A 57,671-nucleotide genomic window follows, 5' to 3' on the forward strand; every position below is an offset into this window, starting at 1 on the left:
GCGCTTCAGCCAGAGGCCCGCGGCCATGGCGGCAAGGAGATTGAGCAGCGCGGCCAGCACCAGCACGCCGGGCCAGGACGTACCGGTACCGAGCAGCCACACCGAGACGGCAACGACCAGCGCGAGCCACGCGGTGACCAGCAGCACCGCGGTGACGACCACGACGCCGACGATTTCGATCGCGCGGCGCGCCGAATAGCGGGCATCCATGACCGCCAGCACGGCGAAATCCGCAGCGAGGCGGCACGCGCGCGCCACGAGGCCCGACAAGCGTTCCGGCGGCGTCGCCTGCATGTCACACCCTCCTGTTATCGTCCCGGAGACCGCAACCCGCACGCCTGCGCTCAGCGGCCAGGAGGCTTGCCTTTGTGTTTGGCTTTCGGCGAATGGGCGGCGACGTTGACGCCCTCTTCGGGCACCGCGGCGCCCGGGGACCGCTCGGGCGGAACGCCGGGTCCGGGCACGTCGGAGGGCGTGCCGTGGCGGTCGGTATCGCGAAGCCCGCGGCGGATGTCGCGCGCGGCCTGCTCGATGACCTGACGCGGTCCGAGGTTCTCCTTGTCGGCCGCGGCCTCCTCGGGAACGTGGCGGGAGGAGTCCTTCCTGATCGGCGAGTTCATGGGCGAATCTCCCTGTGCAAGAACCCGCATTGCGAGCAAGCGGCGTTCCCCCCTTTGACCGCAGTCCGGGGCTCGCCGACCTCCTCGTCCGTAGGAAGACCTACCGGGGACGTGTGGGACTTACAGCGAACGCGGGGTCAGAGACTCTTGGTGCGCGGATCGGCAGGCGCCGCTCCCTCGCCCGCGCGTTCGCCCGGCATCCCGCTGTCGAAGCCCTTGGCGATACCGTCGAAATCTTCGCCGGCATCGTCGCCCAAACCTTCGAGCTCCCCGTCGCCCTTGTCGGTGCTGTAAGCGTTGAGCCGGTTGTACAGCGTCTTCAGGCTGATCCCGAGGATCTCGGCCGCCTTGCGCTTGACGTTGCCGCACTCGAGCAGCGTCGCCTCCATCACGCGCCGGTTGACCTCCTCGAGCGGCGTGCCGATGCGAATCGTCAGCACCGGGCTGTGCGTCGGCTGCAGGAAGCTTTCGGGTGCGAGATTGACGTCGATCACCTCGTCCGCGAGGATGAAGGCGCGATGCACGTAGTTCTTCAGCTCGCGCACGTTACCGGGCCAGGAGTGGGCGTAAAGCGCCGCGATGGCCTCGGGCGAGAAGCGCTTCGACACGCGCTCCTGTTCGTTGAGCTCGGCGAGGAAATGCTGGGCGAGCAGTTCGATGTCGGTGCCGCGTTCGCGCAGCGGCGGCAGATGGATCGGGAAGACGTTGAGGCGGTGGTAGAGATCCTCGCGCAGGCGGCCCTCTTCGACGGCCTTTTCCGGCGATCGGTTGGTCGCGGCGATCAGGCGCACGTCGGTCGCGAGCGGCTCGTTGGTGCCGACGCGCATGAAGCTGCCGGTCTCGAGCACGCGCAGCAGCTTGACCTGCAGTTCGGGGCGCATCTCGGTGACTTCGTCGAGGAAGAGCGTGCCGCGGTTGGCCCGTTCGAAGAAGCCTTGGTGTTGGCGATCGGCACCGGTGAAGCTGCCCTTTTCGTGGCCGAAGAGCTCGCTCTCGACGAGTTGCGGCGACACCGCGCCGCAGTTGAGCGGCAGGAAGGGGTAGCGCTTGCGCCGGCTGAGCTCGTGGATCGTCTGGGCGACAACCTCCTTGCCGGTGCCGCTGTCGCCGACAAGCAGCACCGAGGCCGAGGTCGGCGCCACACGCGCGAGCTGGTCATAGAGGCGCCGCATCACCGGGGAATTGCCGAGGATGTGGCCGAAGCGGCCGAGCTTCAGCAGTTCGTTACGCAGCTCGCCGATTTCCTGCCGGAAATGCTCGGCCTTCGGCACGCGCGACAGGATGCTGCGCAGCCGCTCGACATCGACGGGCTTGACGAGATAGTCGGTCGCGCCCGCCCGCAAGGCCTCGATCGCGCTCTCGACGCTCGCGTGGCCAGTGATCACGACGACCTCCGGCGCTTCGCTGGCGGGAAATTCGTTCAGCAGTTCGATGCCCTGTCCGTCGGGCAGCATCAGGTCGGTCAGGATCACGTCCGGCCTGGAACGCGTGAGGTGGATACGCGCCGAGCGCAAGGAATCGACGGTATCGACGCTGTATCCCTCCGCGCGGATGAATTCGCTCAACCACCCGAGGGATTCCGGGTCGTCATCGACGAGCAATACCTGTGGCATCTGGCCTCCTCCGCGGTCTGTCCTGCTCCGACGCCGCAAATCGACATCGTTTGGACAGCCGACTCAGTCCGAGATTAGCCATCGGCCGAGCCCGATTTGTAACAAGCCCTGGAAGAAATTGTAAAAAGCCCGGGCAAGCAACTTGCTCGGCGGAGGAAATACCTGCGTTCCGGGAGGAACCGTGTCCATTAGACTGGTATGAGATGCAGGGCGCGATGAAAACCCTGGCCCGGCGCCGTGTGCGCAATTTTTTCCGGATCCCCGACCGAACTTACACGAGAAGCCGCAGCGGAATCGATGCAAACCGAATCATGAGCGGTACGGGACCGGGCATGGTGCTTGCCCTTCTAGCCGCGACACCGATCCGGGCGACATCGCTTCCGCCTGCATTGGTCCGACTCGCGGACGGAGGGGTCAGTCCATGAATCTTGCGATTGCTCTCGGCTTGCCGAAAGGGGAGGCGCCGTGGTCCTGTGAGCCGGCGCCTTCGACTGCATCCTGTTTCAGTGGGCCAGCGCCTACCTCGAAGATCAGTTCCTGCTGCTCACCGAGGCGCCGCGCAACGCAGCGGCGGTCTCGGTGAGCTTCCGAATCTCGAGCTGCCGGCCCGCCTCGTCGACGTCATGCGCCACCTGCGCGAAGACCGCGCCGAAGCCGCGTGCCTCGGTGCGGCCGCGCGTCGCGTCGCGCTCGAGCGCTTCGGGATCGACCGCTTCGTCGCGGACTGGCTCGCGGTCTTCGACGAGGTCACGCACTGAATGGTCCCCCACCGCGCCCTGAGGCACGATACTGTACGCGAGGTACGGAAATTGCTGAAAACCAGTAGGATCATCCTTTCCAGGCGCGGAAGACGAGCTACCGAGCATAGGATGGATTGCAACCCCGCCAGCGCGGGCAGAGCCCTCGGATCTGCCCGTCATGCATTACCGGAGGCCCACATGTCCACGATCATCGTCGGACACTTCGACCAGATGGAACACCTTCGAGAGGCCATGATGCTGCTCGAAGGCCTGGGCTTCAGGTCCTCTGACTACGCCGCGTACTACCTCGACCCTCCTGGCCAGCATGGCGTGTATCTCCTCGTGAGCAACGCTGCGAACGAGGACGAGGAAAATGCCGAATGGATCGATGGTTTCACGGGAGAAGGCATCGGCGCCTATCTTGGCGCCTTCCCGCCTGATCGGAACGCCGTCTGCCGGACGGCAACCAGCGGAAACGGCAATGGCTCGCACCCGCTGATGCTCGCGATCAAGGCCGTGCCGGCGACCGTCGAGGCCGTCGCCGTCGCGATTCTTGGACATTCAGTGGCCCGGCGGATCAACCGCGTCCAGGGGACCTGGGAGCATGGCGACTGGCTCGACCTGGACCGCCGCGAAGCGGTCGTCTCCCTGCTCCATTGCGATCCTCGGTGACAACGGCCCCCCACCTGCCCGCGCTGTACTTTTTTCCCTCCCTTGAACTTCTTTCAAACCGGCGCACGCGACGGAATCGTTGAGCGACGCGACGCGCGCGAGCCTGCGCGAAGGCGGCGCGCCATTCCAGGCCACCCGTCCGGCAGGGCATGCAATTCACACGCGATATCGCCGAACCGCAGATCGACGCGATGAACGCGGAGAGCCGGCAGATGGAAGAAGCGGCACGCAGCAGCGCCGGCAGGATGGAAGGCCAGGCGGCCGAAGCCGAGGAGCGTCCGATGCGCGCCAGCCGTAGCGCGTGATTCGTCGCAGCGGCTGGCGGGAGGAAGCTGGGTCGGTACAGCCCGGCTGACTACGGCCGCCTGTCGCCCTGCCGACTGAGATCAAGATCGCGGCGATGATGGCAATCGCCAGAAAGATCAGGGAGTAGTTCAACATCACGCGCCTCCTCTGGGGGGCGGCTCCTTATGCGCGTGTTCCGTGTGCAAGCGCGGTGCGGCGATCCGATCTTCGCGTCCGGCTGCGCGTCCGGACTCGCGGCGGAAGAAAGCACCCGCCGCGAGTAATGATTACCGCGCCACGAAGGTCGGCGTCAGGCGTGGGCCGGCTCGGAGATCCCGCACACGGCCTTGCCGGCCGGTTCGGAGCCTTCGCAATTGGCGATGTCGGCGAGGGCGACGATGCCCACCAACCGCTTGTCCTTGTTGAGCACGACGAGCCGGTGCAACTGCACGTCGGCCATATTGCTCGCCACGCTGTTGATGTCGTCGTCCTCGAAGCAGTACTTCACGTCCTCGCTCATCACGTCGCGCACCTTGGTCTCTGGCGACTGCCCACCCGCGACTGCGCGGATCGCGATGTCGCGATCGGAAAGCATTCCGACGAGGCGATCGTTTTCGGCTACGGGCACTACGCCGACGTCGCATTCGGACATGATGCGCGCGGCCTCCTGAATACTCTGGTCCGGGCGCACCATCCGCACGTCCCGGGTCATTGCGTCACAAATCAGCATGATTCACCTCCTTCCGTGTCGGGTTTTTCCTGCGCCGTTGGCCGCTGCAAACCCCGTACCCGCTCGCCGACGGCTCGGGTAGCGAGCGCAAGGCACAGCGGTTGCGAGCACCCAGTCAGCACGAACAAGGACAGGAGGCTCGCCATGCGACCGATCTTTGCCGTACTTGGCGCCCGCGCGCTCGGCGCCCTCGCCGCCCATCCGGCATCACGCCGTGATCGCCTGCGCTTCTTCCTCATGGTGGCTGTGGGTAAGAAGGGGCGGCGCGGCGGCCGATCTGCGGACTCGCTCCATGGCCCCGCAGCGCCGAGCGCCCTCACTCGGCTCGAAAAACAGCTGGAATCCGCGCCCACTGAGCGCGACACCGACGCCGGTGCCAGCAGGCGGGAGGCCGGGGCGTAGGGACCGGCTCATGGCCTGTCTCCCCGAGGAATGGCATTCTGGGTGGCCGAGCAAACCCGGTGCCCACGAACCGGAGTCTCAAGCGCCCAACAGCCCCTCGCGCCCGCCGAGCCAACGGTCCATCAGCCGGGCGGCTACGTCCGGCGCCTCGCGCAGCAGGCCCTCGGCGACCGTGCGGGCCGGTTCGAGGAGTTCCGCATCGCCTTCGAGATCCGCGTAGCGCAAGAGCGGCAGGCCGCTCTGCCGCGCACCGACGAATTCTCCGGGACCGCGGATCCGAAGATCCTCGCGCGCGATCGCGAAGCCGTCGCTGTGCTCGTAGATGACTTTCAGCCGTGCGCGGCCGTTCTCGGACAGCGGATGGGCGTAGATCAGGATGCACGCGGATTCCGCCGTGCCCCGCCCGACTCGGCCGCGCAGCTGATGCAACTGCGCGAGGCCGAAGCGCTCGGCGTGTTCGATCACCATCAGGCTCGCGTTGGGCACGTCGACGCCGACCTCGATGACGGTCGTCGCGACCAGCAGCTGCAGCTCGCCGGCGGCGAACGCGGTCATCGTCGTGGACTTCTCGTCGGACTTCATGCGCCCATGCACAAGGCCGACTTTCAGGTCCGGCAGGGCCGCCGTGAGCGACTCGAAGGTCTCGACGGCGGTCTTCAACTGCAGCGCCTCCGACTCCTCGATCAGCGGGCACACCCAGTAGGCCTGTGCGCCGCCGAGGCAGGCGTCGCGGACGCGGGCGATGACCTGGTCGCGCCGCGATTCGGTGACGAGTTTCGTCAGGATCGGCGTGCGGCCGGGGGGGAGTTCGTCGAGCACCGTGACGTCGAGGTCGGCGTAATAGCTCATCGCGAGCGTGCGCGGGATCGGGGTCGCCGACATCATCAGCATGTGCGGGTGCTGCGCGTCGGCGCCCTTGTCGCGCAGCGCGAGGCGCTGGCGCACGCCGAAGCGGTGCTGCTCGTCGACGATCGCGAGCGCGAGCCGCGGCAGCGCGACCGGGTCCTCGATCAGCGCGTGCGTGCCGACCGCGAGCAACACTTCGCCGCTCGCGAGCCGGGCGAGTTCGGCCTCGCGCTCCTTCTTCTTGCGGCTGCCCGACAGCCACGCGATGCCGACGCCCAGCGGCTCGAGCCACGCCGCGAGCTTCTTCCAGTGCTGCTCGGCAAGGATCTCGGTCGGCGCCATCAGCACCGCCTGGCGGCCGTTCTCGACCGCTTGCAGCATCGCGAGCGCCGCGACGATGGTCTTGCCGCTGCCGACGTCGCCCTGCAGCAGACGCTGCATCGGATGCGGCAGCGCGAGGTCGCGCGCGATCTCGGCGACCGCACGCGCCTGGGCGCCCGTCAGCTTGAACGGCAGCTGCGCGAGGAGCGCTGCGGTGAGTTGCCCGCGCTCGCGCAGCACGGGTGCATGCCGCGTGCGGCGGGCGTTGTAGGCGCGGCGCAACGAGAGCTGCTGGACGAGGAGCTCCTCGAACTTGATGCGCAGCCAGGCCGGATGCGCGCGCATCTCGAGCCCGTGCGGATCGACGTCGGGAGGCGGCTGGTGCAGCGTGCGCAGGGCCTCGGCGAAACCGGGCAGCTTCAGGCCCGGCAGCCTCGCCGCGGGCAGCAACTCTTCCGGCGGCACATTGTTCAGCGCACGCCCGATCAGTTTTCGCAGCGCCGACTGCGCGAGCCCGGCGGTGGTCGGATAGACCGGGGTCAGCGCTTCGGGCAAGCCTTCGCCGGGATCGACCGCACGCAGGCGCGGGTGGATCATCTCGTCGCCGAAGAAGCCGCCGCGGACCTCGCCGAAGAGGCGCACGCGGCGGCCCGCTTCGAGCTGCTTTTGCATCGAGGGGTAGAAATTGAGCCAGCGCGCGACGAGCGTGCCGGAGTCGTCGCGGATGCGCGCGACGAGTTGGCGGCGCGGACGCAGCGTGACTTCGCAGGACTGCACCTCGCCTTCAACCTGCACGGGCATGCCGGCACGCGCCGCGCCGATTGGCGTCAGGCGGGTTTCGTCTTCGTAGCGCAGCGGCAGGTGCAGGACGAGGTCCTGCGGCCGGCGAATGTCGAGCTTCGCCAGCCGCGCCGCGAGTTGCGGGCCGACACCGGCCCAGCCGGGCTGGTCAGCCAAGCACGAGGATCGCGTCGGCCTCGACCACGCCGCCCTTCGGCAATTCCTTGACACCGACTGCGGCACGGGCAGGGAAGGGCTCGGCGAAGTAACGTGCCATCACTTCGTTCACCTTGGCGAAGTTCGCCAGATCGGTCAGGTAGATCGTCAGCTTGACCGCATCGGCGAGCGATCCGCCGGCCGCTTCGGCGACCGCCTTGAGGTTCTCGAACACCTGCACCGTCTGCGCTTCGAAACCTTCGACCATCTGCATCGTGGCCGGGTCGAGGCCGATCTGGCCCGAGCAATACACCGTGTCGCCGACCTTCACGGCCTGCGAGTAGGTGCCGATGGCGGCGGGAGCGTTGGGGGTGGAGATGATGGTACGGCTCATTCAGGGGTTCCTCTTGGGGGTTCAGGAAGGATCGAGCATCGGCCGGAGCCCTGCCCGCGGTCGGCGGGCAGGCGGCGGGCGGGCGGCGGGAGGCTCAGGCTTCGGCGCGCAGGGTGACGTCGCAGCCTAGCTTGGTGATGACCTTCTGCAGGCCGAGGCGGGCCGACACATTGATCACGATCGGACCCATGAAGTTCGCGCGCAGGCCGGCGCTGGCCGGATTGTTCGCATCGCCCTCTTCCTTGCGCACGATCACCATCACGAGCGCGTCGGCCGGGTTGGCGAGCTTCAGCGTGGCGACTTCGTCGTCGCTGAGGCTGAATTCGTAATTGACGCCGAGGGTTTGCGGGCTGGTGATGGAGAACACCACTGCGGGGTCTTCGGCGCTTTGCAGCAGAAAGACCTGCGCCTGGCTGCCTTCCTCCTGGACCATCGCAAAACGCTTGCAATGCTCGAAGCCCGGCAGGCCGGCCGGGAACTCGATGACTTTGTCTTCGGCGACGTCGACGGTACCGAACAGCTGACTTTCGATCTTCATTGCGCTCTCCTCTTCTTCAATTTTTGCCTCCACTGACGGCCCGCGCCGACACCGGCGCGGCAACGCAAAGCTCATGGCTTGTGTGGCGGCAAGATCATGCCACCGAGCTTGCGCTCGCGGCGAATTTTTTCCTCGGCCTGCTGCGCCGACTTGCGGTCTGGAAAGGGGCCGAGCAACACGCGGCTCTGCAGATAGGCCGACTGGCCGTGGCGCGCGAGTTCGCGTCGCAGGGTCTCGGCCTTCTCGGCGTCGGTGAATGTCCCGACCTCGACCATGAAGCCGTTCCCCGGCGGCGCCGGCGGAAAGCGCTTGGTGCCGGTGCAGTTGGCGTCCTGAGGGGCCGGTTCGCAGACGGGGGGCTGAACGGGGGCGACCTGGGCGGCAGGCGCCGGCGGAGCGAGGGCTGTCTGCACCGCGGGCGCTTGTGCCGCGGCAGCCGGGCTTGAGGAGACGGCAGGCGATGCGGGCTGGGCGGGCGTCGTCACTACCGGCGCCGGTGCGGCGGATGCGGCCGCAGCAGCTTCGGCCGATGGCACCGGGGCGGCCGGAGGCGCAGTGGACGAGTCGGAGCTGACCGCCCCGGAAGCACTCTGGGAGATCGCTTTGGGCGCCGAGTCAGGGACTGCGACCGGCCTCGCCTGAGCTTGCGGTGGTTCGGCTGCGGGCGCCGACCGGGGAGCATCGCCGAGCGCGACCCACGCCAGCGCGAGCAAGAGCAGGACGACGGTGCCGGCCGCGGCTTGCAGCACCGCGGCCTTGTTCGCGGCGGTGGGCTTCACACCGCCCGCCGACGGGCCGGGGCCGCGACCGGTCTTCATTGCCCCGCCCCGCCTTCACGGCCGCGCGCGAGCGAACGCACGAGCTCGGCCTCGGCGACCGTGATGCCGCAGCGTTCGGCAATCGCATCGACGTCGAGGCCGCGGCGCGCATAGACCAACGCCTCGTCGTACTGCGGCGACCCGCTCTGGTGAACGGGCGCCGAAGCAGGCTGCGTCTTCTGCGCACGGACGGCCTCGCCGAGTTCGCAGACGATCTGGCGCAGCGCCGCAGCGTCGGCCCGCTGTTGCTCGAGTTCGCGGCGCAACTGGCGCAATTCGAGTTCGAGCTCGAAGAGCCTGGGATCGGACGCCCCCGCGGGCCGCGTCTCCTCGTCGGTGCGACGCACCACGGGCCGCTCGAAGACCAGCACCGCATCGTCCTCGTCATCGTCGACATCCGCTGCGTCGGCAGGCGGTTCGGCGACCACCGGCTTCACCACGGGCGCCGGCGCCTTGCCCGCCTTCCCCGCTCTCGCCCCGCGCACGATGCAGTAGATCTGGTACGCGACATAGGCCGCGACCACGACGATCAGCAGGAGGACGATTTCACGCAGGCCCATGCCGCCTTACCTCACGCCTTGCGCGGACGGGGCGAGGCCCGCTGCGGAGCGAAGCGGGATGCGGGCGACGAAGCGTGGTGTTACGGGCATGGCACGAAGGCGGCTTGATGGCGCCGCGGCGACTGAATAGTCGATGATAATACTGGGGCCCCGATTTCCCGACAAACTCCCGACAAGGCTCGCGCTCAGGCGCTCACCGTCCCAATGGCCTTCGATCTCGCTTCGATCCTCTTCTGGCTCAAGAAATTCGTGTCGATCGTCGTGCTCCCACCGCTGGCGCCGGTGCTGTTGATCGCACTCGGACTGCTGCTCGCGCTGCGCTGGCGCCGCACGGGCTTCGGCCTGGCGTGGCTCGGCGTCGCGGCGATGCTGGCGTTCATGACCCCGGCGAGCGTCCGTTGGATGCTCGAGGGACTGGAGACCGACCCGCCGATCACCGCAGAGGAGTTGCGTGAGGCCCGCGCAATCGTGATCCTCGGCGCGGGCACCCGCCGCTATGCGCCGGAATATGGCGCCGAGACGCTCAACCGCCTCGCCCTCGAACGTGTGCGCTACGGGGCACGGCTCGCACGCGCGAGCGGCCTGCCGGTATTGGTCAGCGGCGGCAGCCCCACCGGCGGCAAACCGGAAGCCGAGCTGATGCGCGCGGTGCTGCAGGACGAATTCGGCATCAAGGTGCGTTGGACGGACACCGCATCCCTCGACACGCACCAGAACGCCCGCTTCGCCGCCGAGCAACTCAAGGCCGCCGGCATCCGGCGCATCGTGCTCGTGACGCACGCGATCCACATGCCGCGCGCACGCGCCGAATTCGAGGATGCTGGCCTGGAGGTGTTCGCCGCGCCGACAGCCTGGTTCGGCGGCCCGGAGGTGAACGACCAAGTCCTCGCTGAGCTGCCGGGGCCGACCACGGCCTATGCGGGGTGGTATGCCGCGCACGAATGGCTGGGTCTGCTCGCGAAGCGCTTGGCGCGCTGAAACCGCCGCGCGAGGCCCGCGGGGAGGCCGAGGAGAATCATCCAGATCGTGTTTCGGAGTTTGCAATTCGGTTTCCGCTTGCCTATAGAACTTTAAGCGCAACAACAACATCGGGGCGGAAGACGGCGGGAAGACGCCATCCGGTCGCCGCGGATATGCGCAGCGGGCATCTCGACGTCATTGCTCGAGTGGCCCGCAACCCGACAGGAGCGGACCATGAAAGTGCTCGTCACCGCCGGCGCGATCGTCGGCGCGTTGGTCGCCATGGTGTTCGTTTCGGCCGACCATGACCCGGATGCCTCCAAGCCCGCGCTGGTCGCGAGCGCCGCGGCGCAACAGCCCGCGGACGAGGCGGTCAAGCTGCCCCCGATCGTCGCCCCCGACAAATCGATTCCCGAAAGCACGTCGATGGACCAGAACGCGCCCTATTTCGAGACCTGCGGGCGCGAAGGGCTGTCGCCCTCGGCCTGCGTCGGGCGGCTCATCTGGTTCAAGGCCACCGCCGGCAACGAGCGCTTCCACACCTACGTGTTCCAGCAGCGCGTCGGCGTGCTGCCGGACTGGTTCCGCGTGCTGCGCAACGACCAGCGCGACGACCGTTTCCGCGCGTGGGGGCTGATCAACGACCCGTCCTGCTGCACGCCGGGCGACCCCAACTGCCCGGCGAAGAGCCGCGAGGAGACCTACGGCTTCGACTGGTGCCCGGGCGACGACGTGCTGCTGAAGTACGTCGGCAAGACGGGCTACGTCGACCCCGCCTGCGGGCTCGACGACGCGCCGCTCGACCCCAACGATCCGCACCAGAAGGACAACCGCGACCAGCGCCAGTCCGCGTGCGACCTGCGCTTCGGCACCTCGACGGGGGCGCTGGGCTTTCGCAAGTTCCCGAATCCGCGCTTCGACCCCGAGCAATGGAAGAAGGTGAACGGCGGTCTCGGCACCTGGGAGGGCTTCGGCCGGCACATGGTGGAGCTGACCAAGGTGCCGTCGGACGAACGCCTCGCGCGGCTCGCCGACGCGTCGATTGAGCCGCCCTTCCTGATCGGCACGAGCTGCGGCTCCTGCCACATCGCTTTCGATCCCGCGAACCCGCCCGCGGACCCGGCCCATCCGAAGTGGGAGAACATCAAGGGGCTGGTCGGCAACCAGTACATCCGGATGTCCGAGATCCTCGGCTCGGGCATGTCGCGCAACAGCGTGGAATGGCAGATGTTCGCGCACTCGCGGCCCGGCACGACCGACACGTCGGCGATCCCGAACGACGGGGTGAACAACCCCGGCACGATCAACGCGCTGATCAACGTCGCGCAACGACCACTCTTTCCCGGCGAATCGATCGCGAAATGGCGCAAGACGAACACCTGCGGCACGGAGAAGGACGAGGCGAAGTGCTGGTGTGAACCGGGGCGCGAAGGCAAGTGCTGGGAAAAGAGCCTGCGCAGCGACGACACGACGCTCGGCAAGCCCGGTGTGCATCACATCCTGAAGGGGGGCGAGGATTCGATCGGCGCGCTCGAGGCGATCCAGCGCGTGTATTTCAACATCGGCTCGTGCTCCGAGCAGTGCTGGCTGAACCACCTGACGGACATGCGCCAAATCGATCCCGAGGGGCGCAACTTCGGCCAGACGCCGTTCAACATCGGCCAGTGCCGGCGCGACTGCCCGAACTTCCGCGCGATCGAGGACCGCCTCGCGAACATCCTCGCGTTCTTCCTGTCGCCGGAGTCGAACGCGGCCGATCTCTACGCCGCACGGAACCACGAGCGCAAGGCCGCGAACGCCGGCGCGCCCGACTACACGCGAGCCAACCTGATCGCCGACCTCGAGAAGGAACACGGCGCGGGCGCCGTCGCGCGCGGCAGGACCGTGTTCGCCGCGAACTGCGCGCGCTGCCATTCGAGCATCCCCGAGAGCGTCGGCGGCCCCTTCGCGAACCGCGATTTCTATGCGCTCGCCGACAACGGCCTGCGCGCCGACTTCATGGGGAACGACGTCGCGACGCCCGCGACCGAGGTCGGCACCTACCGCTGCCGCGCGCTGCACTCGAACCACATGGCGGGGCACGTCTGGGCGGAGTACGGCTCGGAGACGCTGCGCGCGCGAAAACCCGACATCAACATCAAGGAGCCGAACGACGGCGGACGCGGCTACTACCGCAACATTTCGCTCTTGAATCTGTGGGCGCACGCCCCCTTCATGCACAACAACGCGATCGGGCCCGAGCTGTGCGGCCGACCCGCGAACGCCGCGAACGACTTCTTCCGCCCGCGCGAACTCGACGCCGAGGGCAAGCTCGCGGTCTCGCAGAGCGAATGCTTCCAGACCGACCCGAGCGTAGAGGGGCGCTACCGCCTGTATCTCGCGTCGATGCGCGAGCTGCTGTATCCCGCCACGCGCAAGCCGAAGGCGACGCTCACCGATCGCGAAGTGATCCTCGATCTCGGTCCCCGGACCTGGGACGGCACGACCGAGAAGCCGCTCATCGGCAGCGGGCAAGTGCGCATCCCCGCGGGCATTCCGGCGAACTCCATGACGAGCCTGCGGCACAAGGACCTGATCGTCGACCTCTTCCTCGCGAAGCGCGACCCGGCCAAGCTCGAGGCGCGACTCGGCAAGGAGACGACCTCGCAGATGCAGAAGCTCGCCGACGACATCCTCGCCGCGCCCGAGCAGTTCGCGAGCCTGCTCGGCACCCAGCGCGAGCTCCTCAAGCAGCACTACAGCAACTGCACGGCCGAGATCGAGAACGAAGGCCACCGCTTCGGCGAGGACTTGTCGGACGCGGACAAGAAGGCGCTGATCGCCTTCCTCGCGACCCTCTGAGGAGACGAGCGATGACCCGATGCATTCTGTCCGCCCTCGCAGCCGCTGCGCTCCTCACCGCCTGCGGCAAGACCGAGCCGCCTGCGATTGCCTTCGCGCCCTACTCCGCCGACTATGCGACGAAGCCCGACTTCGCGCAGCTCGAATATCAGTACCCGCTCTCCACCGCGGACCTGCAGAAGATCACGCCGGAGAACCTTGCGCGCCTCAAGCAGGAACATCTCGATCAGATCTACGCGCGCCTCTCGGCCGGGCCGATTCCGGACGGCGCGTTCGACGGCAGCATCGTGCTGCCCGAGGGCGACAGCGGCAAGCTCCGGGCGGGCGAAATCGTCGGCGGGCTCGCGGGCTTCGCGCTGCACCTGAAAGGCATCGCCGTCGACAAGGTCGGCGAGACGCTGTGGAAGGGCAAGGTCTTCTATCGCAATGAGCGGGTGCTCAGGAACCGCATCGAGGATCTCGACGTCTTCCGCAAGATCGGCCTCGTCGAGGGCGAGCCGAAGAAGATCACGGTCGGCGGCAAGGACGCGTGGCTGCTCTTCCCCGCGAAGCTCTACTGCGGCCAGAGCCTGCTCGACTCGCGCCGCGAATCGATCATCATCGACTACGCCTTCACCGACGAGCTGCCGGGCTACCAGGAGAAGCCGGACTTCCTCGCCGGGCGGCGCGGGCTGATGGTGCGCGACGAGATCCGCATGGTGCGTCCCGGGCTCTACCTCGGGCGCGCCTACATGGACCGCGTCTTCGCGCTGAACTTCGTGCTCTACAACAAGGAGATCGCCGAGCGCGACGGGCCGGCCTTCCAGAAGACCGGCAAGGTGCAGGAAGACTGCTGGGGCGGCACGCAGAAGCGGGTCGTGGTCGCGGCGAAATAGGCGCGGCGGCGCCGACGGACCGTCACCCATGCGAGCCGCGATCCGGACCTGTGCGCACATGCTCGTGGCGGCCTTCGCGACGGCCTCCGCGGCAGCCGGAACGGCGGCGCTCGCATCCGGCGCGGAACAGGCGCCCGGTTGGGCGATCGCGCCCGAGGTCTATGGCTTCGACCTCCCGCTCCAGGGAGCGTCGCTGTTCGACCAGCGGGTTGCAGCGCTCGGCGGCCCGGCCGCGATCCCCTTCCCCTTCGAAAACCTGTTGCGACGCCTCGAAGGCACGGCACGCTGCCCCGACCTGCCGGACGGACGCTGCCTCGTGCGCGTGCTGATTCCCATCGGCCGTTCGCTGCAACGCCTCGCGGCCGCCCCGGAATTCTTCCGCCGGCCGCGCGTCGTCGCCGCGATGGTCGGCGAACCGGGCGCGGGGGCGGGAGAGGAAGGCCCGCTGCAGCGCGACCGGCTCTACCTCGGCTACGTCGAGGGCAGCGATGTCATCGAAGTGATCAGCTACAACGAGGCCGCTGCGCGCTTCGAATTCCAGCTCGTGCACGACTACCGCCCGGGCAGCACGCCGCGCCTCACCTACGCCTCGCGCGCGGTGTGCCTGTCCTGCCACCAGAACCACGCGCCGATCTTCTCGCGTCCGCTGTGGCAGGAAACGAACGCCAACCCGGCGGTCGCGGCGCGCCTGCTCGCGTTCGGGGAGAGCGTCCAGGGCGTCCCGGTGCGCCGCGGCATCGACCTGCCGGCCGCGATCGATGCCGCCGTCGCACGGGCAAACCGCTTCGCGCTATGGCAGACGCTGTGGCGCGACGGCTGCGGAGACGGGGCGCGCGGCGTGCGCTGTCGGGCGGCGCTCTTCGAAGCGGCGCTGCGCTACCGCGCGACCGGTCGCCACGAGCAGACGGAACGGATCCGCGAGGCGATCCTGCCGGTCTTCGCGGTCGCTTGGCGCGCGCGCTGGCCGCGAGGTTTGGCGCTGCCCGACCCGAACATCCCCAACCGCGACCCGCTCCCCGGCGATGTCGTCGCGATCTCCCCAGCGCTCGCGAACATCCCGGCCCGCTTCGAGCCGCTCGCCCCGCGCGAGCCGCTCGAAATCTGGACCGAACCCGACACGCTGCGCCTCAACGAGACGATCGCGGGGCTTGCCGATTTCCTGGACGACGGCGACCTCGCCCGCATCAGGGCCGCGCTCGCCCATCGCAATCTCCGTACGGCAAACTTCGACGCCGTCAGCGACGCGATTTCCACGCTCGCCGCAGCGCCCGACGGCGGCCCCTTCGCGGCCGGCCCGTTCCGCCGCGACCGGCTGATGCCCGCCCTGCTCGCGCAGCTCGGTCAGCGGGCGCCGACGACGCACCAAGCCCGGAGCGACATCCCGCCGGCACGCTACCCCGAGCACCAGCCCGTACCGATCGCCGGCCTCTTCCAGCGCTACTGCACGCCCTGCCACCAGACCCCGGCGAGCACGCCGCCGAATTTCCTCGATGGCGGCAACGCGACGGCGCAGGCGCGCCTGACCCATTGCGCCGCACGCATCCGCTATCGCCTCGCGATGTGGCAACTGCCGCCCGAGGCCCGCCCGAAGACGCCGATGCCGCCGCTGCAGGCCCTGCGGGGACTCGGCGCCGACCCGGCGACCTGGGCCGCGAGCAGCGAGCTCGCGACGCTGCAGACCTACGCCGCCGAACTCGCCGGCGGCGGCCCGGTGCCGAAACCGGACAACTACGAAACCCTTCCTCCCTGCCTGCCAGGTTAAGGAGTGCGAAGATGACCGTGCGCCGTTCGCCCCCCCAGCCCGCCGACCCTCCGGCGCCTCCCCCAAAGCGCTGGTGCTGCAACGCCCTCCTGATCCTCGCCGCGCTGCTGCTCGTCCCGGCAACCGCCGCGGTCGCGCTCTACGTGCGCTTCTCGGCCGACGAGCCGGTGAGCTACCCGGACATCGAGCGCCACTTCATGTACGGCTCGACCGGCGGCGAGCGCAACTCGGGCTTCCCGTACTGGATCTGGCAGGTGCTGCCCAAGGTCTGCGCGCAATACCTGCCCGGCGAGGGCTACGCCTCGCTCGGCATGATCTACGAGCGCGGCCGCACGCTTCCCGTCGGCGTGTCGATGCGGCGCAACCTCGGCCTCGACCGCGTCTTCCTCAACTGCGCCGTCTGCCACAGCGGCACCGTGCGCGACACGCCCGCGTCCGAGCCGCAGCTCTACCTCGGCATGCCCGCCCACCAGCTCAACCTGATGGCCTTCGAGAACTTCTTCTTCAACTGCGCCGCCGACGCGAAGTTCAGCGCCGACACCATCATCCCGGAGATCGACGCCCAGGCCGGCAAGCTCGGACTGCTGGACCGCTACCTCGTCTACCCGGTCGCGATCGCCTTGATGCGCGACCGTCTGCTGATGCTGCGCGAGCGCTTCAAGTGGACGCTGCCGCAGCCGGCCTGGGGACCGGGCCGGGTCGACACCTTCAACTCATCGAAGGCGCTGTTCAACTTCCCGTCCGACCGGCTGTCGGCGGCCGAGCGCATCGGCACGACCGATTTCCCGTCGATCTGGGAGCAACGCAAGCGCAAGATGCGCGACGACGGCCAGCCGATGCAGCTGCACTGGGACGGCAACAACACCAAGTCCGAAGAGCGCAACAAGAACGCCGCCTTCGGCACCGGCACGACGCCGCCGACGATCGACCTCGTCGCGATCGGCCGCATCGAAGAATGGCTGCTCGATGCGGCGCCGCCGAAATACCCCTACCCGATCGACGACGCGCTCGCCGCGCAGGGCGCCCCCGTCTACGCCGAATACTGCGCCGACTGCCACGGCGCCAGTGGCCAGAATTTTCACGGCACCTACGTCGGCCACGTCACGCCGCTCGCCGACATCGGCACCGACCGCCACCGCCTCGACTCCTTCACGCCCGAGCTCGCGCAGAACCTCGGCTCGGTCTACGCCGGCTACCCATGGCGCTTCACCGGCTTCCGCAAGACCTTCGGCTACGCCAACCTGCCGCTCGACGGCCTGTGGCTGCGCGGGCCCTACCTCCACAACGGCTCGGTGCCGACCGTGCGCGACCTGCTCGAACCGGCCGCGAATCGTCCGAAGAACTTCTGCCGCGGCTACGACGTCATCGACCGCGACAGGCTCGGCTTCGTCGCCGACGTGTGCGAGGAAGGCACGCGCAAGTACTTCCGCTTCGACACCACTGTCGAAGGCAACGGCAACGCCGGCCACGAGGGCAAGGCCTACGGGACGGAACTTCCGCCCGACGAGAAGACCGCGCTGGTCGAATTCCTGAAGACCTTCTGACGCGAGGGGCGCCCGATGCAAGCCGCGAAAGTGAACGAGCTCGAGATCGACCCGCTGGCGCCGCCAAAACACCGCTGGCTATGGCTCGCGCTGACGCTGCTCATCGCAGCCGGCGCCGCGCTCGCCTTCGTCAGCTGGTACCGCTTCTTCCGCGAGGAGGCGCAACCCGCGTGGGTGACGGCGACGCCCGAGATGCGCTTCAAGTACGGCTCGATCGGAGCCGAGCACGACGCCGGCATCCCCTACTGGATCTTCTACGTGCTGCCGCGCATCTTCCCCGAAAAGCTCCCCGGCCCCGGCGGCTATGCGTCGCTCGGCGTCGCGTGGGAACAGGGGTATGAGCTGCCGATCGGCTTCACGAAGAAGACCATCGGCTTTCCGCGCGTCGCCAACACCTGCGCCGCCTGCCACACCGCGAGCTACCGCAGCCGCCCCGACGAGAACCCCACCTACATCATTGCCGGCCCCGGCCACACGCTCAACCTCGAAGCCTTCTTCCGCTACCTGATCGACTGCGCGAAGGACCCGCGCTTCACGCCCGACATCCTGCTGCGCGAGATCGAGCTCGTCACCGAACTCGACTGGCTCGACCGCCTCGCCTACCGCTTTCTGATCATCCCGATGACGAAGAAGCGACTGCTCGAACGCGAAGCCCAATTCGCGTGGATCTACCGCAAGGACTTCCCCGACTGGGGGCGTGGGCGCGACGACGCGATGAACCTGACGAAGTACTTCATGATCAAGGCGCCGATGGACGACAGCTTCGGCCCGACCGACATGCCCTCGCTGTGGAACCTGAACAAGTACCAGCCCGAGAAGGGCCACGTGATGAACTTCGCCGGCGACAGCCACGACGCCCGCTCGGTGATCATCGACTCCGCGCTCGGCGTGCTCGGCGCCGCCCCGCACGACCGCCAAGATTTCCTCCGTCAGGTCGCCTGGATGCACGACTACCTTGGCAAGCTGCCGGCGCCGAAGTACCCGTTCCCGATCGACGCCGACCGCGCCGCAGCCGGCAAGGCGGTCTTCGACGCGCACTGCGCGGAATGCCACGCCTCCGACCGCACCGGCACCCGACTGCCGCTCGCCGAGATCGGCACCGACCGCAGCCGCCTCGACAGCTGGAACAAGGCCGCCGCGATCGAAGCCAACCGCGTCGTGCGCGCGATGGGCATTGAGCGCAAGGGCCTCGTCGAGGAGACGCTCGACGGCTATGTCATCCAGTTCCTCGACGGCATCTGGCTGCGCGCGCCCTACCTGCACAATGGCTCGGTGCCGACGCTGCGCGATCTGCTCGAACCACCCGCGCGCCGCCCGGTCGAATTCCTTCGCGGCTACGACGTCTATGATCAGGAGAAGGTCGGTTTCGTCACCCAAGGGCCGGAAGCCGAACGCGTCGGCACGCGCTACGACACGCAGTTGCGCGGCAACGGCAACGGCGGACACCTGTACGGGACCGATCTCTCCGGCGCGGACAAGGACGCGCTGGTGGAGTATCTGAAAACCCTGTGATGCGACAGGAGAAGCGATGGAGCCCGAGCTCTATGGGATCGCCGCCCTGGCGGCCGACCTGCGCCGGCTGTGCGCCGAGATCGCCGACGAACGCGAGCTGCTCGCCGCGATCCGCCCCTTGGCGCGCCGGGCGGCGCTGGCGCGCAACAGCTGGTTCGAGGAACGCATGAACTACCCCGACGCCGAACAGGGCTTCGGCGTCTATGGCCTGCACGAGGAGCCGGACCACTCGCTCGCGATCCTCGCCGTCAGCTGGCTGCCGCACCGCGGCACGCCCCCGCACGACCATGGTACCTGGGGCGTCGTCGCCGGCGTCGACGGGCTCGAACGCAACGACTTCTATCGCCGCCTGGACGACCGCAGCCAGCCGGGCTACGCTGAGCTCGAATTCACCGCCAAGCGCGTCTTCGGCCCGGGCGAAGTGCTGACGATGTCGACCGGCGTGATCCACAGCGTGCGCAACGACACGAACCACCCCTCGCTGTCGCTGCACATCTACGGTCGCCACATCAACTACACCGGGCGCTCGCAGTTCGACCTCGAAGCGCGCCGCGAAACCCCCTTCCTGCTGAAGCTCGCCACGGAGTGAGACCATGAAGCCAGACACCGAAGTCATGCCGGGCGCCGGCATCGAAACCATCGTCGTGCCCCGTGCGAGCGACCTCGGCGGCGGCTTCACGGTGTTGCGTGCGCTGCCCTCGGCCCAGAAGCGGATGGTCGGCCCCTTCGTCTTCCTCGACCAGATGGGCCCGGTGAAACTCCAGCCCGGCACCGGCCTCGACGTCCGCCCGCACCCGCACATCGGGCTGGCGACCGTCACCTATCTCTTCGACGGCGAGATCCTGCACCGCGACAGCCTCGGCAGCGTGCAGCCGATCCGCCCCGGCGAACTCAACTGGATGACCGCCGGCAGCGGCATCGTCCATTCCGAACGCAGCCCCGTTGCACTCCGCCCCGCGGGCCCTGCGCTCTCCGGCCTGCAGGCCTGGGTCGCGCTACCGCTAAGTGACGAGGAATGCGCGCCCGACTTCGCCCACCACGGCGCGCACGAGCTGCCGGTCCTCGAAGACGGCGGGCTGCGCATCCGCGTGATCGCCGGCGAAGCCTTCGGCGTCCGCTCCCCCGCCGCGACGCGCTCGCCGCTCTTCTATGCCGACGTCGCGCTCGACTCCGGGCAGCAGGTGCAGGTGCCGCCCGAGCATGAGGAACGCGCGGCCTACATCGTCGAAGGCTCGCTCACGATCGACGGCACGCTCTACCCGGCGGGCCAGCTCGTCGTCTTCCGCCGCGGCGCCGACATCGTCCTCACCGCCGCCGCGCCGACGCGCCTGATGCTGCTCGGCGGCGAACCGCTCGACGGCCCGCGCTTCGTCTGGTGGAACTTCGTGTCGAGTTCGCGCGAACGCATCGAAGAAGCCAAGGAAGCGTGGCGCAGCGAACACTTCGCGCCGGTGCCGGGCGAAACGGAACGAATCCCGCTGCCGCAGTGAGCTTATGCGCCCCGGAACTCCGGCTTGCGCTTCGCGAGGAAGGCTGTCACCCCTTCGGCAAAATCCTCGGTACCGCCGCAGCGGCCGAAGGCCTCGGCTTCGCTCTGCAGCTGCGATTCGAGCTTTTGATCGTGCGAGGCCGCGAGCAGGCGCTTGATCTCGCCGTAGGCGAAACGCGGCCCGGACTGCAGGCGCGCGACCAGCTTGTCGGTCTCGGCGTCCAGCTCCGCCAGCGGCACCACGCGATTGACGAGGTTCAGGCGCTGCGCCTCTGCCGCGTCGAAGCGATCCGCGAGCAGCATCAGTTCCATCGCCTTGCGCGCACCGACCACGCGCGGCAGGAAGTAGGTCATACCGCCGTCTGCCGGCAGGCCGATCGCCGAATAGGCCGTCGTGAACTTCGTGTTGTCCGCGCACACCACGAGGTCGCAGCCCAGCATCATCGACAGCCCGAAACCCGCGCAGGCACCGCGCACCTTCGCAATCACGGGCTGGGGCAGCGCCTGCAGGATCTCCACCGAGGGATTGATGTACTTCTCGATGAGCGCCCGGAAGGCCACCAGGCGCGCCTGCGGGCCGAGGTGCAATTGCGTCGAGAAATCCTTCAGGTCGCCACCGGCCATGAAGTGGTCGCCAGCCCCCGTCACCACGACGACATCGACGTCCTTCAGGTCGCGCAACCGGCGCACTTCCGTCAGCAGGTCCTCCATCATCGGCGTCGACAGGGCGTTGAGCTGTTCGGGACGATTCAACGTGAGCGTCGCGACGCGGTTCGCGACTTCGAGCAATACGGTATTGGCCATGGCGGATGGTCTCCTTATTTTCTATCCGGTGCGCCCCTTGTCGGCGCCGCGCTGTTCGATCTTGGCCTTGTAGTATGCCTTCGTCGCAACATAGACGGTTTTTTCCAGCTCGACATGCGGCTCGCCGTGGCGGTCTCTCAGCACCACGTGGAAGGTGCGTTCGGTCTCGCCCTCCTCCTGCAGCGCCTTGCGCACCGCCTCGATGTCCTCGTCCGTGACGTGAAAATCCGCGAAGAGATGGCTGCGCCCCGGCCGCCGATAACGGATCTGCCCCGCCTTGTCCCACACGATCACGTCGTCGCCCAACTGCAGGGCGAGCAGCATCGCGAACATCGGGTCCGCCGCCGCATACAGCGCCCCGCCGAACAAGGCGCCTGCCGGATTCACCGTCCGCCACGAATGGCGCAGCATCACGCGGATCGTCTTCAGGTCTTTCGACACGTGGACGACCCGGCCGCCGGTCGCGCGGTAGGAGGGATAGAGGTTGAATCCGATCCGCAACAGCGCCGCGCGAAAGCGTGGCGGAATACGGTCGAGGATCTTAGGGCGCATGATTCCAGAATTCTATGCTTCTATCCGGCCCCCCGACCGCTCATCCCGCGGGTGCGGCGGGTGGGCAGAAGCAGGACTGTCGGGTCGTGCCGAGGGCCGGGTGTGCGACGGGGAAACAAGGCGACGCATGTCTGAGCCCGAAGGGCGAGTTTGCGTCGCCGCCCCGGCGCACGGCCGGGCCGAGGGAAGCCGAAGGCCACGACCTCCAGTCCTGCTTCTGCCCACCCGCCGCACTCGACGGCCCCGAACAAAACAAACGTCAAACCCGCTCAAACACCCCCGCCGCCCCCATCCCAGTCCCGATGCACATCGAGATCATCCCGTAACGCAGATTCGCATCCCGCCGCATCGCGCTTATCAGCGTCGCGGTGCGGATCGCCCCGGTCGCCCCGAGCGGATGCCCCAATGCAATCGCGCCGCCGAGCGGATTGACCGCCGCCGGGTCGAGCCCGAGTTGGCCGATCACCGCCAACGCTTGCGCCGCAAAGGCCTCGTTGAGCTCGATCCAGTCGAGCTCGCCCTGCGCGATGCCCCCCGCCTTCAGCGCCCGCGGAATCGCCTCGATCGGCCCGATGCCCATGATCTGCGGCGGCACGCCGGCGACCGCGTAACTCACGAAGCGCGCGATCGGCGTCACGCCGTAACGCTTGATTGCCGCCTCGCTCATCAAGAGCACCGCGCCCGCGCCATCCGACATCTGCGAACTATTGCCCGCCGTCACCGCCCCTCGCGCCGCGAACACCGGCTTCAACTTGCCCAGTGCCTCCAGCGACGCGTCGGCACGCGGCCCCTCGTCGGTGTCCGCGACACGCTCGACGACGCGCACCGTCCCGCCCTCGCCCGGCACATGCGTGCGCACCGTGTACGGGCTGATCTCGTCATGGAAGTAACCCGCCGCGATCGCCGCGCACGCGCGCTGGTTCGACTGCAGCGCGAACGCATCCTGGTCCTCGCGGCTCACCTTCCACTGCTGCGCCACATTTTCCGCCGTCAGCCCCATGCCGTAGGCAATGCCGATGTTCTCGTGCTTCGCGAAGATCGCGGGGTTCAGGCTCACCTTGTTGCCCATGATCTGAGGCATCGCGCTCATCGACTCGGTGCCCGCGGCGAGCATCACGTCCGCCTCGCCCAGCCGGATACGCGCGGCGGCGTCCGCGACCGCCTGCAGCCCGGACGAGCAGAAGCGGTTGATCGTGATCCCCGGCACCGTATCGGGCAGGCCCGCCAGCAGCAGGCCGATGCGCGCGACGTTCATGCCCTGCTCGGCCTCCGGCATCGCGCAGCCGACGATCACGTCGCCGATCTCATGCTTTTCCAGCCCCGGCACCTTTGCCACCACCGCCGACAACACATGCGCCAGCATGTCGTCCGGCCGCACGCTGCGGAACATGCCGTTCCGCTTCGCGACCGGCGTGCGCGTCGCGGCGACGATGTAGGCTTCCTGAATCTGTTTGCTCATCGCATTTTCCTCATCAGTTCCGAGGTTAATTTCTAAGGGGCTTGCCGGTTTCGAGCGTGTGCGCGATGCGCTGCTGCGTCTTCTCCTGCTTCAGCAGATCGACGAAGAGCGCGCGCTCCACATCGAGAATCCACTCCTCGGACACCCGCGAATTCGTCTCCACCTCGCCGCCGCACAAGGCGGTCGCCGCGGCCTTCGCGACCTTGTAGTCGTAGGCCGAGATGAAACCGCCCTCGGCCATGTTCACCAGCATCAGCTCGCAGGTCGCGATGCCGTTGCGGCCCGCGACCGTCACCGCGCGCTGCACCAGCGGCGGCCGGTAGCCGGATTCGGCGAGCGCCCGCGCCCGCCGGATGCCGACGTACAGGAGCTCCTGTGGATGGAACAGGATGTCGTCCGAGGGCTTCGCGAAGCCGAGCTGCACGGCCTCCAGCGCGCTCTTCGCGACGGTCGCCATCGCCACCGTCTGGAAGCTCTGCTGGATGTACGGGAACACGTCCCCGCCCGCCGCCTTCTGCGCCATGTAGTGCGCCTGCAGCGCCAGCTCCTTGCTGCCGCCGCCCGCCGGGATCAGGCCGACGCCCGCTTCGACCAAGCCGACGTAGCTCTCCAGCGCCAGCACGCGGTGCGCCGAATGCATCGCGAACTCGCATCCGCCGCCCAGCGCGAGGCCCTGGATCGCCGCGACGACCGGCACCTGCGCGTGCTTCAAGGTCATCGACGCACGCTGGAACTTCGCGACCGTGCGCTCCAGCATGTCGAACTGCCCCGCCTTGCAGGCTTCGACGGCCTGGTACAGGTTCGCGCCGACCGCGAAGGGTACCGGATGCCACAGCACGACGCCGTCGAGATCCCGCTCGGCACGCGCGACCGCTTCCAGCAGGCCGTCGAGCACCTCGTCGCCGATCGCATGCTGCTTCGACTTGAAGGATAGGATGCCGATCCGCGCGTCCTGGTCGGGGCGCGTCCAGAGGCGAACGCCTTCGTTCTCCCACAGCGTCTCGCCGCGATCGGACGGCGCTTCGCCCAAGACCTGCTCGGGGTAGAGCTGGCGCTTATAGACCGGCAGCGTCGAACGCGGCTTCAACGAATTGGTCGTCGCGGAATACGAACCGGCCGCCTCATGCACGCCGCCGCGCTCGAAGACCCACGCCGGGAGCGGTACCTTGGCCATCGCCCGGCCATGGTCGATGTCGAGCTTGATCAGCGCCGCGATGTCCGCCCAGCCCGCCGCCTGCCAGGTCTCGAACGGACCCTGCGACCAGCCGAAGCCCCAGCGCATCGCGAGATCGATGTCGCGCGCGTTGTCGGCGATGTCGCCCAGATGCACCGCGCAGTAGTGGAAGACGTCGCGGAAGACGGACCACAGGAACTGCGACTCCGGCAGTTCGCTCGCCGCGAGCAGCGCGAAGCGCTCGACCGGATCCTTCGTCTTCAGGATGCTCTCGACCTCCGACACCACATCTCCCGCACTCAGGCGGTAGCCCTGCGTCTTCAGGTCCAGCACCTGGATCTGCTTGCCTTCCTTGCGGTAGATCCCCGCACGCGTTTTCTGACCCAACGCGCCCTTCGCGATCAGGGCCTGCAACCAGTCCGGCGATTTGAAGTGCGCGTGCCACGGATCGTCGGCCAGCGTCGCCTGCATCGTGCCGATCACATGCGCGAGCGTGTCGAGGCCGACGACGTCTGCGGTGCGGTAGGTCGCGCTCTTCGGACGGCCGATCAGCGGCCCGGTCAGGCCGTCGACCTCGTCGAAGCCCAGCCCGAGCCGCGCCGTGTGGTGCATCACCGCGAGGATCGAGAACACGCCGACGCGGTTCGCGACGAAGTTCGGCGTGTCCTTCGCGCGCACGATCGACTTGCCGAGCCGCGTCGTCAGCCAGCCTTCGAGCGCATCGAGCATCGCCGCGTCGGTGTCGCGCGTCGCGATCAGCTCGACGAGCGACATGTAGCGCGGCGGGTTGAAGAAGTGGATGCCGCAGAAGCGGCCGCGCAGCGCTGCGGGCATGCCTTCGGCGAGGGCATTGATCGACAGCCCCGAAGTGTTCGACGCGAAGATCGCGTCCGGGCGGATGAAGGGCGCGACCTTCTGGTACAGGTCGAGCTTCCACTCCGTCTTCTCGGCGATCGCCTCGATGATCAGATCGCAGTCGCGCAGCTTTTCGAGATCGCTGCCGTAGTTCGCCGCGTCGATGAAGCCCGCGCGCTCCTTGGTTGCGAGCGGCGCGGGGTCGAGTTTCTTCAGGCCGGCGACGGCCTTGTCGACGATCGCGTTCGGCTTGCCTTCCTTGGCCGGCAGGTCGAACAGCAGCACCGGCACGTCGGCGTTCGCGCAATGGGCGGCGATCTGCGCCCCCATCACGCCCGCGCCGAGCACAGCGACCTTGCGGATGATGAAATTGCTCATGCCAATCCTCCGGTTTCCGGATCAATCATTTGTCATAATCCCGAAACGAACACCGCCCCGGGCACTCCCCTTTCTTTTTAGCGGATCAAACCGGCATTTGCCGGCAAGGCGGGCGGCATCCCGTCGAACGCCGCCCGCGGTGCGATGCGCGGATCAGAACGCCATCGAGTACTGTGCGCCAAGGATCCAGACGTTCGAGTCGTACTCGCCCCTCACACGGCCACGGCCGGCGGCGGTCTGGTCGTTGTCGATCTTCGTGTCCGGCAAGTAGAGATAGGCGACACCCAGATCCAGCGTATTGCTCTTGCTGACCTTCCACTGGCCGCCGAAGGTGAGCCAGGTGCGGTCGTTGTCCGGCAGCGACACGAGACGGGTATCCTTGTCCTTCACCGGCGTCTGGTCCCACGCGAAGCCGAACTTCAGCTTCCACGCATCGTTGAGCTGGTAGTTCATGCCCAGCGCGACGCGCCAGGTGTCGCGGAAGTCAGTGTCGAGCGTCTGCGCGGTCGTGCCGGCGCCCGGGCCGGAAGTGCGCCTGATATCGAGCTTCTTGATGCTGCTCCAGCCGGTGCGCGAGATGTCGCCGAGCATCTCCCAGCGCTCGTCGAGCTTCTGCGACACGCTGACGATGAAGGTGTCGGGCAGTTCGACGTCGACCTTCGCCTTGCTCGAATTGGCCGCATTGACCAGCGCATTCGGGCCCGTCGCGGTGATGTCGCCCTCGGCGTGATGCTCGACGCTGGAACGATAGGACAGGCCGAGCTTCATCGTCGGGTTCAGCGTGAACAGCGCGCCGACGTTCCAGCCCCAGGCGTCGGAATCGACGTCGAGCTTGGCCTTCGTCGCGTTCAGCCCGGGAATGCCGGTCAGCGCCGTCGGCAGCACGGTCGCGATCCGCGTGTAGGTCGCCTCCAGTCGCTGCCAGCTGACGCCGGCGCCGATCGAGACCTTGTCGTTGATGCGATAGGCGACCGACGGGTTGACGTTGAAGGTCTTGAGATCGAACTTCAGCGCCTGCGCGCGGCCCACCCAGTCGTCGTCGTACTCGGTGACCAGCCCGAAGGGTGCGCCGAAGCCGACGCCAGCGTAGAGGTCCTTGGTCAGCGCCCACGACAGGTAGCCGTTCGGGATCACGCCCCAGGAGCCGGCGTCGCCGCCGTCCCCGCCGGTGGTCGGGATCGCCGGCGCGTTCAGGATGGTGCTGCCCTTGTTCTTGAACTCGAAGCTCGGCTTGACCGCGGCCACGCCGACCGAAATCTCCCGCTCCTTCAACTGCGTCATCCCTGCCGGGTTGAAGTAGATCGTGCTCGCATTCTCCGCCACGGCCGCTGAACCGGCGTAGGCGTTGCCGATGCCGCTCGCGTTCTGTTCGAGCAGCTGGAAACCCGCGGCCGAAGCTGAGCCGGAGGCCATCGCCAGCAGGGCGAACGGAAGCAGGCGGGCAATCGTGGTCTTGTTCATACCTCTAGTCTCCTCATGCATTGAGTGTGCATCGTCGGCGCGAATTATCCCGGCCCATCCAGCGGCAGTCCGGGTCCTGCGGCGGCCTTCGGCGCCTCGAAGACCGCATCTTTACATATGTCGATTGCCTGAGGGTTTCACGCCTCCGGAATCGGGCGTTTGCGTCCCTTGTCGTCGAGCGCGACGTAGGTCAGCGTCGCCTCGGTCACCTTCACGACCACCGGGTTCTCGGGGTCGCGTTCGGCGTATACCTCGACGTCCACAGTGATTGAAGTGCGGCCGATCGACACGACCTCGGCATAAAAACTTACAAGATCGCCGACCGACACCGGCTGCTTGAAGGTGAAGGCATTCACCGCGACCGTCGCGACGCGGCAGCGCGCGCGGCGGTGCGCGGGAATCGCGCCGGCGATGTCGACCATCGACATGATCCAGCCGCCGAACACGTCGCCGGCGGGGTTCACGTCGGCCGGCATCGGCATCACGCGCAGCGCAGGCTGCTTGTGCTCGGGGAGTTTCACGGGGATTTCTTCGGCTTCGGACATTGTGTCTCTCGTCTCTCGGGGTTAGCGAGCCTCGACCATAGCACCATCCGCCAGCCGGGCATCGGCGCCACGCACGGATTTCCCCATTATCGGGGAGAAGTGCAGCGGCCCGCCGGTGAAGGGCGCAAAGCCCGTGCCGAAGATCACGCCGGCGTCGGCGAGATCGGCATCGGCGACCACCCCCTGCTCGACACAGCGCCGCGTCGCCGCGAGCAGCGGTCCGACGATACGCTGCACGAGCCCGTCCGGCACGGCCCCCGCCGCGCCCTTCTGCGGCTTGCCGTCCGCCCAGCGGTAATAGCCCTGCCCGGTCTTCTTGCCGAGATGGCCGGCACCGACGAGCTCCAGCAGCTTGCGCGGCGGCTCGGCGCCGAGTCCGGCGAGGGCCCGTCCCGCCGCGACGGCGATGTCCAGGCCCACCGTATCGACGAGCTCGACCGGCCCCATCGGCATGCCGAAGGCGAGGAGCGCGGCGTCGACCGTCTCGGGCGCGATGCCCTCGTCGACACAGCGCAGCGCCTCCAGCATGTAGGGTCCGAGCACCGCATTGACGAGGAAGCCCGGCGCGCTCTTCACCGGCAGCGGCAGCTTGTCCAGGCGGCGCACGAAGGCCGCCGCGCGGCGCAGTGCCTCGTCGTCCGACTGTTCGCCGCGGACGACCTCGACCAGCGGCATCAGCGCGACCGGATTGAAGAAATGGATGCCGACGAGGCGGCGTGGATCGCTGAGTCCTGTCGCTATATCCTCGATACGCAGGCTCGACGTGTTGGTCGCCAGCACCGCACCCGGCTTCGCCTTGCGCTCCAGCTCGGCGAACAAGGCGCGCTTCGCCTCCAGGTTCTCGAAGATCGCCTCGATCACCACATCCGCGCGCGCCGCGCCGTGGCCCTCGGGATCCGGGATCAGCCGGTCGAGCGCAAATCTCACCTGCCGCCGGTCGCCGCGGAACTTGCGCTCGTAGAGCTTCGCCGCCCGCGCGATCGCCGGCGCGATGCGCTCGACGGACTGGTCCTGCAGCGTCACCGTCAGGCCGGAGAACGCACACAGCGCCGCGATATCGCCGCCCATCACGCCGGCACCGACGACATGCACGTGGCGCGGCGCAAAGTCGGAGTCCTTGCCGAAGCCCTTCAGCCGCTCCTGCAGGAAGAACACGCGCACGAGGTTCTTCGCGGTCGGCGAGCGGAAGATCGCCTCCAGCGACGCGGGATGGTCGGCCGGCACCGCGAGCGCATTGCCGCCGTATTTCTGCCAGATGTCGACGATCGCGTAGGGCGCCGGGTAATGCTCGCGACTCGCCTTCACCGCGACCTGCTTGCGCGCGCCCGCCGCGACGACCGCCTTCAGCGGGCCGTTGAGCAGCCTCTGCATGAAGGGCAGCGCACGCGGCCGCTGGCCGGACAGCACCACCATGCGCGCGGCGTTCTCCATCACCCGCGGCGGCACGCATTCGTCGGCGAGCCCCATCTGCTTCGCGCGGCGCGCGTCGATGCCCTTGCCGGTGAGCATCATGTCGAGCGCGGCAGCCGGTCCGACCAGCGCCGGCAGCCGCTTCATGCCGCCCCAGCCCGGAACGATACCGAGCATCACCTCGGGCAGCGCGAGCTTGGTGCCCGGTTCGTCGACGACGATGCGGTACCGGCACGCGAGCGCGAGTTCCAGCCCGCCGCCGAGGCAATGGCCGCGGATCAGCGCGAGCGTCGGGAACTTCAGCCGCGCGAGCCAGTTGAAGAGCTCCCAGCCGCGCTGGACGAGATCGCGCGCGCCCTCGGCGGAGTCGATGCGCGTAAATTCCTCGATGTCGGCCCCGGCGACGAAGCCGGCGGGCTTCGCCGACGCGATGATCAGCCCCTTCGGCGGATCGGCTTCGAGCGCCGCGAAGGCGCCGGCCAGCTCGTCGAGCAGCTCACGCGACAAGGTGTTCGTGCTCGCCCCGGCACGGTCGAGATACAGCCACGCGAGGCCGTCCGCATCACCCTTGCGGACCAGCACCAGATGCTTGAAATCCGGGCTCATCACAGCGCCTCCACCAGCATCGCGCCGCCCTGCCCGCCGCCGATGCAGATGCTCGCAATGCCGCGCCTGGCGCTCTTCCGCCGCAGCACCTCCAAGAGATGCAGCACGATGCGCGCCCCGCTCGCGCCGACCGGGTGCCCCAGCGCGATCGCGCCGCCATCGACGTTGAGCTTCTCCTCGTCGAGCTTGCCGAGCGCGTCGTCGAGGCCCAGTTCGCTGCGGCAATAGTCGGCGTCCTCCCATGCGCGGAGACAGGCGATCACCTGCGCGGCGAAGGCTTCGTTGATCTCCCAGGCATCGATGTCGGCGAGTTCCAGCGCGTGGCGCTGCAGGATCGGCGTCGCCGCATGCACCGGCCCGAGCCCCATCTGCGCCGGGTCGAGCCCCGCCCACTGACTGTCGACGATGCGCCCGAGCGGCGTGAGTCCGTGACGCTCGACCGCCTCGTGGGACGCGAGGATCAGCCACGCCGCGCCGTCGGTGATCTGCGAGCTGTTGCCGGCGGTGACGCGGCCGTACTTGCGGTCGAAGAAGGGTTTCAGCTTCGCGAGGTTCTCCGGCGTCGAATCGTTCCGCACGCCGTCATCGTCGCGATACACCGTGCCGTCGCGATCGATCAGCGGCACAATCTCGCCGAAGTGTCCCCCGAAGTGACCCATTTCGCGCGCCGCCAGCACGCGGGCGTGACTGCGTGCAGCGAAGGCGTCCATCTCGGCGCGCGAGATGCCGAAGCGATGCGCGAGGTTCTCCGCGGTCTGGCCCATCAGCTGGCCGACGATCGGATCCGTGAGTCCCTTCATGATGCCGATCACCGGCGCCAGATGGGCGGGCCGGAAGCGGCCCAGCATCGCGAGCTTCTGTCCGGCGCTTTTCGCCGCATACCAGTCCGACATCCAACGCACCATCGCGTCCGAGAACAGCAGCGGCGCACGCGACAGCGCATCGACGCCCCCCGCGAGCACGAGCTGCGAGCGTCCGGCATGAATGTTCGCAATCGCCGAATCGAGCGCCTGCATGCCGGACGCGCAGTTCCTCATCACCGTCCAACCCGGCACCTTCTGCCCGCAGCCCATGCGCAGCGCGACGACGCGGCCGATGTTGACCTCGTCCGGCGACGGGCTCGCGCAGCCGAGGATCACCTCGTCCAGTTCGTTCGGCGCGAAGCGCTGGCGGGCGAGCAGTGCCGCGCCGGCCGCGGTCGCTAGGTCCGACGCGGCGAACGGCCCCGGTGCGTTCCTCGCCTTCAGGAAAGGCGTGCGCGCACCGTCGATGATGTAGATCGTGCGAGTCATCCGCTCACTCCACCCAAGCCGCCGCCCGTTCCGCGTCCGCCGCCATCGGCCCGATCTCGGCGAGCGCCTCGCGCAGGCCGAAGTCGTAGGGGAAGTCGTCGACGCGGATCACCTTGTCGCGCAGCTCACCGCGACGCTTGAGCAGCGCGAATTCGTCGGCCGTGATCACGCCGGCATCGAACGCACGCTCCCAGATCGCATCGACGCCGCCGCCGACCAACAGCCCCGGCTCGAAACGCCCGTCCTTCTGCGCGCGGCGCACCTTGGCCTCGATCGGCTCCGCCTCGACCGTCGCGAGGAGCGCGGCTTCGAGCGAACCGGCCGGCTCCTCGAGGTCCTTCGGCAGATACACATCGGAAGTCAGCCGGTCGCGCGTCGCCGACGGCTCGATCAGCAGCTTCGCGACCTCGTGCCCCAACTCGTCGGACGGCACGACATAGGGGCGGCCGAGCGGGAACACCACGACCCGGCGCAGCAGCCCGGCGAAGAACTTGTTCGGGAAGTTCGCGATGACGCCCTCGAACGCGTTCTGCGCCTTGAACATGCAATCCCAGATCGCCCAATGCATCAGCGGCGCGTCGGCCGCCTGCCGGCCTTCGGCCTCGTAGCGCTTCAGCACGGCCGATGCGAGATACATCAGCGACAGGATGTCGCCCAGGCGCGCCGACAGCTTCTCCTTGCGCTTCAGCGCACCGCCCATCGTGCCCATCGAAATGTCGGCGATGAACGCGAACGCGGTCGAAAATCGGGTCAGCTGCTGGTAATAGCGCCGCGTCTCGGGGGCGATGTCGGCGGGGACCTCGACGAAGTGCGAACCGGTGATCCCCATCACGAACGCGCGCACCGCGTTCGACACGGTGTAGCCGATATGCCCCCAGAACGCCCTGTCGAAGAGGCCGAGATCGCCGCGCTGCGCCGCGTGCATCTCGTCAAGCACATAGGGATGGCAGCGGATCGCGCCCTGGCCGAAGAGAATGAGGCTCCTCGTCAGGATATTCGCGCCCTCGACGGTGATGCCCACCGGAATCTGCTGGTAGGCGCGGCCGAGCATGTTCTGCGGCCCCAGGCAGATGCCTTTGCCGCCGACCACGTCCATGCCGTCATTGACGGTCTGGCGCGCGCGCTCGGTGACGTGGTACTTCACGATCGCCGACACGACCGACGGCTTCTCGCCGAGGTCGATCGCACCGGCCGTCATCACGCGCGCCGCGTCGCTGAGATAGGTGTTCGCACCGATCCTCGTGAGCGCCTCCTCGACGCCCTCGAAGCGGCCGATTGCGGTCTTGAACTGGTAACGCACGCGGGCATAGGCGCCGACGGCACGGGCGGTCATCTTCTGCATGCCGGTGTTCGAACCCGGCAGCGAGATCGAACGGCCCGCCGCGAGGCACTCCATCAGCATCCGCCAGCCCTGCCCTGCCATCTGCGGCCCGCCGATGATGAAGTCGAGCGGCATGAACACGTCGCGCCCGCGGATCGGTCCGTTCATCCACACCGCGTTGAGCGGGAAGTGGCGGCGGCCGATGCTGACGCCCGGGTGGTCGGCCGGCACCAGCGCGCAGGTGATGCCGAGGTCCGGGTTCGCGCCGAGCAGCCCGTCCGGGTCGTATAGGCGGAACGCGAGGCCGAACACCGTGCACACCGGAGCGAGCGTGATGTAGCGCTTGTCGAAGGACACGCGCATGCCGAGCACTTCGCGTCCCTGCCACTGACCCTTGCAGACGACGCCCGAGTCGGGGATCGACGCCGCGTCCGAGCCCGCCCACGGGCTCGTCAGCGCGAAGGCCGGAATCTCCAGCCCCTTCGCGAGCCGCGGCAGGTAATGGGATTTCTGCTCGGGCGTGCCATAGTGCAGCAGCAGCTCCGCCGGGCCGAGCGAGTTCGGCACCATCACCGTCACCGCCGGCGCCGAGGAGCGCGTCGACAGCTTGGTCACGACCTGCGAATGCGCATAGGCCGAGAAGCCTTTGCCGCCGTACTCCTTCGGGATGATCATGCCGAGGAAGCCCTGTTCCTTGATGTAGCGCCAAGCTTCGGGCGACAGGTCCTGGCGCTGCGTCGCCTTCCAGTCGTCGGTCAGGCGGCACAGTTCGCTCGTCTCGTGGTCGAGGAAGGATTGCTCCTCGGCCGTGAGCTTGGGCCACGGGTACGCAAGGAGCTTCTTCCAGTCCGGCCTGCCGGCGAAGAGCTGGCCCTCCCACCACACCGTGCCCGCTTCGAGCGCGTCGCGCTCGGTCTGCGACATCGACGGCAGCGCGGCACGGAAGGCGCGGAAGATCGGCGCCGTCACGAAGCTGCGGCGCAGCGCCGGCAGCAGGAAGACGGCGACCGCCGCCGCATACAGCGCGAGCAGCACGCCCGTCACCGCCCCGCCCGCGCCGGCCGCCCAGCAGAAGCCCGCGAGCCATGCCATCCCCATCCCGGCCCAGGCAAAAAATGGCGCTCGCCCGTAGGCGAGCGCACCTGCCAAGGGAGGGAGCAAAGCGATAAACCACCAGATCATTGTTGTCTCCTCGATCATCATCTCGGTCCGGCCGCCTCCGCTGGCGTCGCCGCGTTCTGTGCCGCGGTCGTCCGCCTGGCCGGACAGTTCGTTCCGCTACTGCCAGCGCTTCGCCGACCGCGCCCGCTCTTCGCCGTTCCCATCGCCATTGCTGTTCTCGCCCGGCAGCGGTGCCCGCAACCCGCCGAGCAGGAAAGACATCAGCCGTGGCATCAGGCGCTCGGGTTCGGCGTCGTCGAACTCGCCGGCAAAGAGCTGCAGCGCGTCGGTGCCGGCGATCGCATAGGACATCGCCCCCATCATGAAATGGAAGCGCCACAGGATTTCTTCCCGCGGAACGTCGGGCAGCGCGCGGTACAGCGCGGCCAGGAAGCGTTCGACGACCTCGGCGTATTCCTCGGCGAGGAACTGGCGCACGAAGCCGTTCGGTTCGGTATAGGTTCGACCGAGCAGACGCATGAAAGTGTGCCCGCCGTTCTGAGTATCGGCCGCCATCTCCAGCGCGGTGCCGAAGAAGGCTTCGACGATGCGGCTGGGCTTGAGCGGCGCGCCGTCGGCTTCCGCCTCCAGCTTGTCGAGCACCGCCAGCCGGCGGCGGTTCAGCTCGGTCAGGCGCCGCCGGAACACCTCCTGGATCAGCGCGTCCTTGGTGCCGAAGTGGTAGTTCACCGCGGCGATGTTCGCCTCGGCGCGCCCCGTGATCATGCGCATCGACGTCGCCTCGAACCCGTGCTCGACGAACAGTGCCTCGGCCGCATCGAGGATGCGGTCGCGGGTTTCGGGGGCGGGCTGACGGCTGACGGAATCGCGCATGAGGAAACGCCTGAATCAAACATTTGTTTGAATCATACGTTTCATTAATCCAAAGTCAAGAAATTTTGATGGCCCAACGTGAGGGTTAGCGGATACGCCCGGCCAAGGCGCTCTTCACCGCGGAGCTCGCGTGCAGCGCGCCCAGAACGACCACCGACTCGATCGTCGCAAGGGCCAGTTCAGGCGACACATCGGAAGCGATGCTTGCCAGGCCCAGAACCTGGATCTGGAGTTTTTGCCCGGCCTGCTGCACGGCTTCGAGATCGGCCCGGGAATAATGCTGCAAGCCGAGCACCAGGCTCTTGCGAGCCACGGTCTGGCGCACCACGTCGGCATGCGTCGCCAGCTGATTGCGGATCGCCGTCCGGATGAGGTCCGTACGATTGGAATAGAAGCCCTCCTGCACCAGCAAGTCGATTTGCCCCAGATCGATGAGTCCGAGATTGATCGTAATTTTTTCGGTTTCACCGACCTTCGGACGAATTTCGTGCACAGTCATTTCAAGCTCCCGCCATCTATATGGATTCCGCAAAACATCCGCCTAGATGTTAAATTACGGGAACCGGGAGGCTTGTCAAGCGGCGGCGGCGCGCGGCACGGACTCCGCGGGCGCCGCCGTCAGCAGCTCACGAGGCTCAGGCGCTACCCGCCCGCGGCAGCGAGAGGAAGAAGCGGATCATCTCCGCCGACGCGTCCGGCCCGTGGCCGTCCGTGTATGACCCGTGCGGGCTGCCGCCGGACCAGGCGTGGCCGGCGCCATGCAGCACCCACTGCTCGACCACCGGCTGGCCGGCCGCGTCGGCATAGATGGTGCGGCTGTGCGTGCGGCCGCCCGGCGCCGCTCCCTTGTGCACGCTGGCCCGCAGAGGCTGTGCATCCTGGCGGGCGCCCGCGGCCTGCTCGACGATCGCCGCGCCGTTGCCGATGGACACCGTGCGGTCTTGGTCGCCATGAAAGACGACCGTCGGCACCCCGCGTGCGGTCCCGTTCGTCTTGCGGCCCGCTCCCCCGGACATGGCTGCGAAGGCCGAGGGCAGGTCATGCGCAGCCCCGAAGGGCAAGCCGGAATGCGCCCCGACGGCGGCGTAGAGGTCCGGGTAGAGCGTGCCCAGAATGACCGCCATCGCCGCACCGGCGGACAGCCCGGCGACGAAGATGCGGCGCTCGTCGACGCGATGGCTCTTCGCGACCTCCCGCGTGATGCCCGCAATCAGGGAGGGTTCGCCGCGATCGCGCTTCTGGTCTTCCGCGCGAAACCAGTTCCAGCACTTCGATCCGTTCGCATTGGGCGCCTGGGCAGGATAGGCGACGAGGAAGCCATGCTCCTCGGCGAGCGCGTTCATCCGCGTGCCGGCGGCAAAGTCATCGGGTGATTGGGTGCAGCCATGCAACATCACCATCAATGGCATCCGCGCCGTCTCACGCGAATAGCGCGCAGGCACGTAGAGCTTATAGCTGCGCGCGCCCGCTTCGTTGGCAAATGACCGGGTGACGAACTCGCCGGGAAGCGCGGGCTCCGGCTGCCTTGTCGGCAGGATGCCTGCCCCGTCCTCGTCGGCTTGCGGGCCGAACACCTCGCGGGCGACTCCGTCGATCGTCATGCCGCGCGCGCTCGGCGGCGCCATATACGCATTCATTCCCGCCCCCAGCGCCTGCCGGATCGTATCCCTGACGCCCTTCATCGGGCCGGAGTCGGAATTCAGGCCGGCGGACTCGAGCGCACGCTCGATGGTGTCCGCGACCGAACGCGCGTCGAACCGATGAATGGGGAGCGTTGCATCACGCAAGGGCGTCGCCTGGAGCAGTCGACCGAGCAGGTCATTGGCGATTTTCATGATTCATGTTTCCTCAAGCAAATGTTCAGGGCATTCCATCGGCAAATGCCGGCCGTCCCGTGGCGGCCGCTCCAATGGATCGAAGCTTCACCTCCACCTTCTCTTACCATCCTTATACCATCCAATAAACATCCATATGGATGGTATACAAGCACACGGGGTGAGAAAGCGCAAGCCGCCCGAGGTCGCGGCGAATCGCAAGTCTTCAGGGAAAGAGCGTGGGAAATGCCGTCGCGCTCAAGGGCGCGGAGCTTGGCGCGCAGGGCGGCGCGGAGCGAAAGTCAGGCCGCGTCGACGGCGAGGCCGAGCTCCGCGGTGATGGGAAAATGATCGGACGGATAGCGACCGTCCGGCGCATGGCGGTCGACGTCAGCCGCTTCGATGCGAAACTGCGGGGAAAAAAGGATCCAGTCGATCGCCTCTACGCGTTCCAGCTGGCCGAACTCATGGTAACTGCCGGCAGCGAGGCCGCATTCCTGGAAGGCCTCGCGCAGCGCGCCGTCAGCGGTGAGCGCGCGAAAGGCTTCGGAATCACGCTCCGCGTTGAAGTCGCCCGTGACGATCGCGCCTTCCCCAGCCCGTCGCGCCAGTATCCAGCGATGAAGCAGCCGCGCCGATTCCTCGCGCGCCGTGCCCTGGTAATCGAAATGGGTGTTGAGGAAGACGAGCGGCGGCCCGTGCTCGGCGCGCATCTGCAGCCTGACCCAGCTCGCGGTGCGCGGGTAGGCGGCACCCCACGACTGGCAGCCGGGCTTACCGGGCTCCGTGGCGAGCCAGAAATGGCCGCGCTGCAGTTCGTCGAATCGCGCCCGCCGATACAACAGCGGCGCCATCTCGATGCCCGAATCGCCCTCGCCCCTGCGCCGCACGCCGACGAATTCGTATTCTGGAAGCGCCGCCCGCACGAAAGCGGCCTGTTCGTCGTCGCGACATTCCTGCAGGCCCAGCAGGTCGGGATCGAAGCTGCGGATGCGCTCGACGGCGAGCTGCCGACGGTTCGCCCAGCAGTGCTCGCCATCGGGCGCCGACGCGCAACGGATGTTGAAGGACATGACCTTGAGCGGCATTTTTCCCTCGGCTCTGGACCGGATTGCGGCGCAAAATTGTCTTACCCGCACTGGAGAGCGGTCGTCTGCACGCCGTTCTCCTTATCGGTACTTTAGTCACGGCCGACACGCCGTCCAGTGCGTTAGTCTAGGCATCGTAACGATACGCCTCACCTGACAAGGGCGACACGATGAACGTCGCAGCGATCGGTAGCGCTCACGCGCATTTACCGCAGCTCTTCGGCTGTCCGTCTCGCAGCGGGACGGCGGACTGATGCGTCCCTCCGGCCTCCCCGGCGCGCCCCGTCCCACGCGCTCGCAGCACGCGGTGCGGCGTTTCGCCGCGCTCACGCTGCCGTATTGGAAATCCGAGCGCCGCTGGACGATCGCCTTTGTTACGCTGATGCTCCTGCTGCTGACGATCGGCCAGGTCGCGCTCGTGATCTGGACCAGCTACTGGAACCGCGGGTTCTTTGATGCGCTCGAGGCGCGCTCGCTCGACGAGTTGATGCGCCAGATCCTCGTCTTCGCGCTGATCCTGGTCCTGACGATGGCCGTGACCGCGCTGCACATGCACGTCAAGCGCTGGCTGCAGCTCGACTGGCGCCGATGGGTCACCACGCAGCTCATCGAGCAGTGGATGACCCGCTCGCGCCACTACCGCCTGCAATTCCTGCAGGGCGAGCACGACAATCCGGACCAACGCATCGCCGAGGACGTCCGCATCGCCATCGAATCGACGATCAGCCTCGCCCACTCGCTGACCTATTCGCTGCTCGTCGGCTGGATCTTCATCGCGATCCTCGCCGACCTCTCCGGCAGCACGCCGCTGCCCGGCAGCACGCTCGAAGTTCCCGGCTACATGGTCGTGCTCGCCTTCGCCTACGCGGGCGCCGGCGCACTGCTCGGCTACCTGCTCGGCCGCCCGCTGGTGCGCACGACGAACCGGCTGCAGAGCTACGAGGCCAACCTGCGCTTCAGCCTCGCCCGGGCGCGCGAGAACTCCGAAGCGATCGCGCTGACCCACGGCGAAGGCATGGAACGGCGCGCCGCCACCCGGCTCTTCGGCGACATCGCGCAGGGCTGGGACCGCCAGACGCTCGCCTACCTCGGCATCGTCTCCTTCTCGACTGCCTACGGCAACCTGATGCCAATCTTCCCGATCCTCGTCGCGGCGCCCAAGTTCATCGCCGGGGCGATGACGCTGGGCCTGCTGATGCAGGCCGCGCAGGCCTTCGAGCGGCTCGCCTCGGCGCTGTCCTGGCCGATCGACAAGCTGGGCGAAATCGCGACCTGGCGGACCTCCGCGGGCCGCATCGTCAGCCTCCACGACGACATGCTGCGGCTCGACGACATCGACCGGCACAGCGAGACGGCGCGCATCCGGATCACGCATTCGACACGCGCCGAGCTCGAGCTGCACGAACTCGCCCTCGACACGCCCGCCGGCGAGCCCCTCGTCCGGGGGGTCAACCTGCACGTGCGACGCGGCGAACGGGTCCTCGTCGCCGGCGACGCGCAGGTCAAGCTTGCGCTATTCAAGGCGGTGGCGGGCCTCTGGCCATGGGGCAGCGGCGAAATCCGCCTGCCCGAGGGCCAGGAGATGATGTTCCTGCCGCAGCATCCCTTCCTGCCGACCGGCAAGCTGCGCGACGTGCTGTGCTACCCGCAGCCGTCCGAGCGCTACGCCGACGCCGAACTGCACCGCGCGCTCGAATGCGCCGGCATCGACTGGCTGGCGCCGCGGCTCGACGAGGCCGACGACTGGAACCACGTGCTCCCAGTGCGTGCCCAGCAGCGCCTCGGCACCGCGCGGATCTTCCTGCAGCAACCGGCCTGGGCCTTCCTGGAGGACATGGCCGGCGCCTTCGACACGAAGGACGACGTCGGCATCATGGAGATGCTGCACCACGAGCTGCCCAACACCACGCTGCTGTCGGCAAGCCGCCACAGTAGCCTCACGCATTTCTTCGACCGCCGCCTCGAACTGCACCGCCTCGGCTCGCGCATGTCGAAGACGAGCGCCGGCGAGCGCAGCGACCAGCCTGCCGACGTCGCCGGCTCAGCGGAAGTCGGACGGTAGCCACCCCCGCTCGACGCAGTCGCGGAAGCACCACGCCGGCGTCGTCTCGGTCTTGTAGCTCCAGAAGAACCAGCCCAGGTAGTGCTCGAACGCGAGCAGTTGCGCCGCCGCATAGCCGCGATTCGCCACATCCTGCTGGAACTCGTCCATGTGCTCCAGCGCATGGTTGAACGGCCCCTCGGCCCACAGCGACACGACCTCCAGGTCCAGCCCCAGGCTCCACTCGCCGCACACCGCCGGCAGGCCCAGCTCGCCGTTGATCGCGTCGGCCTCCTCGCGCCACTCGCCGCCCGCCTTGCCCATGTGGGCGAAGATGTCCGAGTCGATGTCGCGCCGGTCGAAGCACTGGTAGCGGTGCAGGTCGAAGATCACGTTGCGGTATTCGGGCGCCTGCATGAAGCCGACGTACTCGCGGAAGGAGCGGAAACCGTCGTGGAACACGACCGCCGTGCGCTCGGCCGGGCAGTGCTTGCGGATGCGCTCGTAGGCGGCGAGGTAGAAGTCCTTCAGGTAGTCGGTCGGCACGTCCCAGCGCGGCTCGTTGAGGCATTCGATCGCATGCAGCGCGGGGTGATTGCGATAGCGCGCGGCGATGCGTTCGAGCACCGACAGCGCATGTTCGAGATACTCCGGCCGCGTGTGCCACTCGCACACCCCGAGGATGCCGCCGTTGTCGAAGCCGTTCTGGCAACCCGGCGCCGCGTGCAGGTCGAGCATCACGCGGATGCCGAACTCGTGCGCCCAGTCCATCGCCCGGTCGAGCACGTCGATGCCGCCTTCGACGAAGGGATGCGGGTTTCCCCCGTAGCTCCGGTGATAGGGATAATCGGGGCCGAAGATCCAGTGCCCGTAGGGAATGCGCACCGCATTCAAGCCCCGCGCCGCGATCCACGCGAAATCTTCGCGCGTGATCCAACTGTCCCAGTGCGCCCGCAGCCTGTCGGCCGCCGCCGGGCCGAGTTCGGCGCAGAAAGTCGTCTCGTCGGTCGCCTCCAACCCCTCGAAAAGGCTCGGCACCATCCATTTTTCCAGCAACAGCCAGCTTCCGAGGTTCACGCCGCGCAGTTTCGGACTCGTCGCATCCATGATCCGGCCTCCGTTCGTCATTGCCGCAAGACAAGGGCTTGTGCCTATCCTCCGCTCACTGTAGTCCGCAGCTCGCGTGGAATCCTTGCGGTTTTGCACACAAGCGATCGTCCGCCTGCGGCACACTGACGACATGCCGTGCGCGCAGGGGGCTCGCAATGCAAAGCAGATGGTGGCAACAGGCGGTCGTCTACCAGATCTATCCACGCAGCTTCATGGACAGCGACGGAGACGGCATCGGCGATCTGCCCGGCATCCTCGCCCGGCTCGACTACCTGCAGTGGCTCGGCGTCGACGTGCTGTGGCTGTGCCCGATCTTCCGCTCGCCCAACGACGACAACGGCTACGACATCTCGGACTACTGCGCCATCATGGCCGAGTTCGGCACGATGGACGACTTCGACCGCCTGCTCGCCGACGCCCACCGCCGCGGCATGCGCGTGATCCTCGACCTCGTCATCAACCACACGAGCGACGAACACCCGTGGTTCATCGAATCGCGCTCCTCACGGGAGAACCCGAAGCGCGACTGGTATTTCTGGCGCGACGGCGGCGACCGTGGCAGCCCGCCGAACAACTGGGAAAGCATCTTCCGCGGCCCCGCGTGGACGTACGACGCCGCGACCGGCCAGTGGTATCTCCACCTTTTCACCCGCCGCCAGCCCGATCTGAACTGGGACAATGCGGCGCTGCGCGCAGCTGTCTCGGACATGATGCGCTGGTGGCTCGACAAGGGCGTCGACGGCTTCCGCATCGACGCGATCACGCATCTGAAGAAGGCGCCCGGGCTGCCCGACATGCCCAACCCGCAAGGGCTCGCCCAGGTGCCCGCCTACCCCTTCCACATGAACGTGGACGGCATCCTCGACTACATCGACGAGCTCTGCACGACCACTCTTGCCGGCCGCGACGTGATGACCGTCGGCGAAGCGAACGGTATCGGACCCGGCGGTGCCGAAGAGTGGGTCGGCGCGACGCGGGGACGGCTGTCGATGGTGCTGCAGTTCGAGCACTGGCACCTGTGGTCGAACGCGCCACGCGCCCCGCTCGACGTGCGGACGCTGAAGCGCATCCTTGGCCGATGGCAGACCGCGCTGCGCGGCCGCGGCTGGAACGCGCTCTACCTGGAGAATCACGACCTGCCGCGCGTCGTCTCGCGTTGGGGCGAGCCGCAGCGATGGCGCGTCCAGAGTGCGACCGCGCTCGCGACGATGTACTTCCTGATGGAAGGCACGCCCTTCATCTATCAGGGGCAGGAATTGGGCCTTCCGAATGCCGAATTCGCGAGCCTCGACGAATTCCAGGACACCTATGCGCACAACCGTATCGCCGAGATGCGCGCCAAGGGCCTCACGGACGACGCCATCCTCGACGAAATGCGCCACACCGGCCGCGACACTTCACGCACGCCGATGCCCTGGGACGACGGTCCCCACGCCGGCTTCACGGCCGGCCGCCCCTGGCTCCCCGCCCACCAGGATTTCCGCGACCTCAACGTCGTCCGCCAACAGGGCGACCGCCACTCGGTGCTGAACTACTATCGCGCGCTGATCGAGCTGCGCAAGCGCGAACCCGTCCTGCTGCACGGGCGCTATCGCACGCTTGCCGGCCGCAGCACCAAGCTCTACGCCTACACGCGCGGGGACGGAGACGACGCCATCGCGGTGATCTGCAACCTCAGCGGCGAGCCGGCCACCTACCGTCACGCCGGCTTCACGCTCGACCGCACCCGGCTGCTGCTCGCGAACCACGACGTCCCGCCGCACGGCCCACTCACCGCGCTGACGCTGCGGGCGTGGGAGGCACGCGTCTACCGGATCGGCACGACCTCGCCGGCGTGAGCGCCCGCCGCGCCGCGATCCGCGAGCGCCTCGGCATCCGCCGCCGCCTCGACCATCGCCGCCGGCAGCCCCTTCGTCGGCTTCACGCCCAGCTGCTTCAGCATCTCGGCCTGCCGGATCACGTTGCCGCGCCCGCTCGCGAGCTTGTTGTGCGCAGCGTGGTAGGCCTTCTGCGCCTGTTCGAGACGGCCCCCCAGCGATTCGAGGTCCTCGACGAAGCCGACGAGCTTGTCGTAGAGCTCCGCACCGCGCCGCGCGATGTCCTGCGCGTTGCGGTTCTGCGCCTCTTGCCGCCACAGGTGCGCGACGGTGCGCACGACGAAGAGCAGCGTCGACGGACTCACGAGCAGCACGTTCTTCTGCCACGCGTCCATGAAGAGCTCGCGGTCGTGCGTCACCGCGAGCATGAAGGCGGGCTCGACCGGCACGAACATCAGCACGAAGTCGAGCGACTTCAGGTCGTACAAGTCCTGGTAATTGCGGTCCGACAAGCCCTTGATGTGGCCGCGCACCGAGTCCAGGTGGCGCTTGGCCCACGACGCGCGCTCGCCCTCGTCCTCGGCGGTGGCGTATTCCTCGTAGGCCGTCAGCGAGACCTTCGCATCGACGACAAGGTGGCGGTCTTCCGGCAGATGGATCACAACGTCGGGCTGCGCGCGCGAACCGTCGTCGCGCGTGTGGCTCTCCTGCACGTCGTATTCCTCGCCCTTCCTCAGTCCCGACGCCTCCAGCACGCGTTCGAGGATCAGCTCGCCCCAGTTCCCCTGCGTCTTGCTGGAACCCTTCAGTGCCCGCGTCAGATTCTTCGCGTCCTCGGAGAGCGACTGGTTGAGCTCCATCAGCTGACGCACCTGCTCGGCGAGCGCGCTGCGGTCCTTGCCTTCCTGCACGTAGACCTGCTCGACCTTGCCCTGGAATTCCTGCAACCGCTGGCGCAGCGGATCGAGCAGTTGTCCGAGGTTGGTCTGGTTCTGCTCGGTAAAGCGCTTCGCCTTCTCTTCGAGGATGTCGTTGGCGAGGCTCTTGAACTGGTCGGAGAGCGATTCGCGCGCGGCCGTCAGCAGCGCGAGCTTTTCCTCGGCCTGGCGGCGTTCGGCGTCGAGCCGGGTCGTCATCTCCGCGAGTTCGGCATTCAGGCGGTTCGCAAGCGCCTCCGCCTGCTCGCGCACGCCCTTCTGCGCCACAAGCTCGTTGCGCACGGCCGCGAGCGCTTCCCGCTCGGCCTTCAGTTCCGCCGCGAGCTGCGAATTGACGCGCCCCAGGTTCTCGCGCAGATCCGCCGCTTCGCGCTGCAGCGTTGCCACACGCGCCAGCACCTCCGCGAGCTGCTGCTCCAGCGGCGCCACACGCGACGCCCGCTCGGCAAGCTGCGCGCGCTCGTCGCGCACGGTGTCCAGCGCGTTGCGCCACTCCGTCGCCTGCGCACGCAGCGCGTCGAACTGCGCTGCCATCTGGCCGCGCTCCTGCTCCAGCGCCCGCGCGCGCTCGGTCGCGGCCGCAAGCTCGATGCGCACCTCGGCGCGCCCCTGCTCGATCGCGACGGCGAGTTCCTCCGCGCGACGTCCGCGCAGCACGAAGCCGACGATCAACGCACCGACCGCAACGCCGCCCAACGCAGCGAGCAACCAAAGAATCAGACCTGCAGACTGGCTTTCCATCATTCCATGACCTTGTTTCGGATTCGCCCCTCGCGCATCGCACGAGGGCAACACGAGATGGTACCGGGTTGCCGCGGACTGCGGCGGCAACGCGTTAGAATTGAAACATGAGACGCGCACCCGCCACCGCCCTGCCCGGCCCCGAGCCGACCGAACGCCACGACTGGCAGACCCTCAAGAGCCTCGTGCCCTACATCTGGGCCTACAAGCTGCGCGTGCTGTTCGCGCTGAGCTGCCTGGTCGCGGCGAAGGGCGCCAACGTCACCGTCCCGATCATCTTCAAGAAGCTCGTCGACAACCTGTCGCTGACCGGCAGCCAGGCGCTGATCGTCGTCCCGGCGGCGCTGCTGCTGGCCTATGGCGTGCTGCGCTTCTCGACCTCGATGTTCACCGAGCTGCGCGAGATCATCTTCGCGCGCGTCACGCAGCAGGCGGTGCGCGAAATCGCGCTACAGCTCTTCCGTCACCTGCATGCGCTGTCGCTGCGCTTCCACCTCGAGCGCCAGACCGGCGGACTCACGCGCGACATCGAACGCGGCACACGCTCGATCGGCTCGCTGATCAGCTACACGCTGTATTCGATCCTGCCGACGCTGATCGAGATCGGGCTCGTGATCGGCATCCTGCTCGTGCAATACGACAGCGTGTTCGCGCTGATCACGCTCGCGACGCTCACACTCTACATTTTCTTCACCGTCCGCATCACGAACTGGCGCACCCAGCTGCGCCGTCGCGCCAACGAGCTCGACTCGGCGGCCAACGCCCGCGCGATCGACTCCCTGCTCAACTTCGAGACCGTCAAGTACTTCAACAACGAGGACTACGAGGCGCGCCGCTACGACGAGCAGATGGAGAAGTGGACCAACGCCCAGGTCCAGAACCAGATGTCGCTGTCGGCGCTCAACATCGGCCAGGCGGCGATCATCGCGGTCGGCGTCACGACGATGATGTGGCAGGCGGCGAGCCGCGTCACCGCCGGCACGATGACAATCGGCGACATCGTGCTCGTCAACGCCTTCCTGATCCAGCTCTACATCCCGCTCAACTTCCTCGGCGTGCTGTACCGGGAACTGCGCCAGGCGCTGACCGACATCGAGCGCATGTTCGGCCTGATGCACGAGCACCGCGAAGTCGCCGACGCCCCGGACGCCCAGGCGCTGCCGCGCGGCCCCGCGAGCGTGCGCTTCGAGCACGTGAGTTTCTCCTACGACCCGAAGCGCTCGATCCTGCACGATGTCGATTTCGACATCCCCACCGGCAGCACGGTCGCCGTGGTCGGCCACTCCGGCTCGGGCAAGTCGACGCTCGCGCGCCTCTTGTACCGCTTCTACGACGTGCAGGGCGGCGCGATCCGCGTGAACGGCCACGACGTGCGCACACTCACGCAGGCGAGCCTGCGCCGCGCCATTGCGATCGTGCCGCAGGACACCGTGCTCTTCAACGACACGCTGTTCTACAACATCCAGTACGGCCGCCCCGAGGCGAGCCGCGCCGAAGTCGAGGCCGCCGCCCGCGCCGCCCAGCTGACCGACTTCATCGCGCGCCTGCCCGACGGCTACGAGACGCGCGTCGGCGAACGCGGCCTCAAGCTCTCCGGCGGCGAGAAGCAGCGCGTCGCGATCGCGCGGGCGCTCTTGAAGAACCCCGCGATCCTGATCTTCGACGAAGCCACCTCGGCCCTCGACTCGAAGACCGAGAAGGCGATCCAGGCCCAGCTCGAACAGGCCGCCGAAGGCCGCACCGCGCTCGTGATCGCGCACCGGCTGTCCACGGTGATGAACGCCGACGAAATCATCGTGCTCGACCAGGGACGCATCGTCGAACGCGGCACCCACATCGGCCTGCTCGCGCGCGACGGCGAATACGCCCGGATGTGGGCACTGCAGCAACAGGAGAGGGAAGAGTCGCCGCTTGCCGAATGACATCGACAATCCGGTAAACTATTTGGTTTGCCACCCAAATATGACAAGATCCACCTGATGGAAGCGATCCGGGCACCCGCCTACCTGTACGAAGTCCTCCTCTTCCTGACCCTGGCGGGCGTGCTGATCCCGTTGCTGCAGCGGCGCAGCATCAACCCGGTACTCGGCTTCCTCGCCGTCGGCATGCTCGTCGGCCCCTTCGGCCTCGGCCACTTCACCGCCTCGTCGTCCTGGCTGCGCTACCTCACCTTCTCGCGCCAGGAGGACGTCGCGGTCTTCGCCGAGTTCGGCGTCGTGTTCCTGATGTTCATGATCGGCCTCGAGATGTCGGTCGACCGCCTGTGGGCGATGCGCCGTCTCGTCTTCGGCGCCGGCAGCCTGCAGGTCGGCCTGTCGGGGCTGGCCATCGGCGGGATCGCCTACTCCTTCGGCAACAGTCTCGAATCCTCGGTCGTGCTCGGACTCGTGCTCGGTTTCTCGTCGACGGCGGTCGTGATGCAGCTCCTCACGCAGCGGCGCGAACTCGGCTCGCCGCTCGGGCAGGCGACCTTCTCGGTGCTGCTCTTCCAGGATCTCGCGGTCGTGCCGCTGCTCGTGCTCGTGACGATCCTCTCGCAAGACGGCAACGACAGTTTCATCAACCTGATCGGCATCGCCGCGCTGAAAGGCATCGTCACTGTCGCGCTGATCTACTTTGTCGGGCAGCGCGTGGTGCGCCCGCTCTTCCACCAGATCGCGGTCAACCGCCAGTCCGAATCCTTCATGGCGCTCACCCTGCTCACGACGCTCGGCGTCGCCGTGCTGACACGCGCGGCTGGCCTGTCGATGGAGCTCGGCGCGCTGCTCGCGGGCCTGCTGATCGCCGAGACCGAATTCCGCCACGAGGTCGAAGTCACGATCGAGCCCTTCAAGGGCCTGCTGATGGGCCTCTTCTTCATGTCGGTCGGCATGGGCATCGACGTCAGCGCGATTCTCGCGAAGCCGTTGCTGCTGCCGCTGTCGGTGATCGGCGTGCTGCTGATCAAGAGCGTCATCGTCACGATCCTGTTCCGTGTCTTCGGCCTGTCCTGGGGCCGCGCCGTCGAAGGCGGCATCATGCTGGGCCAGGGCGGCGAATTCGCCTTCATCATCATCGGCATGGGTCTCGCTGTCGGCCTCATCGACCCCAAGGTCGGCCACTTCATGCTGCTCGTCGTCGGCCTGTCGATGCTGATCACGCCGCCGCTGACGCTGATCGGGCGCAAGCTCGGCGACGCCATCGACGCCCGCATCGCACACCAACCCGCCGCCGAGGAACCCATCCTCTCCGGCCTGAGCGGCCATGTGATCATCGCCGGCTACGGCCGCGTCGGGCAGCTGATCGGCGAACTCCTCGCGGCACAAGGCATCCCGCACATCGCCGTCGAAGCCGACGCCAAGCTGGTCGCCCGCCTGCGCGCCCGCAAGGCCCCGGTCTATTTCGGCGACGCGAGCCGCCCCGAACTGCTGCGCAAGCTGCACCTCGAACGCGCCGTCGCAGTCGTGATCACCATGGACCGCAGCAATGCCGCGGTGCACGCGGTGCGCGGCGTCCGCGCCACTTCGCCGACCATCCGCATTGCCGCCCGCGCGCGCGACGAAAGCCACGCCAAAGCCTTGCGCAACGCCGGCGCCAGCGTCGTGATCCCCGAAACGCTCGAATCCGGCCTGCAGCTCGCCGGCTCGATCTTCGACACCGTCGGCGTATCCGGCGAGGTCTCGGCGCGCCTGCTGGAACAGGAACGCGCCCGCCGCGCCGTCGCCTACCACGGCACCTGACCCTCCCTTCGAGACGCCGCCCATGCCCCGAACCGCCCTGCCGACCCTCGCCCTGATCGCCACCGGCGGCACGATCGCCGGCGCCGCCGCCTCCGCCACCGACGTCGCGGGCTACACTGCCGGCGCGCTCGGCGCCGACGCCCTGCTCGCGGCCGTCCCGCAACTGGGCGAGGTCGCAAACATCCGCGCCGAACAACTCTTCAACCTCGACAGCAAGGACATGGGGCCGGCGCAGTGGCTCGCCATCGCCCAACGCGTGCAGGCGCTCGCGCAGGACGACGCGATCGACGGCATCGTGATCACGCACGGCACCGACACGCTGGAGGAAACCGCGGCCTTCCTCGCGCTGACCCTCGCGACGACCAAACCGGTCGTGCTGACCGCCGCAATGCGCCCGGCGACCGCACTCTCCGCCGACGGCCCGATGAACCTCTACGAAGCCGTCAGCGTCGCGGCGCACGGCGAGAGCATCGGCCGCGGCGTGCTCGTGAGCTTCGGCGGCGACATCCACGCCGCACTCGGCCTGTCCAAGCACCACACGCAGCGTATCGCGGCCTTTGCGAACGACACCACCGGCCCGATCGGCCGCAGCCACCCGGTGCGCTACTTCGCCCCGGTTCCGACCGGCAGAACCACACGCTTTCCGATGCCCGCCGACGCCGCCGCGCTGCCCCGCGTCGACATCCTCTATGTCGCCGCCGGCACTTCGCCCGATCTACTCGACGCGGCGACCCACCTCGGAGCAAGAGGCATCGTCCTGACGCTGCCCGGCAACGGCAGCATGCCCACGGCTTGGGAAGAGACCATCCGACGCACCGCCGCCACCGGCATCCCGGTCATCCGCGCCTCGCGCGCCAGCGCCGGCGGAGTCGTCCCGAAGGCGCAGGATCCGGACTGGGGCACCCACGCGGCCGGCGGACTGCCCGCCTCGCAGGCGCGCGTCGCCCTGATGCTCGCCCTCACCAGCCCGAATTCGACGCCCCTCGACCGCCTATTCGCCAGCCAATAGAAGAACCGCGCATTCAGGGCAGCAAACGAAGCCACAACTCCAAAATCCCAGCACGGCCGAGCCCCCGTCCGGGCCTGTTTCGTGCGGAGGCGTCCGCTTGCGCCAACGACGCGCGGAACAGGCCCGGGCGGGGGCGCCCCGAAGCCGAAGCCCGAGCGCCTCCGAGCCGGCAAGGACACCTACATCCCGTAATCCTCACCCCCACCCGCCAGCGCGATATCGACCATCCGCCGCGTCAGATGCGGCGCAAAAAGCTCGACGAAGGCATACACGTAGCCCCGCAGGTAGGCATTGCGCCGCAACCCGATCCGCGTCGTACTCGACTCGAAGAGATGCGACGCATCCGCCATCCCCAACCCGCGATCGGCCGCCGCATCGAAAGCCATGCGCGCGACGATCCCGATCCCCAGATCCATCGCCACATAAGTCTTGATCACGTCCGAATCCAGCGCCGTCAGCACCACCTTCGGACGCAGCCCACGGCCCAGGAAAGCCTTGTTGATCAGACTGCGACCCGTGAAGGCATCGTCATAGGTGATGATCGGGTAGCGCGCGATCGCCTCCAGCGTCAGCGGGTGCTCCTTCAGGATCGGATGCCGAGGCGTCGCGACGATGCAGCGGTTCCACTGGTAGCAGGGCAACATCACCAGCTCGTCGTACTCGGCGATCGCCTCGGTCGCGATCGCCAAGTCCGCCTCGCCCGCCAGCACCATGTCGCACACCTGCCGCGGATTGCCCTGGTGCAACTCCAGCTTGACCTGCGGGAAACGCTGCATGAAATCGCGCATGATCGCCGGCAGCGCATAGCGGGCCTGCGTGTGCGTCGTCGCGATCGACAGCCTGCCGGCCACCTCGTTGGTAAACTCGGCCCCCACCTGACGCAGGTTGTCCGCGTCGCGCAACATGCGCTCCGCGATCGCGAGCACCTGCTTGCCCGGCTCCGTGACGTCGACCAGGCGCTTGCCGTGCCGCACGAAGATCTCGACGCCCAACTCGGCCTCGAACTGGCGGATCTGCTTCGACACGCCCGGCTGCGACGTGAACAAGGCGTCCGCTGCCTCCGACACGTTCAGCCCGCGACGTGCCACCTCATGGATGTAGCGCAGTTGCTGAAGGTTCACGAGACCTCCTTATAACCAAAATTTCTTAAAGTCTAACGCAAACAATCTTTCTTGACTTACGCTTACCGCTTACGATGCAGCGCACCATAGGAAGGGGCTGGATTCAATGGATTTTGGGTATACCGTTGCCGGATTCGCAGTCGGCGCCATCGTCGGTCTAACCGGCGTCGGCGGCGGCTCGCTGATGACGCCGTTGCTGGTGCTGCTGTTCGGCATCCACCCCTCGGTCGCCGTCGGCACGGACCTGCTCTACGCGGCCATCACCAAGACCGGCGGCACGCTCGCGCACGGCCTCAAAGGCAGCGTGGACTGGACGATCACCCGCCGCCTCGCCTCCGGCAGCCTCCCCGCCGCAGCCCTGACGCTGATTCTGGTCGGCAAGTTCGCCCCCGGCGGCATCGAAGGTGCGGCCAGCCTGATCAAGGTCGCGCTCGGCTTCGCACTGCTGCTGACCGCCGTCGCACTGATCTTCCGCAAACAGATCCAGGGCTACGCCATCAAACGTTTTGGCGGCGAACCGAACGCGAAACGCACCGCGGCGCTGACCGTCCTCACCGGCGCCGTGCTCGGCGTACTGGTGTCGATCTCCTCGGTCGGTGCCGGTGCGCTCGGCGTCACTGCGCTGTTCTTCCTCTACCCCGGCCTGCCCGCGCTGCGCATCGTCGGCTCCGACATCGCCCACGCCGTGCCGCTGACGCTGGTGGCCGGCATCGGCCACTGGATCCTCGGCAGCGTCGACTGGTTCCTGCTCGGCAGCCTGATCACCGGCTCGCTGCCCGGGATCTGGGTCGGCAGCCATATTTCGACCAAACTGCCGGACCGGATCCTGCGTCCGATCCTGGCTACGATGCTGGTGCTCGTGGGCGCCAAGCTCATCACCCACTGATTCCCGCCGGCACAGCTTCCGGATTCAACGAGAGAGACGAGATGTACCGATACGACGACTATGACCAGCGGCTTGTCGACGAGCGTGTCGCGCAATTCCGCGACCAGATGCGCCGCCACCTCGCCGGCGAGCTGAGCGACGACGAGTTCCGGCCCGTGCGCCTGCAGAACGGCCTGTACATCCAGCGCCACGCGCCGATGTACCGCATCTCGATCCCCTACGGCCACCTCGCCAGCCGCCAGCTGCGCAAGCTCGCCTACCTCGCGCGCACCTACGACAAGGGCTACCTCCACTTCACGACACGCCAGAACGTGCAGTTCAACTGGGCGCCGATGGAAGTGATCCCCGAGATCTGCGCCGAACTCGCGACGGTCGAAATGCATTCGATCCAGACCTCGGGCAACTGCATCCGCAACTTCACCTCCGACCCCTTCGCGGGCGTCGCCGGCGACGAGCTCATCGATCCCCGTCCGTGGGCCGAGATCCTGCGCCAGTGGGCCACCTTCCACCCCGAATTCGCCTATCTGCCGCGCAAGTTCAAGATTGCCGTCAACGGCGCGAAGGAAGACCGGGCGGTGATCCAGGTGCACGACATCGGCCTCGATCTCAAGAAGAACGAAGCGGGCGAGATCGGTTTCCGCGTCCTGGTCGGCGGCGGCCTCGGCCGCACCCCGATCATCGGCCGCGAGATCGAGTCCTTCGTGCCGTGGCAGCACATCATTACTTACTGCGAAGCGGTGCTGCGCGTGTATAACCGCTACGGCCGCCGCGACAACAGCTTCAAGGCGCGGATCAAGATCCTCGTCAGCGCGCTCGGCATCGACGAGTTCCGCTGGCAGGTGCGCGAGGAATGGGCGCACGTCAAGGACGGCCCCAACACGCTCACCGTCGAGGAAGTGCACCGCGTCGCCGACTTCTTCGAGGATCCCGCCTACGAAACGCTGCCCGCCGACGACGCCGGCTATCACCACCACATCGCCGAGGACCTCGCGTTCGCGTCGTGGGTGAAGCGCAACGTCCGCGCGCACAAGAAGCCCGGCTACGCGTCGGTCACGCTGTCGCTGAAAAAGCCCGGCGTGCCTCCGGGCGACATCACCTCCGAGCAGATGGAGCTCGTCGCCGACTGGGCTGACCGCTTCAGCTTCGGCGAAGCGCGCGTCACGCACGAGCAGAACCTCGTGCTCGCCGACGTGAAGAAGTCCGAGCTCTACACGCTGTGGGGCCTCGCCCGCAAGGCCGGCCTCGCGACCCCGAACATCGGCCTCCTCACCGACATCATCTGCTGCCCGGGCGGCGACTTCTGCTCGCTCGCGAACGCCAAGTCGATCCCGATCGCCGCCGCGATCCAGGAACGTTTCGACGACCTCGACTACCTGCACGACATCGGCGACATCGAGATCAACATCTCCGGCTGCATGAACGCCTGCGGCCACCACCATGTCGGCCACATCGGCATCCTCGGCGTCGATAAGAACGGCGAGGAGTGGTACCAGGTCACGATCGGCGGCAGCCAGGGCAACCACGCCGGGATCGGCAAGGTCATCGGCCCGTCGTTCGCGCGCGCCGAGATGGCCGACGTGATCTCGGAACTCATCGAAACCTACATCGAAGAACGCCACGAAGACGAACTCTTCATCGATACCGTGCGCCGCATCGGCCTCGATCCGTTCAAGGCGCGCGTGTATGCGAATCGTCAGCCCCACAGGAAGGCCGCGAATGTCTAAAGTGATCAAGAACGGCCAGATCGCCGCGAGCGACTGGCGCATCCTCCCGCTCCCCGAAGGCGACGACGTCGCCGGCGTTGAAATCCCCGCCGGACGCGTGATCGTGCCGCTCGCCGTGTGGCTCGCCCGTCGCGATGAACTCCTCGCGCGCGGCGATGTGGGCCTGTGGTTCGCGAGCCATCAGGGCCCCGAAGACGTCACCGACGACATCGCACGCCTGCCCGTGATCGCCGTCGACTTCCCCAAGTTCGCCGACGGCCGCGGTTACTCGACGGCGGCGCTGCTGCGCACCCGTTACGGCTACACGGGCCAGCTGATCGCCTTCGGCGAGGTCCTGCGCGACCAGTTCAACTACCTCACGCGCTGCGGCTTCGACACGCTGCAGCCGCGCGAAGGCCGCTACACCGACGCGCAGCTTGACGCGGCCATTGCGAGCCTGCGCGACTTCACCGTGCCCTACCAGGCTTCGGTCGTCGATCCCCAGCCGCTCTTCCGCCGCGTTGCGCGCACTGGAGCAAAGGCATGAGTGGCGCCGTCTCGATGCTGCGTCCGGCCGCGAAGAATCCGGCCACGCATCCCGAGCTGACTCCCGACCTGGTCGAGATCGTCAGCACGAAGACCGATGCCGCCCTCGAACTGCTGCGCGCGGCGGTCGCCGAGTTCGGCAGCGCCGGAGAAATCACTTTCGCGAACAGCTTCGGCGCCGAGGACATGGTCCTCACCGACCTGATCCTGCGCGAACAGTTGCCGATCGAAGTCTTCTCGCTCGACACCGGCCGTCTGCCCGCCGAGACCTACACACTGATGGGCGAGGTGGAGCAGCACTACGGCACGAAGCTGAAGGTGTTCTTCCCGAAGTCGGACGCGGTCGAGACCTACGTCCGCACCCACGGCATCAACGCCTTCTACGAATCGATCGAGATGCGCAAGGCCTGCTGCCACATGCGCAAGGTCGAGCCGCTGCAGCGTGCGCTCGCCGGCAAGAAGGCCTGGATCACCGGGCTGCGTGCCGCGCAAGCCGCGACCCGTAGCGGCCTGCCGACGCGCGAGTTCGACGAAGGCAACCAGTTGGTGAAGTTCAATCCGCTGTCGGACTGGACCGAGACCGAGGTCTGGGCCTACATCCGCATGCACGAGACGCCGTACAACGCGCTGCACGACCAGTTCTATCCCAGCATCGGCTGTGCGCCCTGCACGCGCGCCATCGCCGTCGGCGAAGACGTCCGCGCCGGCCGCTGGTGGTGGGAAGACCCGACCTCCAAGGAGTGCGGGCTGCACGTCAAGAAGGGCTGAGCCCGGGGCGCCGCGACGACGCGGCGCCCAAGCACCGAATCTCCAACATCAAGAAGCAACCATGTCCACGCTGACCCGACAAACCCTGTCCCACCTCGACTGGCTGGAAGCCGAGGCCATCCACATCATGCGCGAGGTCGCCGGCCAGTGCGCGAACCCGGTGCTGCTCTTCTCCGGCGGCAAGGATTCGATCTGCATGCTGCGCATCGCCGAGAAGGCGTTCCGCCCGGGCAAGTTCCCCTTCCCGCTGATGCACATCGATACCGGCCACAACTACAAGGAAGTGGTCGAGTTCCGCGACAAGCGCGCAGCCGAATTGGGCGAGCGGCTGATCGTGCGCTCGGTGGAAGACTCCATGAAGCGCGGCACCGTCGTGCTGAAGCACGAGAACGAGTCGCGCAACAAGCACCAGTCGGTAACCCTCCTTGAGGCGATCGAAGAGTTCGGTTTCGATGCCTGCATCGGCGGCGCCCGCCGCGACGAGGAGAAGGCCCGCGCGAAAGAGCGGATCATGAGCTTCCGCGACGAGTTCGGTCAGTGGGATCCGAAGAACCAGCGTCCGGAGCTGTGGAACCTCTACAACGCTCGCAGCCATAAGGGCGAGAACATCCGCGCCTTCCCGATCTCCAACTGGACGGAAATGGACGTCTGGCAGTACATCGAGCGCGAGAAGCTCGAACTGCCTTCGATCTACTTCGCCCACCAGCGCCCGGTGGTCATCCGCCAGGGCGCCATCGTGCCGGTCAACGTGCCGCTGATGAGCGGCGAACTGACCAACCTGCCCAAGGCCGGCGAGGAAATTGTCGAGCTGCAGGTGCGCTTCCGCACCGTTGGCGACATCTCCTGCACGGCCCCGGTGGAGTCGGACGCCGACACCGTCGAGAAGATCGTGATTGAAACTGCCACCACCACCATTACCGAGCGCGGCGCTACACGTCTGGACGACCAGACCTCTGAGGCTTCGATGGAGCAGCGGAAGAAGGAAGGGTATTTCTGAGTTTTTGGGGCTTTGTTTCCGGGGTGGCCGGAGTGCGGGGTGCTAAGCGAGCGGAGCGGGGAATTTGCTCCGTCGGCTGCGGAACTCGCAGTACAGCGCGCTGCCGCGCTGTCTGCTCAGACAGTCCTCGCCGCTCCGCAAACACCCCACTCCACTCTTGAAGAGTGCAGGCTGAATGGAAAACCTAAGCTCTGTCCGCCTGATGCATGGCGGCGACTCCCAAGGGATGAAGAGCAGAGTGCCAAAGGAAGAAAGCTCTCCCGCCACAACTGACCGTAGCCGGGGACGTGTGGGGTGTTCGCGGCGCGGCGAGGACTGTCTGAGCGCAGGCGCGGAAGCGCGCCGCACCGCGAGTTCCGCAGCCGCAGAGCGAATACCCCGCGCGGCGCCGGCGGATTAGCACCCCGGCCGCAAACAACGATTTAAGCACCACCAGAATTCTCGAAAGCTTGAAGGAACGAAAACCATGTCCGCCCTCGAAAACCTGCCCGACACCGACCACGGCCTGCTGCGCTTCCTGACCTGCGGCAGCGTCGACGACGGCAAAAGCACGCTGATCGGCCGCCTGCTGTTCGACACCAAGACCATCCTCGCCGACACCCTCAACGCCATCGAAAAGACCTCGGCCAAGCGCGGCATGAGCGCCGTCGACCTGTCGCTCCTCACCGACGGCCTGCAAGCCGAGCGCGAGCAAGGCATCACCATCGACGTCGCCTACCGCTACTTCTCCACCGGCACGCGCAAGTACATCATCGCCGACGCCCCGGGCCACGAGCAGTACACCCGCAACATGGTGACCGCCGCCTCGACGGCCAACCTCGCGATCATCCTCGTCGATGCGCGCAAGGGCGTCCTCACGCAGACCCGCCGCCACTCCTACCTCGCGAGCCTCGTCGGCATCCCGCATCTCCTCGTCGCAGTGAACAAGATGGATCTCGTCGACTACGACCAGGCCACCTTCGAACGCATCAAAGCCGACTACCTCGCCTTCGCCGAAAAACTCGGCATCAAGGACGTCCGCTTCATCCCGCTGTCCGCGCTGAACGGCGACATGATCGTCGACCGCGGCGAGCGCCTCGGCTGGTACGACGGCCCGACGCTACTGCAGATCCTCGAAGGCGTGCCCGCCGCGCACACCGAACAGGCCGAGAACTTCCGCTTCCCGGTCCAGTTCGTCTGCCGCCCGCAGGACTCCGCCAATCCTGAACTACACGACTACCGGGGCTTCATGGGCCGCGTCGAATCGGGCGAGATCGCCGTCGGCGACGAAATCACGGTCCTGCCCTCGGGGCGGTCCAGCACCGTCAAGGATGTCCAGCTGGGTGGCGTCAGCCAGCTCGGAGCGATCCACGAACAATCGGTCACGCTGCTGCTCGCCGACGAAATCGACATCTCGCGCGGCGACATGATCGTGAAGAGCGCCGAAGCGCCCGAATCCCTGAAACAAATCGATGCCACGCTGTGCTGGCTGTCCGAGACTCCGCTGTCGCCGGCGCGCACTTACCTGCTGCGCCACACGACGCGCGAAGTGAAGGCCAAGGTCGCGAAGATCGACTATCGACTGAATGTGAACACGCTCGAGCAGGAAAGCGTCACGTCGCTCGCGATGAACGATATCGCGCACCTCACGCTCAAACTCGCTCAGCCGATTTTCGCCGACCGGTACGCCGACAACCGTGCCACCGGCGCCTTCATCATCATCGACGAAAGCACCAACAACACGGTCGGCGCCGGCATGATCGGCTGATACCGCACGGCGTCCGTCGTTCCCCACCCCGGGGCGCTGCGCGCGACCGGGGCGCGAGTATTACCCGTGAAAGCCCCGGGTGTGGGAAAATGCTGGACTGCCGTTTTTACGTTGCTGCGCGGCACAGCAAGAAAGATAGAAGACCCTCATGAAATGTCTCGATGATTTCCGCCTGCGATTCGGGAGCAGGGACTATGTACCGATCGTCATTGGCGGGATGGGCGTAGACATCTCCACGGCCGACCTGTCGCTCGAAGCCGCACGGCTGGGCGGCATCGGGCACATCTCGGATGCGATGGTGCCGACCGTGAGCGACCGCCGCTACGACACCAAGTACGTCCGCGACAAACTCAAGCAGTACAAGTACAACGTCGCCAATACCGACAAGTCGGAAGTGCAGTTCGATCTCGGCCTCCTCGAAGAGGCCCAGAAGACGCACGTCGCGCGCACCATGGAGCGCAAACGCGGCGACGGGCTGATCTTCATGAACTGCATGGAAAAGCTGACGATGAACGGCCCGAAGGAGACGCTGCGCGTCCGCCTGCGCGCGGCGATGGATGCCGGCATCGACGGCATCACGCTCGCCGCTGGCCTGCACCTCGGCTCCTTCGCGCTGATCGAGGACCATCCGCGCTTCCGCGACGTCAAGCTCGGCATTATCGTGTCCTCGTTGCGCGCGCTGCAGCTCTTCCTGCGCAAGTCCGCACGCACCAACCGCCTGCCCGACTTCGTCGTCGTCGAAGGCCCGCTCGCCGGTGGCCACCTCGGCTTCGGCATGGACTGGGCGCAGTACGACCTCCATACCATCGTCGCGGAAATCCGCGAGTACCTCCTCGCTGAGAAGCTCGACATCCCGTTGATCCCCGCCGGCGGCATCTTCACCGGCAGCGACGCCGTGAACTTCCTCGAAGCGGGTGCGGCAGCCGTGCAGGTCGCGACCCGCTTCACCGTCTCGCAGGAATGCGGCCTGCCGCCCGAAGTGCAACAGGAGTACTTCAAGGCCCAGGAAGAGGACATCGAGGTCAACGGCATCTCGCCGACCGGCTACCCGATGCGGATGCTCAAGAGCAGCCCCGCGATCGGCTCGGGCATCCGCCCGAACTGCGAAGCCTACGGCTATCTGCTCGACGGCAACGGCAACTGCGCCTACATCACGGCCTTCAACCGCGAGCTCGCCGCCCATCCGGACGCACGCCGCCTGCAGGTGATGGACAAGACCTGCCTGTGCACGCACATGCGCAACTTCGACTGCTGGACCTGCGGCCACTACACCTACCGGCTCAAGGACACGACCAACAAGCTCGCCGACGGCACCT

General features: G+C 67.4%; 49 protein-coding genes (2 of these 49 cut by a window edge). 23 read left to right on the forward strand and 26 right to left on the reverse strand.

The window, feature by feature from the left end; all coding sequences use genetic code 11:
* From AZKH_RS21020 to AZKH_RS21035, 4 genes are all read right to left on the reverse strand, one after another.
* On the reverse strand, nt 1-294 hold the 5' portion of the coding sequence (locus AZKH_RS21020) for a phage holin family protein (RefSeq protein ID WP_015437817.1). 78 nt of this gene lie to the left of the window's left edge; the window shows 294 of its 372 coding nt (coding positions 1-294); it begins with the start codon at nt 292-294; its stop codon lies beyond the left edge, outside the window.
* Nucleotides 295-344: 50 nt separating this feature from the next.
* Nucleotides 345-620 carry a hypothetical protein gene (locus AZKH_RS21025; protein ID WP_015437818.1) on the reverse strand — a complete coding sequence of 92 codons (276 nt, stop codon included), beginning with the start codon at nt 618-620 and terminating at the stop codon, nt 345-347.
* A 137-nt stretch (nt 621-757) separates the two neighbouring features.
* Nucleotides 758-2,233 (reverse strand): sigma-54 dependent transcriptional regulator, encoded by a 1,476-nt coding sequence (locus AZKH_RS21030; protein ID WP_015437819.1) that lies wholly within the window; start codon nt 2,231-2,233, stop codon nt 758-760.
* Nucleotides 2,234-2,763: 530 nt separating this feature from the next.
* Nucleotides 2,764-3,003 carry a hypothetical protein gene (locus AZKH_RS21035; protein WP_156822144.1) on the reverse strand — a complete coding sequence of 80 codons (240 nt, stop codon included), beginning with the start codon at nt 3,001-3,003 and terminating at the stop codon, nt 2,764-2,766.
* 168 nt (nt 3,004-3,171) lie between these two features.
* Here AZKH_RS21035 and AZKH_RS21040 point away from each other — a divergent pair, with 168 nt between their 5' ends.
* Entirely contained in the window at nt 3,172-3,645 is a 474-nt protein-coding gene (locus AZKH_RS21040; RefSeq protein WP_015437821.1) for a hypothetical protein, read from the forward strand.
* Between the two features lie 149 nt (nt 3,646-3,794).
* Nucleotides 3,795-3,950, forward strand: coding sequence for a hypothetical protein (locus AZKH_RS27350; protein ID WP_015437822.1), 156 nt, complete (start codon nt 3,795-3,797; stop codon nt 3,948-3,950).
* Nucleotides 3,951-4,240: 290 nt separating this feature from the next.
* Here the strand turns inward: AZKH_RS27350 and AZKH_RS21045 are convergent, their stop codons facing one another.
* Nucleotides 4,241-4,660 carry a CBS domain-containing protein gene (locus AZKH_RS21045; RefSeq protein ID WP_015437823.1) on the reverse strand — a complete coding sequence of 140 codons (420 nt, stop codon included), beginning with the start codon at nt 4,658-4,660 and terminating at the stop codon, nt 4,241-4,243.
* A gap of 144 nt (nt 4,661-4,804) precedes the next feature.
* Here AZKH_RS21045 and AZKH_RS21050 point away from each other — a divergent pair, with 144 nt between their 5' ends.
* On the forward strand, nt 4,805-5,062 hold the full coding sequence (locus AZKH_RS21050) for a hypothetical protein (protein WP_015437824.1): 258 nt from the start codon (nt 4,805-4,807) through the stop codon (nt 5,060-5,062).
* A 78-nt stretch (nt 5,063-5,140) separates the two neighbouring features.
* On the opposite strand, the gene recG is transcribed toward AZKH_RS21050, so the two are convergent.
* The 5 genes from recG to AZKH_RS26435 all read right to left on the reverse strand — a co-directional run bounded on the left by recG (nt 5,141) and on the right by AZKH_RS26435 (nt 9,475).
* On the reverse strand, nt 5,141-7,186 hold the full coding sequence (recG, locus tag AZKH_RS21055; RefSeq protein ID WP_015437825.1) for an ATP-dependent DNA helicase RecG: 2,046 nt from the start codon (nt 7,184-7,186) through the stop codon (nt 5,141-5,143).
* Nucleotides 7,179-7,559 carry a RidA family protein gene (locus tag AZKH_RS21060; RefSeq protein WP_015437826.1) on the reverse strand — a complete coding sequence of 127 codons (381 nt, stop codon included), beginning with the start codon at nt 7,557-7,559 and terminating at the stop codon, nt 7,179-7,181. Before AZKH_RS21060 ends, recG begins: the two co-directional genes overlap by 8 nt.
* A 94-nt stretch (nt 7,560-7,653) precedes the next feature.
* Nucleotides 7,654-8,097 (reverse strand): flagellar assembly protein FliW, encoded by a 444-nt coding sequence (gene fliW / locus AZKH_RS21065; protein ID WP_015437827.1) that lies wholly within the window; start codon nt 8,095-8,097, stop codon nt 7,654-7,656.
* Nucleotides 8,098-8,168: 71 nt separating this feature from the next.
* On the reverse strand, nt 8,169-8,915 hold the full coding sequence (locus AZKH_RS26430; protein ID WP_015437828.1) for an SPOR domain-containing protein: 747 nt from the start codon (nt 8,913-8,915) through the stop codon (nt 8,169-8,171).
* Entirely contained in the window at nt 8,912-9,475 is a 564-nt protein-coding gene (locus AZKH_RS26435) for a DUF2802 domain-containing protein (RefSeq protein WP_015437829.1), read from the reverse strand. The genes AZKH_RS26430 and AZKH_RS26435 overlap by 4 nt, the downstream gene beginning before the upstream one ends.
* Nucleotides 9,476-9,679: 204 nt before the next feature.
* On the opposite strand from AZKH_RS26435, the gene AZKH_RS21080 reads away from it, so the two are divergent.
* The 8 genes from AZKH_RS21080 to AZKH_RS21115 all read left to right on the forward strand — a co-directional run bounded on the left by AZKH_RS21080 (nt 9,680) and on the right by AZKH_RS21115 (nt 20,459).
* Nucleotides 9,680-10,453, forward strand: coding sequence for a YdcF family protein (locus AZKH_RS21080; protein WP_015437830.1), 774 nt, complete (start codon nt 9,680-9,682; stop codon nt 10,451-10,453).
* 216 nt (nt 10,454-10,669) lie between these two features.
* Nucleotides 10,670-13,276: a cytochrome c gene (locus AZKH_RS21085; RefSeq protein WP_015437831.1), complete on the forward strand. Its 2,607-nt coding sequence runs from the start codon at nt 10,670-10,672 to the stop codon at nt 13,274-13,276.
* Nucleotides 13,277-13,287: 11 nt separating this feature from the next.
* Entirely contained in the window at nt 13,288-14,151 is an 864-nt protein-coding gene (locus AZKH_RS21090; protein WP_015437832.1) for a hypothetical protein, read from the forward strand.
* A gap of 28 nt (nt 14,152-14,179) precedes the next feature.
* On the forward strand, nt 14,180-15,913 hold the full coding sequence (locus tag AZKH_RS21095; RefSeq protein WP_015437833.1) for a hypothetical protein: 1,734 nt from the start codon (nt 14,180-14,182) through the stop codon (nt 15,911-15,913).
* Between the two features lie 11 nt (nt 15,914-15,924).
* Complete coding sequence (locus AZKH_RS21100; RefSeq protein WP_015437834.1) at nt 15,925-17,457, forward strand: hypothetical protein; 1,533 nt, start codon at nt 15,925-15,927, stop codon at nt 17,455-17,457.
* Nucleotides 17,458-17,472: 15 nt separating this feature from the next.
* A complete protein-coding gene (locus tag AZKH_RS21105; RefSeq protein ID WP_015437835.1) occupies nt 17,473-18,969 on the forward strand; it encodes a c-type cytochrome in 1,497 nt (498 codons plus the stop codon).
* 16 nt (nt 18,970-18,985) lie between these two features.
* The gene (locus AZKH_RS21110) at nt 18,986-19,558 is read left to right on the forward strand and encodes a cysteine dioxygenase family protein (protein ID WP_015437836.1); all 573 of its coding nucleotides are present in this window, start codon (nt 18,986-18,988) and stop codon (nt 19,556-19,558) included.
* A 4-nt stretch (nt 19,559-19,562) separates the two neighbouring features.
* Entirely contained in the window at nt 19,563-20,459 is an 897-nt protein-coding gene (locus AZKH_RS21115; RefSeq protein WP_015437837.1) for a pirin family protein, read from the forward strand.
* 2 nt (nt 20,460-20,461) lie between these two features.
* Here the strand turns inward: AZKH_RS21115 and AZKH_RS21120 are convergent, their stop codons facing one another.
* The 13 genes from AZKH_RS21120 to AZKH_RS21180 form a co-directional block, all read right to left on the reverse strand.
* Entirely contained in the window at nt 20,462-21,262 is an 801-nt protein-coding gene (locus AZKH_RS21120; RefSeq protein ID WP_015437838.1) for an enoyl-CoA hydratase/isomerase family protein, read from the reverse strand.
* A gap of 21 nt (nt 21,263-21,283) precedes the next feature.
* The gene (locus AZKH_RS21125; protein ID WP_015437839.1) at nt 21,284-21,814 is read right to left on the reverse strand and encodes a DUF4442 domain-containing protein; all 531 of its coding nucleotides are present in this window, start codon (nt 21,812-21,814) and stop codon (nt 21,284-21,286) included.
* 259 nt (nt 21,815-22,073) lie between these two features.
* Nucleotides 22,074-23,273, reverse strand: coding sequence for an acetyl-CoA C-acyltransferase (locus AZKH_RS21130; protein WP_015437841.1), 1,200 nt, complete (start codon nt 23,271-23,273; stop codon nt 22,074-22,076).
* 25 nt (nt 23,274-23,298) lie between these two features.
* The gene (locus tag AZKH_RS21135; protein ID WP_015437842.1) at nt 23,299-25,680 is read right to left on the reverse strand and encodes a 3-hydroxyacyl-CoA dehydrogenase/enoyl-CoA hydratase family protein; all 2,382 of its coding nucleotides are present in this window, start codon (nt 25,678-25,680) and stop codon (nt 23,299-23,301) included.
* Between the two features lie 153 nt (nt 25,681-25,833).
* Nucleotides 25,834-27,141 carry an OmpP1/FadL family transporter gene (locus AZKH_RS21140; RefSeq protein WP_015437843.1) on the reverse strand — a complete coding sequence of 436 codons (1,308 nt, stop codon included), beginning with the start codon at nt 27,139-27,141 and terminating at the stop codon, nt 25,834-25,836.
* A 137-nt stretch (nt 27,142-27,278) separates the two neighbouring features.
* Nucleotides 27,279-27,686 (reverse strand): acyl-CoA thioesterase, encoded by a 408-nt coding sequence (locus AZKH_RS21145; protein ID WP_015437844.1) that lies wholly within the window; start codon nt 27,684-27,686, stop codon nt 27,279-27,281.
* Nucleotides 27,687-27,707: 21 nt separating this feature from the next.
* On the reverse strand, nt 27,708-29,702 hold the full coding sequence (locus tag AZKH_RS21150; protein ID WP_015437845.1) for a 3-hydroxyacyl-CoA dehydrogenase NAD-binding domain-containing protein: 1,995 nt from the start codon (nt 29,700-29,702) through the stop codon (nt 27,708-27,710).
* On the reverse strand, nt 29,702-30,994 hold the full coding sequence (locus tag AZKH_RS21155) for an acetyl-CoA C-acetyltransferase (protein WP_015437846.1): 1,293 nt from the start codon (nt 30,992-30,994) through the stop codon (nt 29,702-29,704). The genes AZKH_RS21150 and AZKH_RS21155 overlap by 1 nt, the downstream gene beginning before the upstream one ends.
* A gap of 4 nt (nt 30,995-30,998) precedes the next feature.
* Complete coding sequence (locus AZKH_RS21160; protein ID WP_015437847.1) at nt 30,999-33,497, reverse strand: acyl-CoA dehydrogenase; 2,499 nt, start codon at nt 33,495-33,497, stop codon at nt 30,999-31,001.
* Between the two features lie 96 nt (nt 33,498-33,593).
* Nucleotides 33,594-34,310, reverse strand: coding sequence for a TetR/AcrR family transcriptional regulator (locus tag AZKH_RS21165; RefSeq protein ID WP_015437848.1), 717 nt, complete (start codon nt 34,308-34,310; stop codon nt 33,594-33,596).
* Between the two features lie 85 nt (nt 34,311-34,395).
* Nucleotides 34,396-34,809 carry a CopG family transcriptional regulator gene (locus AZKH_RS21170; protein ID WP_015437849.1) on the reverse strand — a complete coding sequence of 138 codons (414 nt, stop codon included), beginning with the start codon at nt 34,807-34,809 and terminating at the stop codon, nt 34,396-34,398.
* Nucleotides 34,810-34,945: 136 nt separating this feature from the next.
* Nucleotides 34,946-36,145 (reverse strand): PHB depolymerase family esterase, encoded by a 1,200-nt coding sequence (locus AZKH_RS21175; protein ID WP_015437850.1) that lies wholly within the window; start codon nt 36,143-36,145, stop codon nt 34,946-34,948.
* A 281-nt stretch (nt 36,146-36,426) separates the two neighbouring features.
* Entirely contained in the window at nt 36,427-37,212 is a 786-nt protein-coding gene (locus tag AZKH_RS21180) for an endonuclease/exonuclease/phosphatase family protein (RefSeq protein ID WP_015437851.1), read from the reverse strand.
* A 253-nt stretch (nt 37,213-37,465) separates the two neighbouring features.
* On the opposite strand from AZKH_RS21180, the gene AZKH_RS21185 reads away from it, so the two are divergent.
* Nucleotides 37,466-39,274 (forward strand): ABC transporter ATP-binding protein/permease, encoded by a 1,809-nt coding sequence (locus AZKH_RS21185; protein WP_015437852.1) that lies wholly within the window; start codon nt 37,466-37,468, stop codon nt 39,272-39,274.
* On the opposite strand, the gene AZKH_RS21190 is transcribed toward AZKH_RS21185, so the two are convergent.
* A complete protein-coding gene (locus tag AZKH_RS21190) occupies nt 39,254-40,360 on the reverse strand; it encodes a glycoside hydrolase family 5 protein (RefSeq protein ID WP_041656468.1) in 1,107 nt (368 codons plus the stop codon). The genes AZKH_RS21185 and AZKH_RS21190 overlap by 21 nt on opposite strands.
* 158 nt (nt 40,361-40,518) lie before the next feature.
* Here AZKH_RS21190 and AZKH_RS21195 point away from each other — a divergent pair, with 158 nt between their 5' ends.
* Nucleotides 40,519-42,201 carry an alpha-glucosidase gene (locus AZKH_RS21195; protein WP_015437854.1) on the forward strand — a complete coding sequence of 561 codons (1,683 nt, stop codon included), beginning with the start codon at nt 40,519-40,521 and terminating at the stop codon, nt 42,199-42,201.
* Here AZKH_RS21195 and rmuC read toward each other — a convergent pair.
* Nucleotides 42,171-43,862 carry a DNA recombination protein RmuC gene (gene rmuC / locus AZKH_RS21200; protein ID WP_231874436.1) on the reverse strand — a complete coding sequence of 564 codons (1,692 nt, stop codon included), beginning with the start codon at nt 43,860-43,862 and terminating at the stop codon, nt 42,171-42,173. The two genes, AZKH_RS21195 and rmuC, sit on opposite strands and share 31 nt — an antisense overlap.
* 104 nt (nt 43,863-43,966) lie before the next feature.
* Between rmuC and AZKH_RS21205 the strand changes: the two genes are divergently transcribed.
* From AZKH_RS21205 to AZKH_RS21215, 3 genes are read left to right on the forward strand one after another with little or no spacing between them, the layout of a single operon-like run.
* The gene (locus AZKH_RS21205; RefSeq protein ID WP_015437856.1) at nt 43,967-45,781 is read left to right on the forward strand and encodes an ABC transporter ATP-binding protein/permease; all 1,815 of its coding nucleotides are present in this window, start codon (nt 43,967-43,969) and stop codon (nt 45,779-45,781) included.
* A gap of 57 nt (nt 45,782-45,838) precedes the next feature.
* On the forward strand, nt 45,839-47,578 hold the full coding sequence (locus AZKH_RS21210; RefSeq protein WP_041656471.1) for a cation:proton antiporter: 1,740 nt from the start codon (nt 45,839-45,841) through the stop codon (nt 47,576-47,578).
* Between the two features lie 22 nt (nt 47,579-47,600).
* A complete protein-coding gene (locus tag AZKH_RS21215) occupies nt 47,601-48,587 on the forward strand; it encodes an asparaginase (RefSeq protein WP_015437858.1) in 987 nt (328 codons plus the stop codon).
* Between the two features lie 179 nt (nt 48,588-48,766).
* Here the strand turns inward: AZKH_RS21215 and cysB are convergent, their stop codons facing one another.
* Nucleotides 48,767-49,708, reverse strand: a complete 942-nt coding sequence (gene cysB / locus AZKH_RS21220) for an HTH-type transcriptional regulator CysB (protein WP_015437859.1) — start codon at nt 49,706-49,708, stop codon at nt 48,767-48,769.
* A gap of 106 nt (nt 49,709-49,814) precedes the next feature.
* On the opposite strand from cysB, the gene AZKH_RS21225 reads away from it, so the two are divergent.
* From AZKH_RS21225 to AZKH_RS21255, 7 genes are all read left to right on the forward strand, one after another.
* Complete coding sequence (locus AZKH_RS21225; RefSeq protein WP_015437860.1) at nt 49,815-50,594, forward strand: sulfite exporter TauE/SafE family protein; 780 nt, start codon at nt 49,815-49,817, stop codon at nt 50,592-50,594.
* 41 nt (nt 50,595-50,635) lie between these two features.
* The gene (locus AZKH_RS21230) at nt 50,636-52,318 is read left to right on the forward strand and encodes a nitrite/sulfite reductase (protein WP_015437861.1); all 1,683 of its coding nucleotides are present in this window, start codon (nt 50,636-50,638) and stop codon (nt 52,316-52,318) included.
* Nucleotides 52,311-52,844, forward strand: a complete 534-nt coding sequence (locus AZKH_RS21235) for a DUF934 domain-containing protein (protein WP_015437862.1) — start codon at nt 52,311-52,313, stop codon at nt 52,842-52,844. The genes AZKH_RS21230 and AZKH_RS21235 overlap by 8 nt, the downstream gene beginning before the upstream one ends.
* A complete protein-coding gene (locus tag AZKH_RS21240; protein WP_015437863.1) occupies nt 52,841-53,611 on the forward strand; it encodes a phosphoadenylyl-sulfate reductase in 771 nt (256 codons plus the stop codon). The genes AZKH_RS21235 and AZKH_RS21240 overlap by 4 nt, the downstream gene beginning before the upstream one ends.
* A gap of 61 nt (nt 53,612-53,672) precedes the next feature.
* Nucleotides 53,673-54,608 (forward strand): sulfate adenylyltransferase subunit CysD, encoded by a 936-nt coding sequence (gene cysD, locus AZKH_RS21245; RefSeq protein ID WP_015437864.1) that lies wholly within the window; start codon nt 53,673-53,675, stop codon nt 54,606-54,608.
* Nucleotides 54,609-55,074: 466 nt separating this feature from the next.
* Nucleotides 55,075-56,355 (forward strand): sulfate adenylyltransferase subunit CysN, encoded by a 1,281-nt coding sequence (gene cysN / locus AZKH_RS21250; RefSeq protein ID WP_015437865.1) that lies wholly within the window; start codon nt 55,075-55,077, stop codon nt 56,353-56,355.
* Nucleotides 56,356-56,503: 148 nt separating this feature from the next.
* Nucleotides 56,504-57,671: the 5' portion of a nitronate monooxygenase gene (locus AZKH_RS21255; RefSeq protein ID WP_015437866.1), read on the forward strand. Its footprint extends 104 nt past the window's final position; only the first 1,168 of its 1,272 coding nucleotides appear in the window; it begins with the start codon at nt 56,504-56,506; its stop codon lies off the right edge, out of view.

The organism is Azoarcus sp. KH32C, from assembly GCF_000349945.1.
GTDB lineage: Bacteria > Pseudomonadota > Gammaproteobacteria > Burkholderiales > Rhodocyclaceae > Aromatoleum.

Coding starts and splice junctions, on each gene's coding strand:
- AZKH_RS21025 (WP_015437818.1), bottom strand. CDS start 620: ATGAACTCGCCGATCAGGAAGGACTCCTCCCGCCACGTTCCCGAGGAG.
- AZKH_RS21030 (WP_015437819.1), bottom strand. CDS start 2,233: ATGCCACAGGTATTGCTCGTCGATGACGACCCGGAATCCCTCGGGTGG.
- AZKH_RS21040 (WP_015437821.1), top strand. CDS start 3,172: ATGTCCACGATCATCGTCGGACACTTCGACCAGATGGAACACCTTCGA.
- AZKH_RS27350 (WP_015437822.1), top strand. CDS start 3,795: ATGCAATTCACACGCGATATCGCCGAACCGCAGATCGACGCGATGAAC.
- AZKH_RS21045 (WP_015437823.1), bottom strand. CDS start 4,660: ATGCTGATTTGTGACGCAATGACCCGGGACGTGCGGATGGTGCGCCCG.
- AZKH_RS21050 (WP_015437824.1), top strand. CDS start 4,805: ATGCGACCGATCTTTGCCGTACTTGGCGCCCGCGCGCTCGGCGCCCTC.
- AZKH_RS21060 (WP_015437826.1), bottom strand. CDS start 7,559: ATGAGCCGTACCATCATCTCCACCCCCAACGCTCCCGCCGCCATCGGC.
- fliW (WP_015437827.1), bottom strand. CDS start 8,097: ATGAAGATCGAAAGTCAGCTGTTCGGTACCGTCGACGTCGCCGAAGAC.
- AZKH_RS26430 (WP_015437828.1), bottom strand. CDS start 8,915: ATGAAGACCGGTCGCGGCCCCGGCCCGTCGGCGGGCGGTGTGAAGCCC.
- AZKH_RS26435 (WP_015437829.1), bottom strand. CDS start 9,475: ATGGGCCTGCGTGAAATCGTCCTCCTGCTGATCGTCGTGGTCGCGGCC.
- AZKH_RS21080 (WP_015437830.1), top strand. CDS start 9,680: ATGGCCTTCGATCTCGCTTCGATCCTCTTCTGGCTCAAGAAATTCGTG.
- AZKH_RS21085 (WP_015437831.1), top strand. CDS start 10,670: ATGAAAGTGCTCGTCACCGCCGGCGCGATCGTCGGCGCGTTGGTCGCC.
- AZKH_RS21090 (WP_015437832.1), top strand. CDS start 13,288: ATGACCCGATGCATTCTGTCCGCCCTCGCAGCCGCTGCGCTCCTCACC.
- AZKH_RS21095 (WP_015437833.1), top strand. CDS start 14,180: ATGCGAGCCGCGATCCGGACCTGTGCGCACATGCTCGTGGCGGCCTTC.
- AZKH_RS21100 (WP_015437834.1), top strand. CDS start 15,925: ATGACCGTGCGCCGTTCGCCCCCCCAGCCCGCCGACCCTCCGGCGCCT.
- AZKH_RS21105 (WP_015437835.1), top strand. CDS start 17,473: ATGCAAGCCGCGAAAGTGAACGAGCTCGAGATCGACCCGCTGGCGCCG.
- AZKH_RS21110 (WP_015437836.1), top strand. CDS start 18,986: ATGGAGCCCGAGCTCTATGGGATCGCCGCCCTGGCGGCCGACCTGCGC.
- AZKH_RS21115 (WP_015437837.1), top strand. CDS start 19,563: ATGAAGCCAGACACCGAAGTCATGCCGGGCGCCGGCATCGAAACCATC.
- AZKH_RS21120 (WP_015437838.1), bottom strand. CDS start 21,262: ATGGCCAATACCGTATTGCTCGAAGTCGCGAACCGCGTCGCGACGCTC.
- AZKH_RS21125 (WP_015437839.1), bottom strand. CDS start 21,814: ATGCGCCCTAAGATCCTCGACCGTATTCCGCCACGCTTTCGCGCGGCG.
- AZKH_RS21130 (WP_015437841.1), bottom strand. CDS start 23,273: ATGAGCAAACAGATTCAGGAAGCCTACATCGTCGCCGCGACGCGCACG.
- AZKH_RS21135 (WP_015437842.1), bottom strand. CDS start 25,680: ATGAGCAATTTCATCATCCGCAAGGTCGCTGTGCTCGGCGCGGGCGTG.
- AZKH_RS21140 (WP_015437843.1), bottom strand. CDS start 27,141: ATGAACAAGACCACGATTGCCCGCCTGCTTCCGTTCGCCCTGCTGGCG.
- AZKH_RS21145 (WP_015437844.1), bottom strand. CDS start 27,686: ATGTCCGAAGCCGAAGAAATCCCCGTGAAACTCCCCGAGCACAAGCAG.
- AZKH_RS21150 (WP_015437845.1), bottom strand. CDS start 29,702: ATGAGCCCGGATTTCAAGCATCTGGTGCTGGTCCGCAAGGGTGATGCG.
- AZKH_RS21155 (WP_015437846.1), bottom strand. CDS start 30,994: ATGACTCGCACGATCTACATCATCGACGGTGCGCGCACGCCTTTCCTG.
- AZKH_RS21160 (WP_015437847.1), bottom strand. CDS start 33,497: ATGATCTGGTGGTTTATCGCTTTGCTCCCTCCCTTGGCAGGTGCGCTC.
- AZKH_RS21165 (WP_015437848.1), bottom strand. CDS start 34,310: ATGCGCGATTCCGTCAGCCGTCAGCCCGCCCCCGAAACCCGCGACCGC.
- AZKH_RS21170 (WP_015437849.1), bottom strand. CDS start 34,809: ATGACTGTGCACGAAATTCGTCCGAAGGTCGGTGAAACCGAAAAAATT.
- AZKH_RS21175 (WP_015437850.1), bottom strand. CDS start 36,145: ATGAAAATCGCCAATGACCTGCTCGGTCGACTGCTCCAGGCGACGCCC.
- AZKH_RS21180 (WP_015437851.1), bottom strand. CDS start 37,212: ATGCCGCTCAAGGTCATGTCCTTCAACATCCGTTGCGCGTCGGCGCCC.
- AZKH_RS21185 (WP_015437852.1), top strand. CDS start 37,466: ATGCGTCCCTCCGGCCTCCCCGGCGCGCCCCGTCCCACGCGCTCGCAG.
- AZKH_RS21190 (WP_041656468.1), bottom strand. CDS start 40,360: ATGGATGCGACGAGTCCGAAACTGCGCGGCGTGAACCTCGGAAGCTGG.
- AZKH_RS21195 (WP_015437854.1), top strand. CDS start 40,519: ATGCAAAGCAGATGGTGGCAACAGGCGGTCGTCTACCAGATCTATCCA.
- rmuC (WP_231874436.1), bottom strand. CDS start 43,862: ATGATGGAAAGCCAGTCTGCAGGTCTGATTCTTTGGTTGCTCGCTGCG.
- AZKH_RS21205 (WP_015437856.1), top strand. CDS start 43,967: ATGAGACGCGCACCCGCCACCGCCCTGCCCGGCCCCGAGCCGACCGAA.
- AZKH_RS21210 (WP_041656471.1), top strand. CDS start 45,839: ATGGAAGCGATCCGGGCACCCGCCTACCTGTACGAAGTCCTCCTCTTC.
- AZKH_RS21215 (WP_015437858.1), top strand. CDS start 47,601: ATGCCCCGAACCGCCCTGCCGACCCTCGCCCTGATCGCCACCGGCGGC.
- AZKH_RS21225 (WP_015437860.1), top strand. CDS start 49,815: ATGGATTTTGGGTATACCGTTGCCGGATTCGCAGTCGGCGCCATCGTC.
- AZKH_RS21230 (WP_015437861.1), top strand. CDS start 50,636: ATGTACCGATACGACGACTATGACCAGCGGCTTGTCGACGAGCGTGTC.
- AZKH_RS21235 (WP_015437862.1), top strand. CDS start 52,311: ATGTCTAAAGTGATCAAGAACGGCCAGATCGCCGCGAGCGACTGGCGC.
- AZKH_RS21240 (WP_015437863.1), top strand. CDS start 52,841: ATGAGTGGCGCCGTCTCGATGCTGCGTCCGGCCGCGAAGAATCCGGCC.
- cysD (WP_015437864.1), top strand. CDS start 53,673: ATGTCCACGCTGACCCGACAAACCCTGTCCCACCTCGACTGGCTGGAA.
- cysN (WP_015437865.1), top strand. CDS start 55,075: ATGTCCGCCCTCGAAAACCTGCCCGACACCGACCACGGCCTGCTGCGC.